General features: G+C 42.2%; 51 protein-coding genes, 1 tRNA gene and 3 pseudogenes. 20 read left to right on the plus strand and 35 right to left on the minus strand.

The window, feature by feature from the left end:
- Window positions 1-2,092 (minus strand): annotated as a pseudogene (locus tag V5G28_RS18895) (BamA/TamA family outer membrane protein); the annotation flags it as partial.
- A 150-nt stretch (window positions 2,093-2,242) separates the two neighbouring features.
- Between V5G28_RS18895 and V5G28_RS18900 the strand changes: the two are divergent.
- The 6 genes and pseudogenes from V5G28_RS18900 to V5G28_RS18925 all read left to right on the plus strand — a co-directional run bounded on the left by V5G28_RS18900 (window position 2,243) and on the right by V5G28_RS18925 (window position 14,021).
- Window positions 2,243-3,613: a lipid-A-disaccharide synthase-related protein gene (locus V5G28_RS18900; protein ID WP_332995440.1), complete on the plus strand. Its 1,371-nt coding sequence runs from the start codon at window positions 2,243-2,245 to the stop codon at window positions 3,611-3,613.
- A 75-nt stretch (window positions 3,614-3,688) separates the two neighbouring features.
- Window positions 3,689-4,036, plus strand: a pseudogene (locus tag V5G28_RS18905) (Uma2 family endonuclease); the annotation flags it as partial.
- An 87-nt stretch (window positions 4,037-4,123) separates the two neighbouring features.
- Complete coding sequence (locus V5G28_RS18910) at window positions 4,124-4,402, plus strand: hypothetical protein (RefSeq protein WP_332995442.1); 279 nt, start codon at window positions 4,124-4,126, stop codon at window positions 4,400-4,402.
- A gap of 682 nt (window positions 4,403-5,084) precedes the next feature.
- Window positions 5,085-9,074, plus strand: a complete 3,990-nt coding sequence (locus tag V5G28_RS18915) for a two-partner secretion domain-containing protein (protein ID WP_332995444.1) — start codon at window positions 5,085-5,087, stop codon at window positions 9,072-9,074.
- Complete coding sequence (locus V5G28_RS18920) at window positions 9,064-11,037, plus strand: ShlB/FhaC/HecB family hemolysin secretion/activation protein (protein WP_332995446.1); 1,974 nt, start codon at window positions 9,064-9,066, stop codon at window positions 11,035-11,037. The genes V5G28_RS18915 and V5G28_RS18920 overlap by 11 nt, the downstream gene beginning before the upstream one ends.
- A gap of 116 nt (window positions 11,038-11,153) precedes the next feature.
- Window positions 11,154-14,021 (plus strand): CHAT domain-containing protein, encoded by a 2,868-nt coding sequence (locus tag V5G28_RS18925; protein WP_332995448.1) that lies wholly within the window; start codon window positions 11,154-11,156, stop codon window positions 14,019-14,021.
- Window positions 14,022-14,117: 96 nt separating this feature from the next.
- Here the strand turns inward: V5G28_RS18925 and V5G28_RS18930 are convergent, their stop codons facing one another.
- The 3 genes from V5G28_RS18930 to V5G28_RS18940 all read right to left on the minus strand — a co-directional run bounded on the left by V5G28_RS18930 (window position 14,118) and on the right by V5G28_RS18940 (window position 17,699).
- Window positions 14,118-14,993 (minus strand): DUF928 domain-containing protein, encoded by an 876-nt coding sequence (locus V5G28_RS18930; RefSeq protein WP_332995450.1) that lies wholly within the window; start codon window positions 14,991-14,993, stop codon window positions 14,118-14,120.
- Between the two features lie 17 nt (window positions 14,994-15,010).
- Window positions 15,011-16,663 (minus strand): CHASE2 domain-containing protein, encoded by a 1,653-nt coding sequence (locus V5G28_RS18935; protein WP_336231228.1) that lies wholly within the window; start codon window positions 16,661-16,663, stop codon window positions 15,011-15,013.
- Window positions 16,664-16,808: 145 nt separating this feature from the next.
- Window positions 16,809-17,699, minus strand: a complete 891-nt coding sequence (locus tag V5G28_RS18940) for an effector-associated domain EAD1-containing protein (RefSeq protein WP_332995454.1) — start codon at window positions 17,697-17,699, stop codon at window positions 16,809-16,811.
- A 550-nt stretch (window positions 17,700-18,249) separates the two neighbouring features.
- Here V5G28_RS18940 and V5G28_RS18945 point away from each other — a divergent pair.
- The gene (locus tag V5G28_RS18945) at window positions 18,250-18,453 is read left to right on the plus strand and encodes a hypothetical protein (protein WP_332995456.1); all 204 of its coding nucleotides are present in this window, start codon (window positions 18,250-18,252) and stop codon (window positions 18,451-18,453) included.
- Window positions 18,450-18,713, plus strand: coding sequence for a type II toxin-antitoxin system RelE family toxin (locus V5G28_RS18950; RefSeq protein ID WP_332995458.1), 264 nt, complete (start codon window positions 18,450-18,452; stop codon window positions 18,711-18,713). The genes V5G28_RS18945 and V5G28_RS18950 overlap by 4 nt, the downstream gene beginning before the upstream one ends.
- A 231-nt stretch (window positions 18,714-18,944) precedes the next feature.
- Here V5G28_RS18950 and V5G28_RS18955 read toward each other — a convergent pair whose 3' ends face one another.
- The 6 genes from V5G28_RS18955 to V5G28_RS18980 all read right to left on the minus strand — a co-directional run bounded on the left by V5G28_RS18955 (window position 18,945) and on the right by V5G28_RS18980 (window position 24,975).
- The gene (locus V5G28_RS18955) at window positions 18,945-19,910 is read right to left on the minus strand and encodes a threo-3-hydroxy-L-aspartate ammonia-lyase (RefSeq protein ID WP_332995460.1); all 966 of its coding nucleotides are present in this window, start codon (window positions 19,908-19,910) and stop codon (window positions 18,945-18,947) included.
- A gap of 268 nt (window positions 19,911-20,178) precedes the next feature.
- Entirely contained in the window at window positions 20,179-21,018 is an 840-nt protein-coding gene (locus V5G28_RS18960) for a GNAT family N-acetyltransferase (RefSeq protein WP_332995462.1), read from the minus strand.
- 26 nt (window positions 21,019-21,044) lie between these two features.
- Window positions 21,045-21,932 carry a GNAT family N-acetyltransferase gene (locus tag V5G28_RS18965; protein WP_332995464.1) on the minus strand — a complete coding sequence of 296 codons (888 nt, stop codon included), beginning with the start codon at window positions 21,930-21,932 and terminating at the stop codon, window positions 21,045-21,047.
- 1 nt (window position 21,933) lies between these two features.
- A complete protein-coding gene (locus V5G28_RS18970) occupies window positions 21,934-23,184 on the minus strand; it encodes an ATP-binding protein (protein ID WP_332995465.1) in 1,251 nt (416 codons plus the stop codon).
- Window positions 23,185-23,555: 371 nt separating this feature from the next.
- Window positions 23,556-24,758: an AAA family ATPase gene (locus V5G28_RS18975; protein WP_096568330.1), complete on the minus strand. Its 1,203-nt coding sequence runs from the start codon at window positions 24,756-24,758 to the stop codon at window positions 23,556-23,558.
- A 73-nt stretch (window positions 24,759-24,831) separates the two neighbouring features.
- Window positions 24,832-24,975: a hypothetical protein gene (locus V5G28_RS18980; protein ID WP_332995571.1), complete on the minus strand. Its 144-nt coding sequence runs from the start codon at window positions 24,973-24,975 to the stop codon at window positions 24,832-24,834.
- 836 nt (window positions 24,976-25,811) lie between these two features.
- Between V5G28_RS18980 and V5G28_RS18985 the strand changes: the two genes are divergently transcribed.
- Window positions 25,812-26,273 carry a response regulator gene (locus V5G28_RS18985; RefSeq protein WP_332995468.1) on the plus strand — a complete coding sequence of 154 codons (462 nt, stop codon included), beginning with the start codon at window positions 25,812-25,814 and terminating at the stop codon, window positions 26,271-26,273.
- Here V5G28_RS18985 and V5G28_RS18990 read toward each other — a convergent pair whose 3' ends face one another.
- From V5G28_RS18990 to V5G28_RS19020, 7 genes are all read right to left on the minus strand, one after another.
- Entirely contained in the window at window positions 26,274-26,708 is a 435-nt protein-coding gene (locus V5G28_RS18990) for a DUF2294 domain-containing protein (protein WP_332995470.1), read from the minus strand. It abuts the gene before it with no gap.
- Between the two features lie 442 nt (window positions 26,709-27,150).
- Window positions 27,151-28,275, minus strand: a complete 1,125-nt coding sequence (locus V5G28_RS18995; RefSeq protein WP_332995472.1) for a hybrid sensor histidine kinase/response regulator — start codon at window positions 28,273-28,275, stop codon at window positions 27,151-27,153.
- Window positions 28,276-28,335: 60 nt separating this feature from the next.
- Complete coding sequence (locus tag V5G28_RS19000) at window positions 28,336-29,664, minus strand: ATP-binding response regulator (RefSeq protein WP_332995474.1); 1,329 nt, start codon at window positions 29,662-29,664, stop codon at window positions 28,336-28,338.
- 208 nt (window positions 29,665-29,872) lie between these two features.
- A complete protein-coding gene (locus V5G28_RS19005; protein ID WP_073632872.1) occupies window positions 29,873-30,304 on the minus strand; it encodes a response regulator in 432 nt (143 codons plus the stop codon).
- A 389-nt stretch (window positions 30,305-30,693) separates the two neighbouring features.
- Window positions 30,694-32,625, minus strand: coding sequence for a PAS domain S-box protein (locus V5G28_RS19010; protein ID WP_336231236.1), 1,932 nt, complete (start codon window positions 32,623-32,625; stop codon window positions 30,694-30,696).
- A gap of 32 nt (window positions 32,626-32,657) precedes the next feature.
- Window positions 32,658-32,897 (minus strand): hypothetical protein, encoded by a 240-nt coding sequence (locus V5G28_RS19015; RefSeq protein WP_336231238.1) that lies wholly within the window; start codon window positions 32,895-32,897, stop codon window positions 32,658-32,660.
- 11 nt (window positions 32,898-32,908) lie between these two features.
- Window positions 32,909-33,094: a hypothetical protein gene (locus V5G28_RS19020; RefSeq protein WP_336231240.1), complete on the minus strand. Its 186-nt coding sequence runs from the start codon at window positions 33,092-33,094 to the stop codon at window positions 32,909-32,911.
- Window positions 33,095-33,522: 428 nt separating this feature from the next.
- Between V5G28_RS19020 and V5G28_RS19025 the strand changes: the two genes are divergently transcribed.
- Both V5G28_RS19025 and V5G28_RS19030 read left to right on the plus strand, forming a co-directional pair.
- A complete protein-coding gene (locus tag V5G28_RS19025) occupies window positions 33,523-34,242 on the plus strand; it encodes a response regulator (protein ID WP_073632873.1) in 720 nt (239 codons plus the stop codon).
- A 903-nt stretch (window positions 34,243-35,145) separates the two neighbouring features.
- Window positions 35,146-35,418 carry a GlsB/YeaQ/YmgE family stress response membrane protein gene (locus V5G28_RS19030; protein ID WP_332995481.1) on the plus strand — a complete coding sequence of 91 codons (273 nt, stop codon included), beginning with the start codon at window positions 35,146-35,148 and terminating at the stop codon, window positions 35,416-35,418.
- A 161-nt stretch (window positions 35,419-35,579) separates the two neighbouring features.
- Here V5G28_RS19030 and V5G28_RS19035 read toward each other — a convergent pair whose 3' ends face one another.
- Window positions 35,580-35,762 (minus strand): CsbD family protein, encoded by a 183-nt coding sequence (locus tag V5G28_RS19035; protein ID WP_041036722.1) that lies wholly within the window; start codon window positions 35,760-35,762, stop codon window positions 35,580-35,582.
- Between the two features lie 635 nt (window positions 35,763-36,397).
- On the opposite strand from V5G28_RS19035, the gene V5G28_RS19040 reads away from it, so the two are divergent.
- Both V5G28_RS19040 and V5G28_RS19045 read left to right on the plus strand, forming a co-directional pair.
- On the plus strand, window positions 36,398-37,291 hold the full coding sequence (locus V5G28_RS19040) for a TIGR02587 family membrane protein (RefSeq protein WP_096568310.1): 894 nt from the start codon (window positions 36,398-36,400) through the stop codon (window positions 37,289-37,291).
- Window positions 37,288-37,692 (plus strand): TIGR02588 family protein, encoded by a 405-nt coding sequence (locus V5G28_RS19045; protein ID WP_096568308.1) that lies wholly within the window; start codon window positions 37,288-37,290, stop codon window positions 37,690-37,692. The genes V5G28_RS19040 and V5G28_RS19045 overlap by 4 nt, the downstream gene beginning before the upstream one ends.
- 114 nt (window positions 37,693-37,806) lie before the next feature.
- On the opposite strand, the gene V5G28_RS19050 is transcribed toward V5G28_RS19045, so the two are convergent.
- The 4 genes from V5G28_RS19050 to V5G28_RS19065 form a co-directional block, all read right to left on the minus strand.
- Complete coding sequence (locus V5G28_RS19050; RefSeq protein ID WP_096568306.1) at window positions 37,807-38,574, minus strand: ChaB family protein; 768 nt, start codon at window positions 38,572-38,574, stop codon at window positions 37,807-37,809.
- Window positions 38,575-38,702: 128 nt separating this feature from the next.
- Entirely contained in the window at window positions 38,703-39,242 is a 540-nt protein-coding gene (locus V5G28_RS19055; RefSeq protein ID WP_096568304.1) for a Dps family protein, read from the minus strand.
- A gap of 272 nt (window positions 39,243-39,514) precedes the next feature.
- Entirely contained in the window at window positions 39,515-39,877 is a 363-nt protein-coding gene (locus V5G28_RS19060) for a hypothetical protein (RefSeq protein ID WP_332995488.1), read from the minus strand.
- Window positions 39,878-39,910: 33 nt separating this feature from the next.
- Complete coding sequence (locus V5G28_RS19065) at window positions 39,911-40,135, minus strand: hypothetical protein (RefSeq protein WP_096568300.1); 225 nt, start codon at window positions 40,133-40,135, stop codon at window positions 39,911-39,913.
- 391 nt (window positions 40,136-40,526) lie between these two features.
- Here V5G28_RS19065 and V5G28_RS19070 point away from each other — a divergent pair, with 391 nt between their 5' ends.
- Window positions 40,527-40,766: a hypothetical protein gene (locus V5G28_RS19070; RefSeq protein ID WP_336231246.1), complete on the plus strand. Its 240-nt coding sequence runs from the start codon at window positions 40,527-40,529 to the stop codon at window positions 40,764-40,766.
- A 14-nt stretch (window positions 40,767-40,780) separates the two neighbouring features.
- On the opposite strand, the gene V5G28_RS19075 is transcribed toward V5G28_RS19070, so the two are convergent.
- The 3 genes and pseudogenes from V5G28_RS19075 to V5G28_RS19085 form a co-directional block, all read right to left on the minus strand.
- The gene (locus V5G28_RS19075; RefSeq protein ID WP_336231264.1) at window positions 40,781-41,113 is read right to left on the minus strand and encodes an alr0857 family protein; all 333 of its coding nucleotides are present in this window, start codon (window positions 41,111-41,113) and stop codon (window positions 40,781-40,783) included.
- 99 nt (window positions 41,114-41,212) lie between these two features.
- Window positions 41,213-41,356: pseudogene (locus V5G28_RS19080) on the minus strand (HNH endonuclease); the annotation flags it as partial.
- 66 nt (window positions 41,357-41,422) lie between these two features.
- Window positions 41,423-41,641 carry a hypothetical protein gene (locus tag V5G28_RS19085; protein ID WP_336231248.1) on the minus strand — a complete coding sequence of 73 codons (219 nt, stop codon included), beginning with the start codon at window positions 41,639-41,641 and terminating at the stop codon, window positions 41,423-41,425.
- A 117-nt stretch (window positions 41,642-41,758) separates the two neighbouring features.
- Here V5G28_RS19085 and V5G28_RS19090 point away from each other — a divergent pair, with 117 nt between their 5' ends.
- From V5G28_RS19090 to V5G28_RS19105, 4 genes are all read left to right on the plus strand, one after another.
- Window positions 41,759-42,094, plus strand: coding sequence for a hypothetical protein (locus tag V5G28_RS19090; protein ID WP_041036704.1), 336 nt, complete (start codon window positions 41,759-41,761; stop codon window positions 42,092-42,094).
- 777 nt (window positions 42,095-42,871) lie between these two features.
- Window positions 42,872-43,033: a hypothetical protein gene (locus tag V5G28_RS19095; protein ID WP_332995493.1), complete on the plus strand. Its 162-nt coding sequence runs from the start codon at window positions 42,872-42,874 to the stop codon at window positions 43,031-43,033.
- Window positions 42,996-45,032, plus strand: a complete 2,037-nt coding sequence (locus tag V5G28_RS19100) for a sensor histidine kinase (protein ID WP_332995495.1) — start codon at window positions 42,996-42,998, stop codon at window positions 45,030-45,032. Before V5G28_RS19095 ends, V5G28_RS19100 begins: the two co-directional genes overlap by 38 nt.
- On the plus strand, window positions 45,001-45,609 hold the full coding sequence (locus V5G28_RS19105; RefSeq protein WP_332995572.1) for an SRPBCC family protein: 609 nt from the start codon (window positions 45,001-45,003) through the stop codon (window positions 45,607-45,609). The genes V5G28_RS19100 and V5G28_RS19105 overlap by 32 nt, the downstream gene beginning before the upstream one ends.
- 93 nt (window positions 45,610-45,702) lie before the next feature.
- On the opposite strand, the gene V5G28_RS19110 is transcribed toward V5G28_RS19105, so the two are convergent.
- Window positions 45,703-45,775: transfer RNA gene (locus tag V5G28_RS19110), tRNA-Glu, on the minus strand.
- A gap of 391 nt (window positions 45,776-46,166) precedes the next feature.
- On the opposite strand from V5G28_RS19110, the gene V5G28_RS19115 reads away from it, so the two are divergent.
- Window positions 46,167-48,086 carry a cation:proton antiporter gene (locus tag V5G28_RS19115; protein ID WP_332995498.1) on the plus strand — a complete coding sequence of 640 codons (1,920 nt, stop codon included), beginning with the start codon at window positions 46,167-46,169 and terminating at the stop codon, window positions 48,084-48,086.
- 5 nt (window positions 48,087-48,091) lie between these two features.
- On the opposite strand, the gene V5G28_RS19120 is transcribed toward V5G28_RS19115, so the two are convergent.
- Window positions 48,092-48,742, minus strand: a complete 651-nt coding sequence (locus tag V5G28_RS19120; protein ID WP_332995500.1) for a cytochrome b N-terminal domain-containing protein — start codon at window positions 48,740-48,742, stop codon at window positions 48,092-48,094.
- 114 nt (window positions 48,743-48,856) lie between these two features.
- Window positions 48,857-49,552 (minus strand): esterase/lipase family protein, encoded by a 696-nt coding sequence (locus V5G28_RS19125; protein ID WP_332995502.1) that lies wholly within the window; start codon window positions 49,550-49,552, stop codon window positions 48,857-48,859.
- A gap of 727 nt (window positions 49,553-50,279) precedes the next feature.
- Between V5G28_RS19125 and V5G28_RS19130 the strand changes: the two genes are divergently transcribed.
- Window positions 50,280-52,133, plus strand: a complete 1,854-nt coding sequence (locus V5G28_RS19130; RefSeq protein WP_332995504.1) for a hypothetical protein — start codon at window positions 50,280-50,282, stop codon at window positions 52,131-52,133.
- Between the two features lie 453 nt (window positions 52,134-52,586).
- Here the strand turns inward: V5G28_RS19130 and petJ are convergent, their stop codons facing one another.
- From petJ to V5G28_RS19165, 7 genes are all read right to left on the minus strand, one after another.
- Complete coding sequence (gene petJ / locus V5G28_RS19135; RefSeq protein WP_336231251.1) at window positions 52,587-52,940, minus strand: cytochrome c6 PetJ; 354 nt, start codon at window positions 52,938-52,940, stop codon at window positions 52,587-52,589.
- Window positions 52,941-53,301: 361 nt separating this feature from the next.
- The gene (petE, locus tag V5G28_RS19140) at window positions 53,302-53,730 is read right to left on the minus strand and encodes a plastocyanin (RefSeq protein ID WP_332995506.1); all 429 of its coding nucleotides are present in this window, start codon (window positions 53,728-53,730) and stop codon (window positions 53,302-53,304) included.
- A 268-nt stretch (window positions 53,731-53,998) separates the two neighbouring features.
- Window positions 53,999-54,250, minus strand: coding sequence for a hypothetical protein (locus V5G28_RS19145; protein WP_332995508.1), 252 nt, complete (start codon window positions 54,248-54,250; stop codon window positions 53,999-54,001).
- A gap of 94 nt (window positions 54,251-54,344) precedes the next feature.
- On the minus strand, window positions 54,345-54,836 hold the full coding sequence (gene psbV, locus V5G28_RS19150) for a photosystem II cytochrome c-550 (RefSeq protein WP_332995510.1): 492 nt from the start codon (window positions 54,834-54,836) through the stop codon (window positions 54,345-54,347).
- 124 nt (window positions 54,837-54,960) lie between these two features.
- Window positions 54,961-55,176, minus strand: coding sequence for a hypothetical protein (locus tag V5G28_RS19155; RefSeq protein ID WP_332995512.1), 216 nt, complete (start codon window positions 55,174-55,176; stop codon window positions 54,961-54,963).
- Between the two features lie 196 nt (window positions 55,177-55,372).
- Window positions 55,373-56,584 carry an FAD-dependent monooxygenase gene (locus V5G28_RS19160; protein ID WP_332995514.1) on the minus strand — a complete coding sequence of 404 codons (1,212 nt, stop codon included), beginning with the start codon at window positions 56,582-56,584 and terminating at the stop codon, window positions 55,373-55,375.
- 185 nt (window positions 56,585-56,769) lie between these two features.
- The gene (locus V5G28_RS19165; RefSeq protein WP_332995574.1) at window positions 56,770-57,600 is read right to left on the minus strand and encodes a carbohydrate ABC transporter permease; all 831 of its coding nucleotides are present in this window, start codon (window positions 57,598-57,600) and stop codon (window positions 56,770-56,772) included.
- Window positions 57,601-57,671 lie beyond the last annotated feature (71 nt).

Consider the following 57,671-nt stretch of genomic DNA (forward strand, 5'->3'; position numbering starts at 1 on the left):
GCAGTTGGCTTTCTCCTTGGTCATTCAGTCCAAAGTCAGCCCGAATTAAACCCAAGGGTGAGTCAAAGCGCTATCCCGCCCCATAACCAAAACCAGTTCCTGGTTTACCACGAACTCCCGCAGGGTTTCCCAAGACAGTTTCACCAGTACCCAAATCTGAGCCAAAATCAGCAAAGAATACGCCTCCTAATGCCTGGATGATTGGAAAGCGATATTCTGCGGAAGCTAGCACATAAGTACGACCACTGCCAACATCACCGCCATCGTAACCGCGTATGGAATTGGGACCGCCCAAGTTAAAACTTTCATAAGGTGGTAAATCACCCAAGACTGTACCAGCTTGGAGATTCAAGGCAAAGACTTGTGGGTTTTTAGACTCAAATAACTTCACAGGCATAAACTGGCTGTAGTTTGCCTTGATGCGATTCATGGAAATGTTTCCCTCGCCAATAGGAATCGACTGTTCTGTACTGAGTTTGAGAATAGAACCTTGAGTCGGATTCAAAGGATTATCCCGTTCGTCTTTAATGGCGCTTAAGGATACAGTCGTCAAGTCATCAATACCCGTACCACTAAAAGACAGGGGGTTCCCCTTTTTCATCGGTGGGGGTATTTTACCGTCGCGATCGCGAAGGCTGACACGGGTATAGTTGAGTCCTAAGGAAGCATCCCAGCCCTCAATTGGTTGCTGAAAGCTAAAACTTCCCCCAACTCGACCTTCGCGCACTCTATCGCCATTTGCCAGCTTGACATCTCCATCCAAACTGTCAGAAAGTCCCCGCTTGCGGAAGGCATTCACACTATAGCCAAAGGTGTCTGGATTCGTTTCTCGGTAAGGACTGGTAAATCTGGAATCAAATTGAAAGTCACGGGCACCCACTTCAAGATTGACACCGAAAGTATCGTTAACGCCGCCAACATTTTGATCTCGATAATTTAACGTACCGACTATTCCCTGATCGGCGCTATAATTACCACCCAAATTGATAGAACGCGCCCCTATCTCCTTGACTTCGTAAATAACATCCAGTTTTGTTGCATCTCCTTCAAAAGCAACATTAACATTCTGAAATAAACCAGTTTTATACAGTTGCTGTAAGTCTTCTTTAATCAAATTTTCTTGATAGACTTGGTCCTGGCTTCAGCTTCAGTTGCTGCTCCAAGAAATCTGTTTTGGTGCGTCCTGCGACTGGCTTACCTTTATCATCAACCGGCTTGCCTTCGTCATTAACAAAACGAAACTTGATATTGTTGACAACACCTTCAGCAACATTTAAAGTCAAGATTCCTTCAGCGCCGGGTTGGATATATATCACCCGTGCAACTTTATAACCATTGTCAGCGTACCATTTATTAATTTGTTGTACTGCTTCCTTGAGACCATTCGGGCTGATGACTTTTCCTATTTGAGGTTCAAGGCGTTCCCTGGCGACTTGATATGTCAGGGCATTAGCCCCTGAAAGTTGTAGAGAACGCACAATCACTGGTTCTACTTGGTACTCTACACTTAAGCCAGTTGGTGTAGATTGGCTATTGACACGAGCATTCCTAAATAAACCTGTCTGCAAAATTGCTGTAACATCTTTCTGTAGCTGAGTTTGACTCGTTTCTCCACCAGCCTGAGTTTTGATCACACTGCGAATGATCTGCTGCAATTCTTCATTGGCTCCTACGCTATCTGCACTTCTGTAGCAGAGACTACTAAATCACTGTTCGTAGCTGGAGGGGAGGATGGGGAAGATGGGGAGGATGAGGAGGATGGGGAAGATGGAAAAGTAATTTCTCTCCCTACTCCTTGTGCTGTTTCTTGTTCCCGTGTCTGTTTGTCCTTTTCAGAAGCTCTCACAACTGAATTCTGACTACCACCACTTTGCACATTCCCCGATTTTTGCGAAAATTGTCCAATAACTACTGTTTCCGGGTGTGCAATCCCTTCTATCTGTGCAGGTGTTTCTTCAGTCACCGGCACCACTAAGTTATCATGTTTTTCAGCTTGTTCAGCAGTATCTGAGGGTGCAGCCAATGCTTGCTGACTAGCATTGCCAGCCGCTAAAGTCACTAAAGTAAAAATTGCAGCAGAAGAAACTCGCATAATAGTAGCCTAGTTCACTGGGAGTTAGTTTGTACTTCCGTACTGAGGTTAGGTAATGGGGATAATACTAACTTCCTGCTTGGCGCCGATTTATACCCCCATTCATTCCTCTTCTCCCAAAAGACACTTGTATTTAAGTTTTTGTTTCTCATGAGTGAATTATCACCTTTACCCGTAACCTCTAACTCCGAAGAAAGTTCTCGCTTGCGGTTACTTGTTTTAAGCAACGGACATGGAGAGGATGTCATCGCAGTCCGTATCTTGCAAGAACTTCAGCAACAACCCAACCCACCGGAAATCTTCGCTTTGCCATTAGTGGGAGAAGGACATGCTTACCAGCAGTTGGATATTCGCCTAATTGGTTCGGTACGTACGATGCCCTCTGGTGGCTTTGTTTACATGGATGGACGCCAGTTTGTACGAGATGTACAAGGTGGTTTGTTACAGCTTACTGCAAGTCAAATAAAAGCTGTACGTCAGTGGGTAAATACTCAGACAAAATTAGGCAACAGGAAAGCTATTTTAGCGGTGGGCGATATTCTACCACTGTTATTTGCCTGGTTGAGTGATGCCAGCTATGCCTTTGTGGGTACCGCGAAATCAGAGTACCACGTGCGAGATGAAGTTGATTTATTAAAGCGGAAAAATAGAGGGGCATCGTGGGAAAACTTTTCCGGTTCAATTTACCACCCTTGGGAACGTTGGTTGATGAATCGTCAACGTTGCAAAGCAGTGTTTCCTAGAGATTCGCTGACAGCAGAGATATTGAAAAGGTGGCCCATTCCCGCTTTTGATTTAGGCAACCCAATGATGGATAGTTTGGAACCATCAATTCCACGTCCAAGATTTTATGGTGCTGATGTCGAAAAGCAAGAATTAGCTCGACCTTTGATTGTGACTATTCTCCCTGGTTCGCGTCCCCCAGAAGCATACGCCAATTGGCACCAAATTATGATTGCTGTATCTGCAATCATGACTGTTCTCACAGAGCAAGATTTTATGGGACATACTTCAGGAACAGTGGTATTTTTGGGAGCGATCGCCCCTAGTTTACACTTTGAGAGTATCCGCCAAATTCTTGAATCTCAAGGCTGGCATCCCCACGCTGAACCTCCAATCAAAATTCCTGATGCAAATAGCTTGACATTTAAGCAAAAAAATGCATATTTTAACTTGTCGCAAAATGCCTATAACGACTGCTTGCATTTGGGAGATATGGCGATCGCAATGGCAGGGACAGCAACAGAACAATTTGTAGGTTTGGGCAAACCAGCAATCACCATTCCCGGAGGTGGTCCCCAATTCACCTATGCCTTTGCTGAAGCACAAAGCCGTCTTTTAGGAAAATCTGTGATTTTAGTAGAAGAACCAACAGAGGTAGCTTCTGCAGTGCGATCGCTTCTCAACAATCCAGACACTTTGCAAGCGATCGCGGAAAATGGCATACGACGAATGGGGAAACCAGGAGCAGCCAAACGAATTGCTGAGTATTTGATGGAGCTATTGTGGAATGAATATTGATAATGCTGCCTGGATAAGCGTGGAGTCCTTAGCTACATTATATTTACGCCCTCATGATTTCGGCGAGGTAATGTGATGGTGATTGAACCGAAGACCCAAGCCCTACCAGACCATACCCAGCTACCAGAGTCTGATGGTACCTTTGTGAAGAACTTTCAGGAACATCCCCAGAGTATTTTACTGACCGACTCGATTCAACCTCGCTTGCAACAAATTTATCCGGATGGGCAATATTGCATTGGGCAAGACTGTGGTATTTACTGGAGAATGACAGATCCACCAGAAAGAGGAGCAGAGGCACCAGACTGGTTTTATGTGCCTAATGTACCACCCACCCTCAACGGTGAAATACGGCGTTCCTACGTTCTTTGGCAAGAACTCATCGCACCTCTGATTGTTCTAGAATTCGTTTCTGGTAATGGTTTCCCAATGCAATTTCCTAAGTGAGGACATAATTTGGGAAAACTTGATTCAGTTTTGCTTCCCCTAAATTCATATAAGACTGGATGAGTGGAAGAAAGGTTCAAAGGTGATGGAGTTGTCCGGTTTTTAGAATTAGCGGCTCATCGTATGATAGAACTTGTGACGATAGTGGACGCAATAATGGATTTCTTCAAACAGGCTGGTATATCTCTGCTAGGAGGCTGGATTATCGGCATTGCGGTTGCTGCAATGAAGTTACCAGCTCCGGTACCTCCGTTAATGGGGTTAATTGGAGCCGCTGGCGTGTTACTCGGTGGCTACTGTTACGAACTCATCATCCGACTGCTGTTTAGATCGTCGTCATGATATTAAATCGTCGCTGGAAGACTTGAAAAAGGTGGTTTATGGCGGGCGATCGCCTGAACGAAGTGATGTAATAGCGGTAATTCACTCTCCTGCAACACTCAAAGCTTGCAGATAAACTTGTTGACTGATGCGTGATCAGCAATAATAACGCGTCCCAACACATCATGCACTATTGTGAGCTTTTCTATCTTTGCCAGTTCGCTCAGTGGCGTAGTGTCAGAGACAACAATTACTGGTGACGCTTTTTCTCCAACATGAGATAGCGTTTTTTGAGTAAGTGCATAAGTTCATTTTTGTTTCAACTAATAACAAAGCAAGAAGGAAAGCTCATCAAGCTTAACTTCTGCTTTGCTAATTAGTGAGATTTATATGCATAAAATTAACACACAGTCAAGTATAAGCTCTAGGCTTTGGAGTTGCGACATCAGGTGATAATATTTCTCATAGCGCTTCTTCTTAAAAGCAGATTCATACCTACACCTGAAGAGGTATGTTTCGTTAGAAAAATGTCGATTATTTAAATAGTAAAGGTATATAAAAGCGCTTAGGTTGTACAGAAAGTCTGCAGATTACTAAACGACTTCAGGATGTTTTGCGGTGATCTGTTATGAACATTTTGTCTTGAAAGATACGAAACAAAAGCTAATTAAATTCCCCTTGAATATTGGAGAATGTAAATTTCATGACAATATTTATCCGGTGTGAGCAGTTGTGGCAGATTGGAATCGCGATCGCCGCAACTAGCGGAGTGATTTTCAGTTGGAATAGTGCAGTTGCCCAAGTTGTTCCAGATAATACCCTGGGTGCTGAAAATTCTGTTGTGACACCCAATGTAGATATCAAAGGTTTGCAGAGCGATCGCATTGATGGAGGAGCAATTCGCGGTGCTAATCTCTTCCATAGTTTTCAGGAATTTGGCGTCAGGGATGGACGAGGAGCGTATTTCAGTAATCCGGCTGGAATTGAGAACATTTTCAGTCGGGTGACGGGGACAAATGCCTCAAATATTTTTGGGAAACTCGGTGTGCTGGGTAATGCCAATCTGTTTTTGCTCAACCCCAACGGCATTATTTTTGGTCCCAATGCTTCGTTAGATATTGGTGGTTCGTTTGTAGGCAGTACAGCGAACAGTTTGAATTTTGGGGATGGCAAACAGTTTAGCGCTACGAATCCCACGGCTCCACCATTGCTAACTGTGACAGTACCTTTGGGAGTGCAATTTAACCAGGCACAGCCAAGTGCCATTGTGAATTCAGGGAACTTATTAGCAGGGACTGGGCAAAATCTAACGCTGTTGGGTGGTACGGTGGCTAGTACTGGGCAGTTGTCAGCACCGGGAGGACAGATTGCGATCGCAGCAGTGCCAGGTGCAAGTGTGGTGAATTTGAGTCCATCAGGACAATTGCTAAATATTGAAACTTCATCACCCATAGCGAGTGTGGGTTCATCATCTTTGACTAAGTTACTGACAAGCGTTGATGAGCAAGTGCGTCCAAGGCTAACGGTGAATGGTAATGGACAGGTGGAGTTGGCGGGATCAGGCTTGCCTGTAGTGGATGGCGATGTTGTAAATACCGGAAATATTACAACCAAATCTGATACAGGTAACTCTGGCAATGTGACATTGAAAGCTACTGGCAACATTACTACCAAAAATATTGAGACCAACTCTGTTAATTTAGGTAATTCTTCTGGTTCTGTAGACTTATTAGCCAATGGCAGCATCACTACAGAAGATATTAAAACCTCATCTGAGCGAGGTAACGCTGGTAATGTGACATTGAAAACTACTGGTACAAATAGCAATATTAATGTTGGATTAATTGATGCCGCAACTTTTGCATCTCCGGAGTTTCCATCAGTTAATTCTGGTTCTGTGAATTTGTCAGCTAGTGGCGGTATAACTGCCAAAGAGATTAAAAACTTTGTGGGTGTAGCTTTTGTTGGAAAACCGCCAGAAAGTGGCACTATAAATGTAGGAAGTGTAACGCTTGATGCTGTTGGAGATATTAGCATTGGTAGTATTGGTGGTCAACAAATAAGTGAGAGTCAAGATACATTTAGTGGAGGTGTTAGCATCACTAGCACCAATGGAAAAATTGATGCCAATGGTAAAATAACTACTTATGCTGTTAATGGTGATGCTGGAGACATTAGTCTCAAAGCTAAAAACGACATCACTATTGCTGATGAAATCGCATCCCGTGTAGTCAACGATGGAACAGGAACACCAGGAAACATCCAGATTACGAGTGATACTGGCAATATAAAACTAATAGAGAAGAACGGATCTGACAGAACAATAACATCTTCTACTATTGATGAAACTGGTGGAAATATAGAACTTAAGGCTCCTCAGGGTCAGATTTCAACAACTGGGTGGACTATCAGAACAGAATCTAAAAATGGTGTAGCTGGAAATGTTACTCTCACTGCTGGTCGTGATATTCGCTCTGGCAATATAGAAGCCTCTAGTAAAGATAATGACTCACAAGGAGCGTCAGTCTCATTGAACTCATTACAAGGGGCAGTGATTTTAGATGAAGTTACATTGAGTACTACTAATACTGGCACTAGTTTTGCAGGCATTATCAACATTAATGGCAAGGATATTCAGATTAATCGTTCTAACATTAAGAACACAGGTTTCGATGGACTTGTATTTATAGGAGTGGAGGGACAAGTCAATGAAGATGGATATATCAATAAAAGTCCGACAACTGCTAGCAACGTGACTATCAAAAATAGCACCATAGATACGACAAGGAATCAAGCAAATCCAGATTTACAAATTACTACAGGAGAAGGTATTCAGATAAGTTCTAATGAAAAAATTGAAATTGACAATTCTACTTTGACTGCAAAAACCACATCGACAGCGCCATCTGGTTCTATCACTTTGGATGCTAAAGGCTCTGTTTCCTTGAGCAATGGTGCTGAACTGCAAGCTCTCACTAATGGACAAGGGAATGCAGGCAATGTGATTATCAATGCCGGTGATACTGTCACCTTTGATAATGCTAATGTCTTCGCCACAGTAGAAGGCAACCTACAACAAACACCAGATGTATCGGAAAGACAGGGTGGAGACATAAAAATCACGACTGGCTCCCTGTTTGTTCGTAATGGCGCTCAACTGCAAGCTCTTACCAGAGGAACGGGAAATGCAGGCAATGTGATTATCAATGCCCGCGATAATGTCTCGTTTGATAATGGTTATGCCTTCACCAGGGTGGAAACAACAGGTGTCGGTCAGGCTAGAGACATCAACATCCGCATTACCAACGGTTCTCTCTCACTTACCAATGGCGCTCGCCTTTCTGCGGAAACACGCGGACAGGGGAATGCAGGAAAAATTGAAATCAACGCAACAGGTTCTGTCAATATTTCTGGAAGCAATTCAAGCAACGGACAACCTAGCGGATTATTTACCTCTACAAATCCTCAGTCCACAGGCGCTGGCGGCGATATCACTATAGGCAATATCACTAAACCCAATCTTTTCCGCATATCAGAAGGTGCTGTGTTATTTGCAAGCACCTCCAATAATGACAAAGCTGGCAACATTACAGTCAACGCTAACAGATTTGAGGCTATCAACGGAGGACAACTCATCACTACCACCTCCTCCAGTGGTGCTGCGGGTACAATTAAGGTCAATGCTGACAGACGGGTAACTGTCAGTGGACGTGATGCAACTTTTGCTGAGCGACGTAGCAAATTAGGCAGCGCTAATAATGAGAATATTTTTACAAACCTTGATACTCGTAGAATCGTTACACAACCTGAAACAAATTCTGAAGTTTTTAGTGGCTTTTATGTTAACTCTCAAAACTCAACAAGTCGAGCAGGCGACATTGTAGTTGATTCGCCCATCGTCTTTTTGGACAACAAAGGAAGGTTGATTGCTGAATCTGGTTCAAGTGATGGCGGCAATATAACTTTGCAAAACGGAAACTTACTATTGCTGCGTCGTAATAGCCTCATCTCCACAACTGCCGATACAAAAGGGCAACCAGGTAATGGTGGCAATATCGAAATCAAATACCCTAGGGGTTTCATTATTGCAGGTTTTAGCAGAAATAACGACATCGCTGCTAATGCTTCAACAGGTGCTGGCGGCAAGGTCACAATCAATGCTCTTGGTACTGTCAATATACGAGCACTAAAGAAAGACGAATTGGAGCGCCAACTGCGATTGTCGTCCAACACTTCACCAAAAAAACTAGACCCTCAAGAGCTACCAACTAATGACATCACAGCAATTTCCCAGGAAGGTGGCCCGAGCTTACAGGGTTCAGTAAATCTCTACACACAGGATGTAGAACCCACACGCGGGACAATTCGTTTACCAGAAGACTTAGGTGATTCTTCAAGATTAATTGCTCAAAGTTGTCCTGTTGGTGTACAAGGTGCAGCGAGTCGTTTTGTTGTCACCGGACGCGGAGGATTACCGCCCAACCCTGGTTCCGCCCTTAGTACTGACACTTTTTTAGGAAGTGCAGCCAATGCTCCCTCCGGTCAAAATGCTACAGCTTCCACCTCAATACCTCCACAAGAAGCCCAAGGTGTAGAAATTGGTCCCAGAGGGGAAATTATTTTGACCGCTCGTCCATCTACACTCACTCCTCATACTCCTTGGCAGAGGTTAACAGGTTGCTATGGAAAATAAATATTTCTGGAATATGCGTCTGCTAAGGTTCTTATCCGCTTATAGTCCCCCCTTACGAAGGGGGGACGGCATTAGCCGGGGGGTATTACTCACCGTAGCAACACTGACCTTTAGCCTACCCGTGCAAATGGCACGTGCAGTGGAAGTGGCTCAAGTCCCCAGTGCTGACTTGCTATCACAGCCTAACTTACCGCAAACTCTGCCCCCTCCTCAAGATGTCTTACCTCCACCCTCTCCACCTCCGCAACCGCCTACAGTTCCCTCACCTCCCCCAGATCCAGGAAAGCTGCTACCCACGACTCCTGCTCCCAACCTCCCCCGGCAATCTGCTCCGGAGGTTGCTATCAAATTTTTTGTCAACAAGTTCCAATTTCAGGGCGGTTCAGTCTTCAAGGACGAAAAATTACTTCAAGCGATAGAACTGTTTCTTTATGCTCGCGAACCTGCTTCAGAACTATTGAATGAGAAAGCCAGATGTGATGCATTAAAACAAATAGATAAAAAGGCTCCTCCTCGGAAACTGCCAAGAAGCGAGAGTGATCGACCAGTGGAACTCACATTTGCCCAGGTGCTAGAGGCGCGTTCTGCCATTACCCAGCTTTATATCTGTAAAGGTTACATTACCTCAGGAGCGCTGATTCCAGCAGAACAAGAGTTTCCACCTCCCCCCCAAGCAGGTGCATTGAAAATACAGATTATTGAAGGCACTTTAGAAGACATACTGGTTGTCGGGAATCGGCGATTAAATCGCAACTATATCCGCAGTCGCTTAGCCAGAGCAAACAAAAAGCCACTGAATCGTAACCAGTTGCTAGAAGCACTACAACTCCTGCAACTTAATCCCCGGATTAAGGATTTGTCGGCGGAGCTAGCTGCTGGTACACGCTTTGGTACCAACTTGCTTGTTGTGAAGGTGGATGAAGCGAGAACCTTTCACGGTGAAATCGCCCTTGATAATAACCGCTCTCCTGGCGTGGGTACCTTCCAACGGAGCGTTCGGTTGCGAGAGGAGAATTTGTTGGGAATTGGAGACACTGTGAATTTGTCTTACGCTAACACCGACGGTAGTAATCAATTCGATGTCAGCTACGCTATACCCCTCACACCTGAAGAGACTACCTTGGCTTTTAGCTACGGTCGGAGTTGGAACAATGTCATTGAAAAACCATTTAACATACTAGATATTTTCTCAGATTCCGAGGAATACCAACTCAGTTTACGCCATCCAGTCATTCGGAACCCTCGCCAAGAATTTGCCTTGGGATTCGCCTTATCTCATCAACGAACTCAAAGTTCCCTGGGAATTGATGATTTCGGACCTTTTCCACTTTCACCAGGAGCCGACGATGAAGGACGCACTCGCATCTCTGCACTGCGTTTCATTCAGGAATGGGTTGACCGGGGCGATCGCTCTGTTTTGGCATTGCGATCGCAATTCAGTGTAGGACTCAATATCCTGGATGCTACCAATCAGAAAGTTGCTCCCGACACCAACTTTTTTGCTTGGAGAGGACAGGCTCAATGGGTGCGTCTCCTAGCGAAAGATACCTTGTTAGTCGTTCGGGGAGATTTGCAACTAGCAGACCGCCGACTTGTCTCTTTAGAGCAATTTCGTCTTGGTGGTCAGGCAAGTGTTAGAGGATATCGTCAAGACGCCCTGCTTGCAGACAACGGAGTCTTTGGTTCCGTGGAACTGCGTCTACCAATTACACGCTTTGCTGAGAACCAGGGCTTGTTACAAGTCATACCTTTCGTTGATGTAGGTACAGGTTGGAATAACTTTGAAGGTTCAGACCTAAAGCCGAATCCTCTAGCGTCTGTGGGTTTAGGCTTGAGCTTGCAGATCGGCGAACGTCTTGATGCCCGCTTCGATTGGGGTATTCCTTTAGTGTCTGCTGATACTAGCAAAAAAACTTTACAAGAACAAGGCTTATATTTTTCTCTTCTATGGAGACCCTTCTAATCTTGTGTTGGGTTGAATACTTACCGCTAGGGGAAAGGGGTTTCCTATTCGACGAAAGAAGTAGAAATTATGACTAATCATTTTAAGGATATCTAAAATAAAAACATTAATTTTCTATGCAAAAACAGCTTCACAGGGTATTTACCATATTCTTACTAGCCTTTTTTGGGCTAATTTCATCCCTGACCATTCAACTTTTCTCGCCACAAAGAGTAATAGGTGTAAAGCCTCAAACAGGGGAGATGAGGTGTTTACCAAATCTCAGTCCAGAAGATTTAAGTCCAGAAGATTTAAGTGTCAGAGGTAAAGCTAATTACGAGCTTGGTCGTTTTGATGAGGCGATAAATTGTTGGCAAAAATCTGTTGCAGCTTACCGGCAACAGAAAAATGAAGCTGAGGCAATTAATAACCAAATCAATCAAGCTCAAGCTGCATTCGCAATGGGATTATACCCAAGAGCTTGTAATATATTGCTGCCAATTTATGGGGATAAAGACTGCACTTTACTGACGCAAGACCAAAAAAAGCGTAAGCAGTATAGCGAGAAATTAGAAAAACCAGAAGGGTTAATAAAACTCTTAAATACACCTGCTAAAATCGCTGGATTACGTATTCTCGCTAACGTGTTTCGAGGACTTGGTGAGCTAGATTGGTCATACCAAATATTAGTTTTATTAGCGAATAATAACAACTCCTTACCTGAACAAACAGGAGCAATTTGGTTAGATTTAGGCAACACACTCCGTACTTTAAGTAACAGAGAGCAAGATTATTATAACCGTACTGAACAACAGGAAAACTTTAATTGTGCATTAACATATGCAAGCGTGGCTAATAGTGTTTACCAACAAGCTCTAGGTTACATTAACAAAACTTCAGATACTTCAACTTTGATGCAAATACAAGCACAGCTTAATCAGGTTACTCTTGTAGAAAATTTAACTTCTTGGCGTGAAACAATCATGAAAAACATGAAATCTGGTTCTGCCAACAGAATATGTAATGAGTGGAACGGTAAGATTATAACAAAGAATACACCCCGTTTGTTTGGAAGAGACGAATTTCAATCAGATGATGAAAATATTTTTGAGAAAGTTAGGCAGTTAGTAACCCAATATGTGGGAATACCATCACAGCAAATTGATAATTTACAACAGCAAATAGAACAACTACCAAAGAGCCATGCAGCATTATTTATCAGGCTTAATTTCGCTAAAAACTTGATTCGTCTTAATCGATTTTCAAAAGTAGAAGATTTTCTTAAAAAGACAATTAAACAAGCCACAGATATCGGTGACTTAAAAGTAGAATCCTACGGTTACGGGTATCTTGGTGAACTCCATGAAAAACGTACGCAATGGAAATTAGCTAAAGACAATACTCAGAAAGCTTTGTTCATTGCTCAATCTCTCTCTACCGGAGCATCACCGTCAGAGATTGAATATCTTTGGGAGTGGCAATTAGGTCGCATTTACAAATCTCAACTTCCACCAAGAGAACAGGCTCAATCTAAAGGAATAAAGCAAGAGAGTTTAAAAAACTTGGATGATGCACGTCAAATGTATCAAGAGGCGTACCTCACTTTGCAATCTCTTCGTACAGAGTTAGTAGCAGGTAATCCTGATGCCGAATTATCTTTTCAAAATGATATCGAGGATATTTATCGAGATTACGTGAATTTGCTTTTATGGGATAGTAAACCTCCTCAAAAAAATCTCTCGAAAGCACGGGAAGTGATTGCTTCTTTACAAGCGGTAGAGTTGGAAAATTTCTTACGTTTAGCTTGTCCAGAGTTCAATATAGAAAAGATTGATGAAATTATTGATAAGCCCGTAAAGGATAAGCAACCCGTAAAGACAGCTTTTTTCTATCCAATTCTTGTAGAAGATAGAATCGAAGTCATCATCAAGTTACCTAACCAATCGAATCCGAAAAGTCAGGCAAAAGAAGAGCAAAAAAACTATAGTATCCCAAACTTAATACATTACAGCACTCCGGTAGACGAGGATACAATCAAAGAAGAAATTACAAGGCGGCAAATAGATTTGAAAGAATATACGTTTAATGCTGTTCTCAAAAAGCTGCAACTAGACTTGGAAGAAGAGTATACATTTGAGGATGTTAAAAAAGAAGCCAAACTGGTGTATGACTGGCTTCTAAAAGGAGCAGAACAATACCTCAAAGGTATTGATATATTGGTGTTTGCTCTAGATACTAATTTGCGGAATATTCCATTAGCAGCACTAGTAGTTGATGATAAGGAAAAAACACCCAAGTATCTAATTGATAATTATGCACTGGCATTAGCTCCAAGATTGGATATTCGTAAACCTAATACTCTCCAACGTAAAGGACTCAAAATTTTGGCAGCAGGGCTAAAAGAATCAGAGATAAACTCAGAGCAAAAAAAATATCCTAAGTTGAATTATGTGGAAAAAGAAATAAAGGCAATCGAAGAAATACCTAATTCTAACTTTTCAGTTTCTGAACTGATTGATCAAGACTTTAAAATAGAGAAGTTGAAAAAAGAAATCGATACTTCTGCTTTTAAAATCCTACACTTAGCTACACACGGTGAGTTTAGCTCTAGTCCTGAAAAAACATTTCTTTTAGCGACAGACGAGCCTATTAACATTAATCAAATCGGCGACATATTCCAAAAGCAAGCTCAAAGACAACCTGAACCTATAGAAATTCTTGTATTGAGTGCTTGTGAAACTGCTGCTGGCGATAAGCGAGCAACTTTAGGCATTTCTGGTGTAGGTGTTCGAGCCGGCGCGCGCAGTTCTATAGCTTCGCTGTGGACATTGGATGATGAAATTAGCGTTGATTTTACTAAGATTTTTTACAGGCAATTAATTGATCCCAAGGTAACAACAAAAGCTCAAGCTTTGCAGCAAACTCAAAAACAATTAAAGGATTTACCTGGTCGCGAACATCCAAGATATTGGGCATCCTATATTTTACTTGGAAATTGGCTGTAAGTAAGTCAATATAAATAAGTTTAAAATATAAAATAACGGTTTCTATAAGAAACTGATATTCTCAAGACATTCATTTTTTATTTACCTGGTTTACTCTTAAAGAGTTGGCGGATTCGGCTCAGGAATTAATTCCTGAATATCTTGAACACTAGAAATTTGCTGTAAAGTATCCTTATCTTTTACATTTGGGAATATATAGTTGACAAGCAAAATCCAATCTTTTTGAGCAGATTGTGTTTGTATATTTGCGTTTTCAACCAAGTGTGTCACTGTATCATACCAAATCCCTTGCTGGGCATAATACAGATAATTCTGCGGTGGTAAAATTGGTAATTGTACTCTTTCAATCCAGCCTGTGACTCCAGGATTACGAGATGGCTTGAGGGGATTACAAATAATTGAAAAATACCAGGTGTATTCTTGATTAATTTCTAAAGGTTTCGCACTTTCTGGTAAAGTGAATTTCGCAATACTAGGTTTATCTACAGGGATTTTGACAAAGATTGGACCAGTAACACGATGTTTGTCTTTATCTAACAAGACGAATTTTCCATACTCGACTTCTGATTTTTTATATACATAAGGGATGTAGAACAAAAAGGTTGGATATGCTTCTGTTGTTTTACCCCAAACATAATTTAATTTAGAGAGCGAAATATCATCTGAGTTAGATGACGAGGATTGTTCTTCCTGTATTACAGGCACAAAAGCAGTAAGTGGAATTTCATCTTTTCCTAAAGCCACAAGCGCAGGACAGCGACCTCTACCCGCTCCTGCTACCCCACGACCAGCGATTGCAGTCTGTTTTGCTTTTGTTTTTGGGGGTGCAAAAATAGATTGTACTCGCTGGATAATATTTTCAAACGGGTTAGCTAACGCTTGTGAGGGATCGTTTAAAACGAGGACAACTACAAGAATAAGACTTAAAATAGCTCTAAGCCAATGAGTAATACATGAACGGATTTGGAACATAATTAACTCTTTAGAAGTTAAGACAATTTTTGAGCTTTTAATCTCATAAACACTACTACAAATCCACCAGTACCTAGCAAGCTAAAGGCAGTAGGTATCAACGGAATCCAAAGCTGGAGTTGGGTGAAGAAGATAAGGCAAATAACATATAAACTAGCGACAGCAACAATTTCAGATAAAATTAAAATTTTATTTGAGGGGCAAAACTGAGCCACTATACCTCCGACGAGAGACCACAACAGAATCCAACCTATCTCATACTCAATAGACCAAACTCGTAACAAGGGTCGCTTATCCTCAACTGCACTCACAAGCTGACTTACCATTTGTGCCTGCATAATCAGTCCTGGCATCCGTGGTTCCCGTTCTCCAAAAGAAAATGGAGTAGGTAAGAGAAAATCAATACCGTCGATTCTTGTTCCAATCAATACAATCTTGTCTTCTACTGAGTCCTTATTAAGAAGTTTATCTTCTAGAGCTTCTTTGACAGTCATTTCTCGTTGTGCAATCTTGTGGGGAGAACATTCAGGGACAGAAGTATTACCACGACGACACGCAGAACGGTAATTTAGCAGTATCTGATACGCTCCTAAAAGGCGCTCCATAGATTGATAACCGCCAGTAGTTGAGCCAAAAAGCCGCTGCAAAACAATATTATCAGATGCTAGGTCAATGCTATTTTTGGTAGATTTATACTCTTTTTTGTCCTTGCTTAAGTATTTTTGAGCTAACTTAAAACTCAAGGAATCCATTGTTTTACTATTGCCACACGGAGATTTATCGATGTTTTTAGTGTCCATCCGCAAAAGTTGACGACGAACAACATGGTCTCTGTCCTCAGAGAAATCACTAAACCCTATTCGATCAAAAGGAACCTCTTCGGGGGGAGAAGTGCCTGAACTATTGGATTCTGGGGCAGCTACTTTACAAACTGCAAATATGTTAGATTCTTTTTCTAAAAGTTGCTTTAAATTCTTATCTTGAGTAGGAAATTCACGATAAAGGTCTAGACCTATGACTCGTGGCTTCAAATCCACCAGTATTTTTAGCAGTTCCCCAATGGTTTTGTCTGGTAAAGAAGTTCCCTGTCCACGACCATATTTTTCCATATCATTTGGCGTAATTTGAATAAGTAATAAACGTTCATCTGGTTCGTCTCTCCTTGGAAATCTCATCATCTGGTCGAAGAATAAAAGCTCTACTGGTTCCAAGACGGCAGAAAAGCGTGTAAGTATTACTAAAGTAGTTATCCCTATACTTGTTAGGAGCGTAGTACGGAGGCTGCGCAAAGAAATGAATTTATACCACGGTAGTTTTTTCTTTGATTTTTTATCAGATTCTGAGACACTTGGAAACCATTTCTCTTTAATTGCTTTTAACTCTGGATTGCCAGGTTTCTCTTTATATAGTTCTACAAACAGGGTTTCTAATTTTCCTTCTGCATTTGCCCATTTAATCAGTTCAAAAACAACCTCTGTAAGTTTTCTCGTTCCGGCAATTTCACTCAAATTTTTATTTAATTTATAGTAAATAACTCTGTCCAATTCAGCGTATTCAAGATAAGCAGCACGAATAGCTTTATCTAATTCTTCTTTGCGTAATTCTTCACGTTGAAAATCAGATGTCTCATTGGTTAATTCTGAATTTTCCTCACTCATTTCCTCACTCATATAATTACGCTTTTATGATTTAGCTTAATTTTGATTTTTTTTAATTCCTTTCAATTATTAGATTTTCAATGCTTTTCTTTTTTCAAATATTCTAACGATTCCTTAAGGAAAATCTAAAATAATGGATAAAAATTGTGGTACAGAGTCATAAATATGGCATCAGTTTCTGTTTAATTGCTTTTAATTTTGGATTCCCAGGTTTGTTATTATATAGTTCTACAATCAGGGTTTCTAATTTTCCTTCTGCATCTGCCCATTTAATCAACTCATAGACGACATCCCCATATTTTCCCGTTCCAGCAATGACATTTAAATTTTCATTTAATTTAAAGTAAATCACCCTCTCCAACTCAGCGTAGTCAGGGTAAGCATTAATAATAGCTTTATGTAATTCTTCTGGTTCATCACCGGTAATATTCATGGCTGGCTTTGGAGATGATTCTACAGTGGAAATATTCCCAATCACAGTATCTGTGACTTCCATCCTCTTAAGCAACACGGGTGTCAAGTGTTCTTCAATTCCCGCTATTCGTATAGCACTACAGCCCAGCTTGTAGGCAAACTCAATCGGACGCCCTGCACCTAAAGCATCGTAAAACCCCACCGCAAATTCAATCGCGGCTTTATCGCCGATCGCCCGACTCATCCCAACAACATAATTGATATGTTGGGCGATCGCCTTTGCTTGCACCTCTGAATAACAGCCATTGAGCACCACACACTCAATCCGATCGACAAAGAGTTCAAACAATCCAGCCAGTGCATCTCCACTCACAAGCTTGGACTTCCCACTTTCATCCTCAAAAACCAATCCTTCTTCCCCTGAGCCATGTCCAGAAAAATGGATGATGTTTGGGTTATAGTCTAACAGTGCCCGTTGGATATCTCTTGGACGGACTGCTAACTTTTGATCCAGACTAAACTCATCACGCTTTTGGGCACGCCGCAATCCTTCAGCAATATCTCGTAACTCCTCATCTAGGCGCAATTGTGAAGTGCCTTTAGGGTTTGCTGCCAGAATCAGCACCTTTTTCATCTGAATACCGTATTTTATTTAAATTATTATAGATGCAGTAAGTATATCCGAAGTCAAACTAGGATAAGCGATTTCCTCGGATACTATTAATATTTCAAGTCTTAATTTAGAATTTACGGAAATAACTGACCAACTTTCGCCACATCCACATTACCAGTGCTTTTTGCTGAATGGGAGTCAAGTCCCTAAACTAGTCCGATAACTGAAGATGACAATCCATACTCCCAAGCCCATCCGGCAATTACAGCACTTTGCAAGTAAATGAAGTACACACTTAATATTACAAATCTTGTGGGGTGGGCATCTTGCCCGCCTTTGTGTACCTTAATCATCCGAAATGCGCTGTATGTTAGTCAGCGCTTACATTGTCAAACAGGGGTTGATTCACCGAACCCTTTGAAGTTGATGCAAAAACGAATGAAATTAAAGCCATACCAGAGTTAATTGAAAAACTGGCATTATAATGAAATTTTACTAGAAATTACCTTATGTAAAATAGAAGAGGTCTTAGGAGTTAATTTCGGTATTAATTTTGATTAAGGATATAAAAATGGAAACCACAACCAAAAGACAAGCGTTGTTAAAAGTAATCTACGAAAAATTAGAACAGGCTTATGAAGACACTTTAGAAGATGTTATAGAACTGTTAGATATTCGCAAAAAAGAAGATGAAGAGGATATGCAGGCTTTTGAAGATGCTAAAAATGAACCTAGAATACCTTGGGAACAAGTGCAGAAGGAATTAGGATTGTGACTTATCAAGTAGAGTTAACCAAAAAGGCATCTAAACAATTAGCCAAATTATCAGAAGACATACAACAAAGAATAAAAATTAAAGTTCAAGAGTTAGCTGAAAATCCCCGTCCAAGTGGGGTTGTCAAACTTGAAAATAGCGATAACAAATATCGTATTCGTGTTGGTAATTACCGCGTATTGTATGAAATTCAAGATGATTTATTGATAGTTTCAGTGATTAGAGTAGGGCATCGTAGAGAAGTTTATAATAATGAATAAATAGTAACGAAGACATGAGCAATTCAATAGCTATTGTAAACTTAAAAAAATATACTTTCTAAACAAAGAAATGTTAAAGCTATTTTAACTAGGTAAATAAAATAATTATACTGTCAACAGTGAACAATAGATGATTTAGTAGGGTGGGCAATCCTGCCCACCCTACGCGCAAATTTCACAAATCAGATAGGATTGCTATATAACGGTTAGCGATCGCGCCCGTGAAGGCTATCAAGAAAACAATTGACCGACTTTCGCCAAATCTACATTACCACCGCTGATAATCACCCCAACCTTTGCCCCCGGTGCTTTCACCACTCCTTCCAACAAAGCTGCTGCGGCTAACACCCCAGTCGGTTCAACCACAATTTTGAGGCGTTCCCATAAAAAGAACATGGTGCGAAGAATCGCTTCTTCTGATACCGTAACCATATCATCGACATATTGCAGCACCAACGGGAAAGTAATTTTACCCAAATAAGGAGTACGCGCACCGTCAGCAATCGTATCGGGATTATTGACCGTTTGCAGGGTTTTGGTATGAAAGGAGCGTGTCGCATCATCAGCAAGTTCTGGTTCTACTCCTATCACCCGACACTTGGGGAAAACAGCTTTAGTCGCGATCGCACAACCAGAAAGTAATCCACCGCCACCGCAACAAACAAGCAGTAAATCTAGTTCACCAACTTCCTCAATAAGTTCTTTGGCAGTAGTCCCTTGTCCTGCCACAATGTGAGGATGGTCATAAGGAGGAATGATCACACTTCCTCGCTCTGTTACTAAACTTTGGGCTAATTCTTCCCTGTTTGTTTGCTTGCGGTTATACAAAATCACCTCAGCGCCATACCCACGAGTCGCAGCTAGCTTTACAGATGGAGCGTCATCAGGCATAGCGATGGTAGTAGGAATATTTAGCAGTTGTCCAGCAAGTGCTATTCCTTGAGCATGGTTTCCAGATGAAAAAGTCAAGACGCCTTTTTGCTTCTGTTCTTCAGATAACTGTGAGAGTGCATTATATGCGCCTCTAAACTTAAAAGACCCCGTGCGCTGGAAGTTCTCGCACTTGAAAAATACTTGGCTATTGGTGCATGAGTTGACGGTTCTTGAAGTCAGAACAGGAGTGCGGTGAGCGATACCAGCTAAACGCTTGGCTGCGGCTTCAACATCAGTTATGGTGACAGAATTATGCTGTGACATTGATGGGAATATTTCAAGTGAAAGAGTAATATCATGTCCGGTTAATTAGTTATGATTGCCACGTTAACTGCACCCCACACGCCAGTCGCCTAGGTCGGGAAACCAACGCCAGTCACCTACGGCGGGAAACCCGCCTCCAGTGCTGGCTCCTCCTGTAGCGCTGGCTCCTCCTGCAGCGCTGGCTCCCCTTAATCCCCTCCCCGCTTGCGGGGAGGGGACGTGAAGCGTAGCTTTACGGGGGTGGGGTTCTTAGGGTAATGATAAGTATTCAACCCGACTTGATATAATCAGACAAATCACCTACAGACTTGTAGCCGATCGCCTGGTAAATGTAATTTGAAGTCGGGTTTGCCAAATCAGTGAACAAAAAGCAGTATCGATGTCCCGCTTTAAGTAAGGTTTCGCTCAAAGCCGCCACACAAGCACTGGCGTAACCCTTTCTGCGGTGTTCTGGTGGTGTGTAAACCAAACTAACCCTTGCACCGTTGGGGGTTACACCAACTTGGCACGCCATTGAGACGGGGGTTTCATCTTCCCAAATGTAAGCACTAGCCAACTGCAAATGGCGTTCTACCCTACGTTCAACTCCTGGTTCAACACTACCCAAGGCTTCCAGCCCAAAGGCTTCAAACCAACGGATAAGAAGTTCTCGCTCACTCTCAGTAGCAATACGTAAGCGACCTGTTGCTTGAGGAATTGCTTGTACCTCCTCCAGTTGGAAAGCACACAGCGCCATTTTTAGTTGGTAGGATTGACCAGTCAGGGAATGCCAAGCCTCTGCAAACGCTTTTGCCTCAATAGTAGGGGCGTTGATTCCTGGTAATGACTCTTGGGTCAGGTAGAGGTCTTGGGTTATAACCTCAATAGCCCCAAAATCCTGTATCTTTGACAACATCAGATTTCGCCGAGGTGTTCTCATCACGACTGCAACGATATCTCCGTCTACTTCAACAGTTGCCAAGTAGGGCTTTTGGTCGAAGCGTTCGGGGTTGTGAATCAAGGCGTTGCAAAGTGCAAGCAGCATATTATGGAGTGCTTCTTGTTTGAGCAAGTAGTCTTTTACCCGCTCGTAAAATTGGTTTGCATCTTCAAAACGATTGATTTTCATCAACATCACTTATGGTAGTGACAAAATTATGCTGTAGCATCGACGGCAATGTTTTTGCTGAAAGAGTAATCGTTCCAATCTCCCAGTTTTTGGTAGCCGATCGCCTGGTAAATGTGATTTGAAGTTGGGTTTGCCAAATCAGTGAACAAAAAGCAGTATCGACACCCTTGATCTAAAAGGGTTTGACTCAAAGCCGCCACACAAGAAGTAGCATAGCCCTTTCTTCGGTACTCTGGGGGCGTGTACACCGGACCAATCAACGCACTACTCGGTGTGAATAGTCTACTACGAGCCATTGATACTGGTACTTGATCCTGCCAAACATAGAGACTGTTCTGGCTTAAATAATGTTTTATAGTGCGTTCTTCATTTCCCTCAACAGATCCAAAGGCTTCTATTGCAAATGCTTTGTACCAATCTACTAAGAAAAACGACTCATCCTCAGTCGCCAGGCGCAAGTACCCACTTGACCTAGAAATTGGCTGCACTTTGTCGAGTTGATGAATTCGTAATTGCTTCTCTAGTTTATAGGACTGACTCGTAATATCTTGCCAAACTTGAGCAAAAGCAAGAGCTTCCGCAGCTAAACCACTGACGCCTGGTAACTGCTGCTGATCAGAATGCAAATCTTCGGCGATACTCTTGCAGAGTCGCTCGGCAATCGCCTCCACTGCTGCAAACTTTTCTATCTTTGATAAAATCAACCTGCGAGGCGGTGTTCTCATTGCCACTGCAACAATCTTTCCATCCATCTCTACACTTACCAGGTACGGTTGGCAATCATACTGTTGTGGATGGTGAATTAAGGTGTTGCAAATTCCTAGTAACAAGCTATGCAATGCTTCCTGACTCAGCAAGTAGTCTTTCACCCGCTCAAAAAATTGACTGGCATCCTCAAACCGATGGAGTTTCATCTCACTCTCCTGAATTTTCGCTCCTCTTCGTAGCTCTTGACTCAACAGTTGCGCTATTCATTTGTTGTTGTAAGATAGCAAGTTGTGAAAATATGCTTTTCTCCATTTCACCAGCTTCCATTGTTTGCATCCAGTGCATCATAGATGAGATGATAAGTTCTTTAAGATAAGCGAAAGAAAAGCCATCCGTCTTCTCAGCAATTTGAGTTATTGTTGTTTCAGACAAGCGCATTGCAGGTTGAAATTTGTTGTTCCACAAGTTTATATATGCTACGCGCTCCGTCAAACTTGGTAACTCAAAGTAATATTTGCGGTCAAAGCGACTGGGACGCTCCAAAATTGCTGAATCTATACGTTCTGGATGATTAGTTGTCGCTAAAATCGCTATTCCTGTATTGACGGCAAAACCATCAAGTTCATTCAAAAAGAACGAGCGATTTTCCGCGTCTACCAGGGAATCAAGGTCTTCTAAAACTAGAATACACGGTGCGGACTGTCGCGCTCTTTGGAAGACTTGACGAATGTTGTGGTGAGGATTCTCGTACTCCGACTTTAAGCTTTTAACGTACAAGCACGATTGTTGCATCTTATTAATTAAAGCTTTGACGGCGTGAGTTTTGCCATTACCGGGAGAACCGATAAACAAAATTCCTCGCTTCCAAGGTAAACCACAATCTTCGTAAGTTTCTTGTGAATCAAAAAACTTTGCCAAGTCGTCTTGAATTTCTTGTTTAAGAGCGCTGGGCAAAATCAGATTATCAAAACTTGCGTTCTGAATTGACTCAAACAACTCTATATTTTTTGACCAATAACCCTCTTCAAATACCAAAATTTCGCTTCTAACTTCCGAGTTCCACTCACAAACAGCAGCAAAAAAGTTTTCAGCAATGTCTTTGCTGTCAGCCAAAATCCAATAAGCTCTGGTTTTACAATAACCATCCTGAAAACTTATGAGCAGGACATCTAAGTTATATCCTTCCCATGTCACCTCAAAGTTGCCATTTTCAGTAGAGTTATCAATTTTGTTTTCCATGCCATCCCAACCAGAAATAATCTGATTATGGATGTAGGTATCAGATGTTTTAATAGTACAGAAATTTGCCTCAGCGTACTTCTCTAAATCAAAAGCATAATCACTACCTTCTAGCAGTGCTTTTTTCGGATAAAGTGCTGCTAATTCCTGACTGACATAGTAGGTAATGGCGTTAGTAGGAAGGTTAAGTGCTTCTAAAATCAGTTGTTGAGTTTTCACGAGTTTAAGTGCTTTGAAATTTGTTGAAATACACGTTTATTTTAGGTAGGCAATGCCCACCCTACTTCTAAAGCGTATTGTCGGTTTCCTACTCCCTTCCCTGTGCATGATTACCTATTTTTTCTTGGCGCTCTTGGCGACGCCAGTCGCCTCTGTCGGGAAAGCCGTCATTCGCGCTGGCTCGTCTTGGCGGTTTTTTTAATAGGTAATCTTTTGGCGGAATAGGAGTAATTTGTTATCTTGTGGGAATAGACTTTCCTTACAATCTCTACAAAAGCTTTGAAACAAATTCCAGATATTTACTACAGAAGAATTCGCTTTTCTAACGTAAACATAATGACTTCAAGACGCTAGGCTGAGAAACCCATCCATTAAACAAATCGCTGCGTAAACTCACACATCAAATCCACTCTACCCTTACGTAACATTGCTGGGTCTAATCTTTCTGTGGTGTTGCAAGTCATCAATATCACTAACTGCTGCTGCATCTGAATACCAGCCTCATCAATCACACTTTGGTACAACGTCCCATCCAGCAAACTCAAAATATGTTCCGTTTTGTTACTGTATTGCGCCACCTCAGAAGCACGGTTTTGTGCTAGGTTATCAGCTTCATTAATAATGATACAAATTCTTTGTAAGTATGTTGGCGGGACAAAGTTGGCGATCGCATCATGATCCAAAATAAAAATCACATACCCCAAAGGCATTAAAATTTCTTTTGCGACTGCTTGCGTCCATGCAGTTTTACCCGTACCTGGTTCTCCATGTACCAAAACCGCTAACTGCTTCTGATTAAGAATCGCCTGCTGTACTGAATCAGTAAAGCCTTGAATATCCGTGGGGAAACTCCGAATGGGAAATTGACTGTTAACTTTACCCACACGACTTTGATATCCACTCAGCATAATTGCCAAGTCGTATGTCGCTTTGTTAACCAGTGGAGTCAGATTTTTTGCCATTAAAGTATACTGCCGCCGTCCTCTGTCAAAGGAATCTATTTGTAGCCAAACGTCATCCTTAGACCAGTAAGCATAAACGGTGTTAACAACGTCTAAACGCTCCCAGTTGACAAATTTCTCGACTGGCAGATAAAAATCCCGTTCCAAATAATATTGCGTGATGATATCAGGACGTCCCAACACATCTAAAACGCGTAACACAGTAATTTCTTGAAGACGATTAAGAACATAATCAATGGGAATACTGTTACGGCTGACAAATTGGACGATAGGCGTTTCCGTACTTAAAACGTCTTTGTAACGATGATCTGGTGTTAGGGGGTCGGGTGTGACGTAATTCCAAAATTTTTCTACTTCGTAGCGCGTATTATCAGATACGATATTTAAGAAATTAGCCCACCAAGTATAATTATTCCGTCCCAATACCTCAGCAATATTACTTGCTAGATTCAAACTTTTTTGAGTAAACTCCCGCGTGTCGTTAGACAACAGTTGCCATACAAACTCCCAGTCCAACTCTCTATGGAAGGGTCGCCAGCCAGTTGCTAGTAAGCTTTGACGGTTACTATTGGCAGGACCGCCTTCGTTGTTTCTATAGTATTCAAAGTCCATATTGTCAGTTGTGCAGCAGTATAACAGCTTTACAAATCGGTGCATTAAGCTTTACTCACGCACGATAGCATACTTAAAAGATATCCTCAGGCATGATTGTCATCATCATTTCTTTGCTGACTCCAGAAAATTTTACGAGTCTGTTTGCCTGCCTCTCAATTGTCTTTTCAAAGATATTTCTCACAAGCCTTCCATTTGATAATTTTGAATCCTGAATTTTGAATTAAGCATAAGCGCAAAGCGCAGGCTCCGCCAAGCGCGTAAGCTTCTCGCTCCGCGAGGCATGCGTAGCCTGCCCAAAGGGCTTAGCGGTGACACCTTCTTGTTTATGTATGCGCTCCTTCAGCAGCAACTAGACAAGCAAATTGATTGAGAAATTTTTGGTTTTTGTTTATTTTGCCTTTTATACTACTTATATACTACATTGTGTGTCAAGGAGCTAGACAAAAATTTTTCCATTTTTATACCATCAGAATAAATAAGGAGTGTTGAGGCGCGCTTTCTTTGTGCGGTATGAGGCTAAGAGGGTATGGGTGTAATATCATGTCCGGATGAACACTTATGAAAAACGAAGAACCTTACCCCAACCCTCTCCTTGCTAAGAACAGGGTTGGGGTGAAGTCAAGCAGGAATTATAAGTAATTAAGCGGACTTGATATAACCGATATTCTTCGCTTGCAGCCCTAAAAAGGCACTACACGCTACAAGCCAATACCCCAGTTCCTAAAGAGGTTAGTTAACTTTGTATAACAAAATGCCATGCAGATATGTATCTTCCAGGGTGTTACGTTAAATTATTATTAAATATATTAAGTACTTATGATTTATTTGCTAAACTTTTTATCCACTTTGCATATAATAAAAAAGTGTCTTCTCACTTTGTCTGCTTGAGGTATTCTTTCCTTGGAGCTAATTGGGTGAGCAAAGATCATCAACTTGACAGAGTTGAGACACGAGCCAGTCTAATGTGAGCGCCAACAGACCGCTCGCGGAATGCCTCGTTTGTTCTCTCAAGACAGATGATGAACATCATATGAATCTTATGGAGAAGAAATGGAACAGGCACAAGTCGCTATAAGTGATCAAAAGAAGCACAGATTCCAGTCGCCTTTAATATTAGCGGTTGAGGATAATGAAGATAACTTACTGTTGTTGAGTTATGCTCTTGAGTCGCTCGGTTGTAAGCTAATATGTCAAAAAGATAGTTTAACAACAGTACTTGTTGCCAAAGAGTATCAGCCAGACTTGATACTGCTAGATATTTTGTTACCTGGTGTGAGTGGGATTGATATTGTGCGTTCTCTGAAACAGGAACCGCTAACGAGTAACATTGCAGCTATTGCAGTGACAGCATTGGCTAGTGCGGAAGACAGAGAACACATCCTCAATGCAGGTTTCAACGACTACATCAGTAAGCCTTATATGATAGAAGACCTAGAAGCTCTAGTTCGCCGCTACCTCTGTAAGAAATTGAATCCAAATTCAGTCTTTGACTTATGTCAGGATGAATCATAATCATGCAGATTTTGGAGTCAAACTTGTGTCCGATAAAGTTCTTCTCCTTGCCTTGTGATTTGGAGTCGGAGTGCGAACAGTAGGTGTATCCGTCAACACAGCAATAATACCAGTACGACCAGTCTCTAATGTGGCATCGCTGAGTATTTCTACAACTGTAACATTTAAAGTTTCTTCAATCAGTGCTTTGAGTTGTGGCTGAATAGCATCATCTAAATCTGAGCGAACCTGTTCAGCCAGTTCTAGGCGACCGGTTTGAGCCAGCAAGAGTTCTGGTGCTGTGATCGAACCTTCCATGACAATCACTACATTTTGCTCTGATAGCTGACAGATCACCTTAGTGGGTTGATGTCCAAGTTGGTCACGATACAGAGCTTGAATACGTTGTGCTAATGTTCTTTCTACTTGACCGCGAGTTGGTGTTGATGTACTCATGTGTTTCTTTTTCCTAGAAATTTAGACCACTAACGACAAGCCACAAAGTCATGTGATGAATTATGAGTTACTTAACTTCTGACGCGCCAGTCATATTTGCTTGGAGTTAAAACCCCAAACTACATCTGTTTACCTTTTAAGTTGTCGTTAGCAGTGTAGGTTTATCATTAAGTGTAAAAGAACTCAGGAATCCCTAATTACTGATAAAATTATATTGGGAAGAATTGCGGAAACTCACCATCCGAATGCAGTATTTCTCAAAAATTTCTGTTTCACCTCTTGGCATAAGCGCTGATAAGTATATTCAGCCGAAAGCTGCAATGGCGTAGAGCGCACTGCGGTAGTGCGCAGCACAGGCAACATTAACAAAGTAGCGTTTTTGCTACCCAGAAGGCAAGCGCAACTCACGCCGAGCACGCAGCCTTTGGAATGAGAGTTACATTCAAGCTTGCTTCGGTAAACGTACAGCGAAGACACTACCCTTGCCAAGTTCAGAAAAAACCTCGATATTTCCCTTGTGTGATTCAATGATCCGGCTAGATAGATGCAATCCCAAGCCGCTACCAGCACGTTTGTTTTTACCTTGGCGAAAGCGCTCAAAGATTTTTCCTTGGTCTTCTTTTGCTATACCGTATCCTGTATCTTGTACCTCAATGATCACCCAAGAATTACCGTGAGGGTTTGCGGGTGTTTCCGAAACAGTAATATTTACACTTCCTGTATCTGTAAACTTAATAGCATTACCTATAAGATTGCTGATCACGCGGCGTAATTCTAGGCGATCGCCCATAACCACACCAGCAGTTTTATCTTGTGGGTCTAACTTGCTCTTGTCTACATTCACAGCCAACCCTTTCTCCATTGCAAGAGAACTGAGTTCTTGAACAACTTCTTCAACCAAAAGCCCCATATTACAGCTTTCCATTTGCAAAGTCTTTTTCCCTGCCTCGAAGCGGTAGACTTCTAGGAGGTTGTTCACCATTTGCAACAAATTTTGGTTGCTGCGCATCATGGCGGATATAGCGGATTTCATGTCCTCAGAAATTGGGCAAAATGTTTCTTGCTCAAATAAAAGCAGCATCCGATCTGCCGCTACTAAGGGAGTTCGCAAATCGTGAGTCAGACGTGAAACAAAGTCCTCGCGTTGGCGTGCCATTTTTTGTTGTTCATCAATACTGTGTTTGAGTCGCAGCATTGATCGCACTCTTGCCAGTAACTCCTCATGATTAAATGGTTTGCGAATAAAATCATCGGCTCCTGCATCCAAGCCTTCGACAACACTTGCATCGTGATGTGCCGTTATCAGCAGTATTGGAATATATGATATTTCTGGATTCTTACGAATGCGGCGTGTCACTTCATAGCCATCCATTCCCGGCATCATGACATCTAGCAGAATCAGATCGGGTGGAGACTGAACAACTTGCTCTAAAGCATCCATACCATTGTCTACTAACCCAACTTCATATCCTTCAACCTCTAAAATTGTCTGTAGCAACACGAGATTATCAGGATTATCATCAACGGCAAGTATACGTTCTACTTTAGAAGCTTCTTCGTCTAACATAGTGATTTGCTTTATAGAGAATAAAAATTTATAGTTTGATTTCCGTTTTCTATTTTAGAATTACCTGTCTCTACTCTTGTTTTGCAGACCTTCTTGAGCAAAGTGAGAAATTTCCTGCTTCCAAAAACTTTTTTTGGCGGACGCAGGAGTATTTGATGCCCCATCTGCACCGTGTTGCATTGAGGATGATATTTGACGGGGGAGTTGAATCCGAAACACAGAACCTTGACCTAACTGACTTTCAACGGTGATGTTACCGCCCATCATTTGCAGCAGCGCTTTTATGATTGGCAAACCCAGTCCTGTTCCAGGATACTTGCGAGTGGTACTTTGATCAACTTGCCGGAAAGCTTCAAAAATATTTTCGAGATCCGCAGGAGCAATACCGATACCAGTATCGCAAACGGCAATTTCCACTTGATTTCCTGGCACTTCCTTAAGTTCAACTGCAATACTGCCAGACTCTGTAAACTTGATGGCGTTTGAGAGCAGGTTTGTTAAAATCTGTCGTATACGAGTTGGATCATTAAACACGACAAGGTTTTGCAACTCAATTTGAATCAACAAAGACAGATTTTTTTCCTCTGCTAGAGAACGCATCTCTTGCACGGTAGCATTGACGAGCTTTGACAAATCAAAGATTTCTGGTTTTAAATCTAACCTTCCTGCCTCTAGTTTAGAAAAGTCGAGAACTTCATTGAGCAGCATCAGCAAATGCTTGCCATTGTTGAAGATACGCTGTATCATGTCTTGTTGCTTATCTGTCAGTTCACCACACTTAGGACGCAACAAGAGCTGAGAAAACCCAATGATCGCATTCATGGGAGTCCGCAATTCATGAGACATTGTTGCCAAAAACTGCGACTTCAGCCGTGATGCTTCAATCAGTTTCAAATTTTGTAGTTCTATATGTCGCCGCTGTGCTTCCAGTTCCTGGTTCTTACGAATGAGTAGCGAATTACTTTCGCGCAGTTGTTGATTTGCTAAAGCAACCTGCATTTCTGCGCGGTGAACCCGGATGGCATTGCGCAAAATCTGTGCCAAGATTTCTGATGATAACCGCGACTTGGAGAGATAATCGCTAGCACCTGCTTTCATCAGTTCAACTGCTATCTGGTCGTCTCCTTGACCTGTGAGGACGATAACAGGCACTCTGATATTATTGGAACGTAGGTTTTGCAGCAGGCTTAAACCATCTTGGTCTGGTAAGCGATAGTCAAGAAATACACAGTCATACGAAGTACCATTATTTAGGAGAGCGATCGCACTTTTGCCATCGCCCACCTCAGACAGTTCCATTTCAACGCCTGCTTTGGTAAGCGCACGACGCACTGCGATTCGGTCTACTTCGTCATCGTCTACTACTAAAATTTTGAGTTTCTCTTCCATTACTTCTAGCCATTGCCATGAAACACACTATTTTTCTTTATATCAGTTATCTTTTCTGAGCAAATGTCTAAGATTTTATTGTTAGAAGTTGCTTTAAAAAAAATTTAGTTAAATTTTATAGTCGAAGAAGGCTAGTTAAACAACCAACAATTGATCACTAACAACACTCTTTGGTGAGCTCAAACCTCAAATTGCCCCAATTATTAGCTTATGGCATTTCGCACAATGTCCAATACTTATTTAGCGTTGCCATCAGTTCAATAAAGTTTGCGAAAGTCACAGGCTTAAGGATATAGCCAGCAACGTTGAGGTTGTACGCTTCTACCCGGTCTTTATCTTGGTTTGAGGTGGTCATAACTACCACAGGGGTTGGTTTTAATTGAGGGTCAGAACGTAATTTTTGCAGGAACTCTATTCCTCCCATTTTTGGCATATTTAAGTCTAGTAAAATCAAGCGTCGCTCTACAGGAACCTCGGGCGGTTCACCGTTTTTGCTACGCAACATTGCTAGCGCCTCAATTCCATTGGTAGCAACATAAAGTGGATTATTAATATTTACTTTCTTGAATGCCCGCTCTACATTCATGACATCAACTTCGTCATCCTCCACAAGTAGTATGTTAATCACTTTTTCTGACATTTCCTTTGATTGAATACAACTTGTTTGCTCTACATTCCAGCGGATTGATAAAAATTACTGGAATTAAGATGGCAGATAATTGCCTCTAAATGTGTCATAGCACTAAAGCACTAGGACAAACAGCCCAACTGGGCTGAAAATGATTATCTAAAAACCAGAGACAGCCAAATCAGAGTAAAAGAAAATACCCCCTTTAGCTCATCACAATTTTAGACACACACTAATGCATCCGTCTTCAGCCCTTGGTCAGAAGTACATATCAACTCCCCACAAGAGTGTCAACAGCCCTTCGGGGAGGGGAAAGGTTAAAGGGAAAAGGGGAAAGGGAAGAATTTTCCCCTTTTCCACAAACCCCTTCCCCTTTTCCTTACAACTAACTGGCATCAAGTCTATTGAAGTGGTTGCTTGAGCCAAGTGAAGCGGAAAGTGCTTCCTACTCCTAAGAGCGATTCTAAGGTAATGGTACTGCCTTCTGTTTCAATTATTTTCTTAACAATTGCCAAACCAATTCCTGTGCTTTCTTTTTGGTCGCGAGCTTGTAGCGTTTGGAAGATTTGAAAGACCTTATCATAATACTCAGGGGCAATGCCGGGACCATCGTCACAGACAGCAAATTCATAGTACTGTCCTTGGTCTAGTACGGAAACTTTCACATGACCATCTGTTCTGTTGTGGTGCTTAATCGCATTACCAATCAAGTTGCTAAACACTTGGAAAAGAGGTAGTCGCTTGGTCACAAAGCTAGGCATTCCTGGTTCCACCTCCAGAGTGAAAGTTTCTGGCGGGTCGAGCAAGTCAATCACTTCCCTCAGCAATGCGTTAACATTCACCATTGACGATGGAGTTTGAGTGCGTCCAACTCGTGAATAGTCTAGCAAACCGTTGATCAGCCCTTCCATGCGGCTGACTCGCCCTCGTAACAGGCGCATCTGGTGTTGGTTTTCCTCTGGAAGTGTATCTGCGAGGTCTTCTTCTATCCATTCTGAGAGGCTGGCGATCGCCCGCAACGGTGCTTTCAAGTCATGAGATGTTACATAGGCAAATTGGTCAAGTTCATCATTGCGTTTTTTCAACAATGTCGTCGTTTGCGCCAAGATTGTATTGATGCGCGTGAGTTCTTCTGCTCTTTGCTGGAGAGCAATTTCTACTTCCTTGCGATCGCTAATATCAATACACGAACCAATGTACCCAGCAAAACTGCCATCTGGATTCCACCTGGGAGTCCCTTTATCTAAAATCCAGCCATATTCACCATCAAAACGTCTGAGGCGGTATTCACGCGTGTACGATTCCCTAGCATCAAACGCAGTAATATATGTCTCTAAACAATGCTCGATATCTTCAGGATGCACTCCTTGAGTCCAACCATTGCCTAGTTCTTGTTCGATTGTGCGTCCGGTAAATTCCAACCAACCACTATTAAAGTAAGTACGCAGCGTATCCGAACCAGACACCCAAATCATCACCGGAGCATTTTCTGCCATCGCTTGGAATCTTTTCTCGCTTTCCCGCAACGCTTGTTCTGACTGCTTGCGCTCAGTAATATCTGTAACTGTCCCAACGTAGCCAATCACCTGACCATCATCCTCAGTTTCTGGCACTGCTTGTGAAAACACCCAATTTATCCTGCCATTTGGATGGACAAAGCGAAACTCATACTCAAATGGCAGGTATTCTGGAATAATTTGCTTGACTTGCGAGTCGATACGCTCTAAATCTTCTGGATAAACAGCAGATCGCCAACCTTTTCCCAGAGCATCTTCTAGAGAAAGTCCAGCAATTTCACACCATCGTTCATTAACATAATGACAGTTTCCTGACAAATCTGTCCGAAAAATCCCCACAGGCGACACTTGTGCTAGAGTTGCCCACCTGCGCTCACTTTCTTGCAACGCCCGTTGGGCTTGCTTGCGCCCAGTAATATTATCAAAGGCAATTCCAACACACCGATTTGGTAATGGAAACACTTTAACGCTGAAATAGCTACCTAGTATGCGTTCATCGCCGTAATAAACTTCATACTGGTCTATTGCTCGACCAAAATAGGCAACCTCTGCGTACAGTTCCAAAGATGTTCTCCTTTGCACCAGCATATTCGGAAAACAATCAACAATTTGCTTGCCAACATCTTGTTCGAGAGATATTCCAGTCAGGCGCGATGCAGCAGGGTTTGTAGTCACTAACCGCAACGAGGTAATATCGTTCGGGTCTTCTAAATGCCACACAACCAAGCCGAATTGCATATTATTGACAATATCCCTGTAAAGTTGGTGTTGTCCGTTCAGTGCCTCCAACTGTACTTGGGCTTGTTCACGCTGCAATTGTTGAACAATTCGGTGATTTGGCGAATGCTCTAAATTCCCATTGGGGGAGAAATGCGACCTTCTGCAACTAATAATACTATCTGCCCAGTTTCATCTCGCAATGGGTTAATATAGAAGTCAACAGTTGTGAGTGCATTGTTTGAGCGAGCGGCATTGACTTGACAGCGAATGCATTTTCCTTTGGCTGCATGAGCAATTGCTTCTCGTAGGATTGTCTGATCTGCTGAGATATCGCACCAGTTCACTTCCCAAAAGAAGCGACCAATCACTTGGGCGTTCGTCAGCCTCCAAATTCGAAGGCTGTTTGATTAGCTTCAACGAGAGTGCCATCTGGCTTCATTAATCCCATAAATTGAAAGGTCTGGTTGAAGATGGCACGAAAACGTAGCTCACTTTCTCGTAAAGCTGCTTCGACCTGCTCTAATTTCTCTGTATTGGTGTCAGCAGGTTTGAAATATTGAACCATACCTTTGTTTTTTGTTAATTTTTCTTAAAGATGATAGAAAATAAGCGTTATAGTTGAATTTTCAGCCATAGTAATTTAGTAGCTAAAAACGAGTAACAAATGCCTAATTAGGAGCCAATGACTGGGAAAGACACATTCTTCGATCAAAGGTAATCGCTTTCATCCGTCTGGTAAATAGGTAGTTGCGTCATCTGAGGGGTACCAGTTGGAATGTGTACAAGTATTTCATAATATTTCATAAATATTCCATATATCCCAAGCTAGATATTAGCCTGTGTCAAATGGGAGGAAGATAGTAAGCTCCTTATTTCTATCGGTGGATGCAAGTTTGATAAAATATCATCTATCTTTGGTTTTGGAAAATAAAAGAAACAGTTTGCAAAAGGTCGGCTCTCGACAGATGCAATTTACAGAGAGTGAGTGTAGCAATGAGTGAAATTAGTATCGTTTTAATTGAAGATCATGACCTGACAAGAATGGGGCTAAAGGCTGCACTACAGTCAAATAGCACACTTCGAGTTGTTGGTGAAGCACCAAATGGGACCAAAGGGCTGAAACTTTTGGAAACAGCTAAGCCAGATGTAGCTGTTGTGGATATTGGTTTACCTGACATAGATGGAATTGAACTCACCAGAAGATTCAGACAGTACCAAACAGAAACAAATGATTCATCAACGAAAATCCTTGTTCTGACAATGGATCATTCAGAAGATGCTGTACTTGCGGCTTTTGCAGCCGGTGCTGACTCATATTACATGAAGGATACAAGCATCGATAAGTTGACGGAAGCAATCCAAGCGACTCACACAGGTAACTCTTGGATCGATCCGGCGATCGCTAACGTGGTGCTGCAGCAAATGCGGCAAGGTATCCCAGAAAACCAGGCATCTGATAAGCCCAAGACTGTAAAAATTGAGGCCCTGTCATCTGAGTACGAGCAAGTTTTAGAAACTTATCCACTCACGCAACGAGAACTGGAAATTTTAGAATTGATTGTCGCTGGGTGTAGCAACGGACAGATTGCTGAAAAACTATATATCACAGTTGGTACCGTTAAGACCCATGTTCGCAACATTCTGAATAAACTGTGTGCCGATGATCGTACCCAAGCTGCTGTTCGCGCTTTACGTTCTGGCTTAGTCGCATGAAGCATATACTGATTTTGGATTGAGTCTTGTCAATCATCAAATTAGCCCAACGTGAATCACTTTCCTCAGCACCCTACTCTCAAGAGGAAATGCACTGTAGAATTTTGACAATTGCAGTCACAATCTGATCACAGATTGAAATTCCCAACAAAAGTGCGCATACAAGAGTGCCTATAACCTTTAAGTTGAGTGATGAACACGAGTTCAAACACTCTAATCTACTTTGCACTTCCTCTGACGTGCTAGGTTCAATATTCAGTCTTCCAAACACTCACTTGAGTACAGTGTGTCGTAGTGTGAATGCCAATTTGTAGATTTAGCGGTTTTCTTTTATCATTTCTCCTCTTGTCTGTTGTTTTGACTTATGACGAATGACTTTTATAAACCATCAATGGCATTTACCACCGAAGAAATAAGAACTTGGTTTACGTCCTAGATAGCATTTAACTTTCGGACTCATATTTTGCAGCCTTCTCAATAATTTCTCATATCAGCCAAAAACTTCCAGTTTTTGGCTGATAATTTATTTATATTTTCATAAAATTATATTCTTGCTAAATACCTCCAAAGTTTTATATAAGAACTTTCGATATCAGCCAAAAGTTAAGAATTTTTACCAGGAATCCAGCTAGTGCAATCGGTCAGTTTTACCTGATTAAAAATATTGATAAGCAAAAGTATATTTAATTTGAATATAATACAATCCCGTTCAGTGAAGGGTAATTTGTGACAATTTCATAAGTGTAGTGAAAGTGCATACTACGTCTCTACAGAAATCATTAGGCTTTATTTCTAACAGTTATCTCTTGCGACGGAATCGTTACTGGACTTGCGATAGAAGAGCGGTTTAGTTTGAATTGATAAATTAAAGATGGTAGTGTTAAGGAATTGGAGAATAAAAATATGAACATTATTGCTTGGATAGTTCTTGGTCTTATAGCTGGCGCAATTGGTAAAGCTATTTATCCTGGTCGTCAAGGTGGTGGAATTCTTTCCACGATGATTTTAGGTATTATTGGAGCATTTGTTGGAGGTAGCATAGTTAGCTTGTTACAGACAGGAACAATCCAACTAACTGCAGCTACCCTGAGTATTCCTGGTTTGATTGTTGCTATCATTGGCGCAATGATTGCCATTTTCATATGGGGCTTAATCACTAGTCGCAGCGCTGTTTAGCTTGATGATAGTAGAAACAATGGTTAGAGCCGATTTTTTAGGGCTAACCTTTTTTTGCTCCAAACTATCAAAATACTCCACTGTGTGATGTAGTTATACACAGTGGAGTATTTCATAAAAAATTCCGTCACTAAACCTTTTAACTGAGCTACGCCAATAGACTATTCTAAAACTTTCTTCACCTCATCTTTTAAATTCTCAGTAGTGTGAATAACTTGGGCTTCAGCTTGCTTGGCTTGACCCTCAGCCTTATCTTGCGGATTGCCACTCAAGTCACCAACTACCTCTTGAATTTTGCCTTCGATATTTTTTGCTGTTGCTTCTATTCTCTTCTCAACGCTCATATCGTACCTCTTCTCTTAGCTATTATTTCTCCATATCAAACAAAATATCAGGATTTGCTTTGCTAGGTACCTATCAGAAGAAAGATTTAATGCATAAAAAAAGCACAATTTTATTAATTTCTCTAAAAAAATTACTTAATATAAAGTAATATAAAGTCCTATCTCAAAATAGATGCAAGTAACAAATATCAGTAAAGTAAGATAAAGAAATATCTTTTCCGGATTCAACGTTGTCAAAATTTCCTAATAAGTGGGCTGTGAGGAAATAAATGTAGACCTTTAAGGGACTTCCAAATAAAAAAATATCCCAAATTTTCTTGTGGGATGGGTGTCCCCACCCGTCCTTTGTATTCAGGGTGGGCTTTCCTGCCCAACGCCAGTCGGCTCTGTCGGGAAAGCCGTCATTCGCGCTGGCTCCCCCACAAGATGGATAATTTATTTCTTGGAAATCCTTAAGGAAAGATAAAGGCTAATTTGTTGCTCAGGATAAATACGTTCCGGGACTGGGTACTGGGTATTGGGGACTCGCAACTGTGTACTGGACAATACTCTTCAAGGGTTCCTAATCCCTAATCCCCAATTCCTAATCCCCAATCGCTTTTACCATAAAAGAAAGTACTGATGACAAGCAAAGTATGGGTGTAGGAAGAAAGCGTAGAAAAAATGTATGGGTCAATGAGATTAATGACATTATTCGGGGTGTATGTGGAGGTTTTTTATTTGGCATTCCTTTGCTCTACACAATGGAGGTTTGGTGGATAGGATCACTGGCAAAACCTTCAATGATGATGTTGGCGATCGCACTAACGTTCGTTGTGATTTTCCTACTTAACCGCACAGAAGGTTTTCGCAGAAGCAGACGGAACTCACCAGCTTATGCATCAGTCACAGATACTGTAGAAGCAATAGCGATTGGATTGACTTGCTCCGCCTTTGTGCTGTTGTTACTCCAAGAACTAACACCTGAAACTCCCCTAAAAGAAGCCTTGGGTAAAATTGTCTTTGAAGGTGTACCATTTACCTTAGGTGTGGCATTAGCCAACCAGTTTTTAGGAGACACTCGTGATCCGAATGCTCAAGGACGAACGGGCGCTCAAGCAAATGACGAAATCACAAAGAAACCAGACGAATTATCTGCTACCTTTGCCGATATAGGTGCAACCTTGATTGGTGCAACTGTCATTGCATTTAACATCGCGCCAACAGATGAGATTCCTATGTTAGCAGCAGCAGTGACACCGCCTTGGCTCTTGGCAATTATTGCTACATCTGTGCTCATTTCCTATGGCATAGTGTTTGAAGCAGGCTTTTCAGATCAGCAAAAGCGCAGACAGCAACAAGGAATTTTCCAACGACCTATAAGCGAAACTGTGATGGCATACTTGGTTTCACTGGTAGCAGCAGCTTTTATGTTGTGGTTCTTTCAAAAATTAACTTTTGACGACCCTTGGAACATTTGGTTGGAACACACTTTGCTGCTGGGATTACCTGGAACTATCGGGGGTGCAGCAGGAAGGTTAGCAGTATGAGCCAAATAAATGAACAACCGCAATCAAAGAGAACACCTGCTGAATGGGTAACTTTTAGTGCTGCCTCATTCATCTTAGCAACGGTTGTCGGTTTGGTTGGTTATACTTGGCTTAACGACAAGCATGAACCTCCTATCCTTTCTGTCAGCAATAAACAAACAATTCGTGAAATTGATGGACAGTTTTATGTTCCTTTTGAAGTCGTTAATACTGGAGGAGAAACGGCTGAGTCGATTCAAATTATGGCTCAGTTGCGGATTAACGGCGGAGTAGAAGAAACGGGCGATATGCAGATTGACTTTCTATCTAGTGGCGAAAAGGAAAAAGGAGCCTTTATCTTCAGCCATGACCCGCGTCAGGGTCAGTTAACAATAAGAGTTTCTAGTTATAAATTGCCCTAAGTCAAAAGTTAAAAATCAAAAGTTAAAAGTCAAAAGTCAAAAGTCAAAAGTGAAAACTCAAGAGTCAAGAACTTTTTGACTAATGAGTCATGACTAATGACTAATGACTAATGACTAAACATTTGCTTTTGCCTTGGAAAAAACGCCATTCTCATCTTCATCATATTGCTGATGAATTGTATCCCAAGCTGCGTGTTCAGCCTTCGTTTGATCATTTGTCTCATTGAGTACAGTGTTATAGCGCTCAATGAATTTATGCTGAGCTTCCACAGAAAGATGAGAGCGAACCTCAGGAGACAAATCCTCTGGGGTGTTGCAACCACTGGTACAAGCACGAGCCAGGGTTGTCTCAATTGTATGCACTTCTTCGCCACCAGCACTCTCGATCAGCAATTGGAATTCTCCACCGCGATCGCCAGCAACTTCTGCCATCACTAAAAACTCACCAGCCTGCAAGCGGGTTTGGTAAACCGCTGCTTTGTCTTCTGGCATTCCCAATGTGGTGAGAACAGATACCAAACCAGCCCCTGCACTGCCGGCGATCGCTCCACTTGCGGCTCCTAGCAAGACTGCACCAATAGGACCTGCTGCTACAATCGGACCGACAAAAGGAATGAACAGTACGCCTACACCTGTAAGTAAGCTGAGGAAGGAACCGAACAAGGAACCAAAGATTGCCCCGGTTCTCAAACCTCCGAGAATCACGTCTTTCTTAGTAATAAAGCCAGCAATTCGAGTTTCTGACTGGAAGTTTCTGCCCAATACCGAGATATGATCCCTGGACACACCTCGGTCTAGTAAACGCCGAATCACATCATCAACTTGCTTCTGTTCTTTAAAAACAGCTGAGATGGTACGTTCTGCTGTATATGTTTCAGGCACTTAAAGACTCCTTGAATTTTGCTTTTCCAGTCGGCAGACTGAGGGGGGGTAGATGCGGTAGATGCACAAAACCTCAGTCTGCCATTGTCAACAAGAGACGCTATGCTTTGGGTTAAATCTGCTGCTGGCTACACGCCTACAGGGGTTTTGGTTTCTGCTATCTGGTTAGAACCGTCTGCTTGCAGTGACTGCCCTTCAATAAAGGAGCGCAGCATCCAAGCCATCTGCTCATGCCCTTCCATCAGTCCTGTCAGGAAGTCAGAGGTTCCCTGATCGTGGAACTGCTCAGCAGTCTGATCCACATGATCACGCAGGTTCCGAATAACTTGCTCGTGGTCATCTACCAGTCGAGCCACCATGCCAGTTGCTGTGGGAACGTTACCACCTTCTTCCTTGAGAGTCGCAATTTTGAGAAATCCTTCCAATGTACCAACAGGGTACCCGCCCAAGGCACGAACCCGCTCAGCTACGGCATCGATAGTTTCAGTCAGTGCTTGGTAATGCTCTTCCCAAATTTGGTGCAGGCTGCGGAACTGAGGTCCAACAACATCCCAGTGGAACTTTTTCGTTTTCACCAACAGTACATAGGCGTCTGCCAAATCTTGATTCAACAGATTAATCACACCTTGACGTTGTTCTTCCGTCAAACCAATGTTTATCTTGCGCATTACTTTAAATCCCTCAGCGAGCTTCTTTACTAACCTTCACAAATTCCATCCCCTACAATCATCAACCAAAGGAAGGATTGTACTTTTTTCATCAAGAGGAAAAATCAGACTTTTCTCATTAAATAGAAATAGACATCTTGACTAGGCAATCAAGATGTCTACTAAACGGTGATAACTATGCAAACTGCTCAAAACGCTAGAACATTGAGCAATAATTTATTTGTCACACCCACTTTCAAAACACACTGTCGCTAAAAACGATGAAATGCAGGTTACTTGTTACCTGTGAGTTTACCCAACGCGTTCTTAACTTGATCTTCCACTGTGGTTGCTTGTGCAGAATTCTCAGGACGCTTCATCTTCTCAATATCAGCAGCTCCCTGAATCTCGTTAAGTCCCTCGTTTGATCTCCGTTGTGTCTCTTCCAATCCTGGAGGTGCTTCTGTAGATAGTTGGTCTGTTTCTTTCTGAATTCCAGTTAGCTGTGTAACCTCATCTTCAGGATTGCTTGTTGTGCTACCGATCGTCGCAGAAGCGGGCAAAGCATAAGAGAAAATTAGTAAGGCACAAGTAAATGCCACAATGATAAAACGCACTGGACGCAACATAGATAAACCAAAACCAATATTCTTCATTTAAACTCCTCCAAAAATTAAGCCATCCAACACTCACGCCTGGTTACACCCTTGGCTGACAAGCATCATAAATACTGTCTGTTGTGAATCTTGGATACACTCTAGCTTACCCAATTTGGTATCTCTCGAGAAAGTTTTGAGCAGTGGTTGCAAAACAATCTTAACTTTCAACACAGAAGCGTATGCTTTAATTTTGTCAATTTGAGTGTTAAAATATAGCTGCGCTTCTATTTTTACTTGCTTGATTGCTGCTACCAACGAGATTTCGTTAAGGGTCAGGCTAATCTTCTTTCTACTTTGAATAAACAGACATATGAATCAACCTGTAGACTGAAATTTTATTTCTGTACTGCTATCCAGAATCAACCTACAGGTAGATAAAAATTGTGCAATTTTGGCGGGTTAAGCTCTAATTGCTAATTGCATTAACTATGTAGTTATTACTAATATAGTAAACAATCTTAATATATAAAATTCCTATGTAAAATTTTTATTTTTTAACAACAAACAGTAGATACAACCACTAACTATCTAATAGCTACGTCCGGCTATATAAATAAAATGCTGGTTCTCTGTTGCTGTACTGAGCATTTGTCCCCAGCAACTCTCTCGCTTTTCATAGGACAAATTAGTGAGGTATTCGTCTGGTATGATGCGACAATATGTCGTTCGCCAAGTATCTACCTCAACTCTCGCGATCGCACGGAGTGCCCGCATAATAGCGATGGCACGGAGTGCCCGCCGTAGGCGATCGCGCTATGCATCATCTAACCTTGCTTCTCTCACAATCATAAAAATCTGTGTTTATCGTAACGGTGCAGGAGTTGCACCTGCTGATGTGAGGCTTATGAAACATCGAATCGCTTTTAGCTTTCAGCCTCATTGCTGAAAGCTAAAAGCTGATTATTCGCTCATGACAGAGGCTTTGTGTTGAGCTTGTTGCCAAAGTTTGTAAAGGAAGAACTCAGTAACTTCACTGATCGCCGTAACAAACACACCCTCAGCATCCTGAGAACCATTTGATAGCCAACAACCCCGCAGAGTGACTTCCAGACATTCGTGATCACAAGCGCATAGAGCAATGATTTCACTGTCTTCTTTTTTAACAAGAGTCTTAAGCATTTCTACTCCTGACAAATGAACAGGAAGCAAAAAGGAAGCAGTACTGGGTTCAACGCATAGACATTGACCGACTCGCACTGCCAAAATCACTCGCGCTTGCACCCATTCTTCCAGCGATTGAAGCTAACATTCTAAACAAAAGCTTGTTTCGGTGTATGTTAATTTCAGCATTCCTTATGCTCTCCTGTTATTCCAGGTTTGCTTGCACATTCTGCTTTGGATGTCCAAGTCTAGTGGCTCAGCCTTATTCGCCACTAACAGTACAATCGCCCGCTTAATATTAACCCGACACAGTGGCAAGTAATTTTGAAAAAACACCACCACTGATTGCTCTAAAACTTGCATCACGCTTGTCACAGCTTGACTCCTTATAAACAAACCCCCGCTTCTTGTTTGCTGGAAGCGGGGGTTAGAATTTGACCTTTAAGTCTTCTGTTTCGATATCGGTACAGCATTCTGTTGTCTGTACCTCCCGCTTCGTTGTTCTAGTTTTGGTACTGCATTCAGTACACCAACAATGGCATGTCGAGACTCATCATTACCCTGTGTGAGTTGCCATTTATTGGGGCTACCGTCTCCCATAAATAAAATACTCCACTCCCACAGCGGCTGATTTCCAACGAAATCGGCAGTTGGCAACACGCAAGGAAGTAGAGTATGGGGTAAACGGATTTCACAGAAAATTTCACCTATTGAACATTCCTTTAAACATACTACACTTGTATTACTATCCTGTCCATACTTTAAGGAGAAAAAGTGATGCATACAATAGCTCGCACACCAACCACCGACATGGAAGTCACCAGCATCCGCCTAGAACGGGAATTGAAAGATAAACTCAAAGAACTCGCTGGGAATCAGGGATATCAAGCCCTGATTCGAGACATCCTCTGGAATTACGTCCAGCAAAAATCAGGTGAGTGGAAACCCCGATTTTCGCGAGCCGATATTCGCGCTAGCATAGCCGCAACAGCACAACAAGAAGAACGCTGTGTACTCACAGGTCAACTCATTGCGCCGAAACAACCGATGTTGCTAGGACTTACAAGAAATGGCGATATGGTTCCTCTAAGTGTCGAGAGTTTAGCTGCTTAAACTTTTGTTCAAGTGAATGCAGCCTAGTTGCGCCATGTGATATTGCAACTAGGCTGCATTCATTTTTGGCTCTATGGGGAACTCACCGATCCGCACGTAAGTGCTTGCGCGCACACTGAGCGCAGAGCGCCCCTGAAGCGGCGTACGCGCAGCGTCTGGGCTACTGAGAAGGCATAGGACATAGTGGGGATTAGGGGCGAGAGGGAAAGGGATCCTTAGGGTTATGACAACTATTCATCCGGACTTGATATGATGCTGTTTCGGCAGCAGGAGATCCAACAACAGTTGATGAAAACCTAAATATGAGAAAAATATGAAAAAAAAGTAAAATATTGTAAAGAATATGAGTCAGAGAATAACGCCTAAGAAAATTTTTGGCTGTTTGGGGGAGTTGACCATAAAGGATCTGTGAAGCCTTACGCTCTCCAGTATTTTCTTTTCGCTAGTTCAGTCGGTTCTTACTGATTCAACAGAAGGATAGCGTGAAAAAAATATTACTTTTTTTATTTTTTGAGATCAGTGTTAACGCGGATTAAATTTATGAGATTTTAGCTTGAATTCCAGAGAAATTACGGTTTATGTATAAAGGCAGACAGGATATCCTATCTCAAGGTGAGTAAGTCATTGAAGGTGAAGAACACCCAACCATTCTTTGGCTACAGCATCTTAAATAGATAGATTTTTAATTTTATTTCTTTAAAAATAAATAGGTTGTTTAAGATACGAAGCATTTCATCATTTCGATTGGTCATCTCAAATAGAAAGGGGCTATAACAGGTGAGAGATAGTTTTAAGAAAAGATTTGCAATTCATCATGGTGCAGTAGCACAAGCTTTGGGTGAAATATGCCGAGAGGTTGCTTACGAAGAAAATCAGATCAATATTCAAGAGTGTGCCAAGAATGAACAAGCCTTTATTGCCATCAAAGCGCCTAGATGAAGTAGATCGACAAAAACAATACCCGCATGGAGCGCTGATGCAGCATCAGGAAGAACCTGCCTACCACTTAGTACAAAAAATTAATAAAATCATCGCCAGTAGCTCAACTCCAAAAAGGATGCTGCAAGATATTGCTAAAGTGCTAGGAGTTGCCTTTAAAGTAGATTGGTGTAGTTTAGTGACAGTATCACTTGAGGTGTCGAGCGAGGCAATCACGGCTAATTGGTCTGTCCAAGAGAATTTAGAGTTGTCTGAAACAGATGAAATGTTCTCTAGTGCGCAGCAATTAGACTTACCAGTGATGGAATGCGCTTCTGAAACATTGACTATTGAGGATATTTCAACAATTCAAAAAAGTTTGGCAATTGGGCGTCAATCTTTGCCACTGACTATAAAGGCAAAGGCTGTTTTGGCAATCCCGACTCGGTTTGGTGGTAAAAATAACGGCGTTATTGGTTTAATCAAATCGCAGCCATACAATTGGACTGAATCCGAAAAAAAACTATTAAATGCAGTAGAACCGTGTTGCGCGATCGCATTTTCTCAAGTCGCACAAGCACAGCAGATTGCTGGTCAAAATCAGTACGTGCAAACTTATGTCCAGCATCAAAGCTTGATCAAGCAACTCACTGTACTTAGTCGTAGCAACCTGGAGTTAAATCAAATGCTTCAGTTAGCGCTTGCTTCCACAGCAGAAGCTCTGCAAGCGGATCGTGGTTTACTGATACTACTAAAATATACTGATCCGTTGTTTAGAACTCGAGCAAAAAAACAAATTCCCAAAGCAAAAGCGACGGTTGTAGGGAAATGGCATAAAGAAACAGAAATTGCCCTAACTCCTCAGTTAGACACTTCAGAGACTTCCTTTTTTCTTGCCGACTGTAGTTTATGCCAGCGTGCCTTTTTAGACTCTGGAAAACCTTTAATCATCAATGACGATACAGATTTACAAGATACTTTAACAGTTGCCCCAGTATTTGCACTAGAAGTGCTGAGCGCAGTGCTATTAATGCCCTTAGAGATTCAAGGCAAAGTATTGGGATTTCTAGTGTTACAGCAAGCAGTTGCTCGCAATTGGCAATCAACAGAACTTAATATAGTGCAAATGGTGTGTGCTCAACTTAGCAACGCCATAATTCAAACACAAACATTGCGGCAAGTACAAACGTTGGTAGATGAACGCACAGCACAACTGCAACGCAGTTTGGAAGTCCAAGCAAAGCTTTACGAAGTTAAGCGCCAACAAACAGAACAATTGCAGAAGCTTAACGATTTGAAGGATGAATTTTTAAGCAATATAAGCGATCGCTTGCGCCATCCACTCACAAGGATGCGTTTGGCTATCCGTAACTTACGTCAAATCGGGCAATTAAACGAGCGTCAAATCAAATACGCCGATATGATAGAGCAAGATTGCACCGATGAAATTAATTTGATTAATGACTTACTAACGCTACAGGAATTGGAAACTCGTCACGAGCGCCCGCAGTTAGAAACGACGGATTTAAGTGCGAAAATTCATGATTTAGCAGCCGCTTTTGACAGCAAACTCGCAGACAAAGGCATAAGCCTTTCCCTAGATTTACCAGATTCGCCACTTACACTGGAAACCGAAGTAGAAAGTTTTGACCGTATTCTGCAAGAGTTATTAACAAATGCTAGCAAATACTCGCAACATGACACTGTTGTGCATTTGCAAGCGACTCATCAAGTCAATCAACAAGTTGATCAAGTTATTATTAAAATGATCAATATTGGACATGGCATCTCAGAAGAAGAAGCCACTTACATATTTGATCGGTTCCGTCGGGGTAAAGGCAGATGGACTCCAGGAACTGGCTTGGGACTTGCGCTCGTCAAGTCTTTAGTGCAACATCTAAATGGGGCAATTGCAGTGGAGAGTACACCCATTGAGGATTCCAGCTTAAGCAAAATCTGCTTTACTCTGACGCTGCCCCAATTTTCTACTGAAAGTGACTCATATTCCCAAAGTGACTGAAGAACATAACATCGAACAGGAACTGGATTTATCAGCTATCGGCGACGACACCGATCTCGATTTGAATTCGCCTGCTGATACAGATGATTTACAAGCTGTAGAAGTCCAAATTGAGAAAATAGCAGAACGACAACGACAAATCACTGCTATGCTCCAAATTCCCCAACCAGTAGAACAAGTCTGGAAAGTACTCACAGATTATGAAGCTTTAGTTGACTTCGTCCCCAACTTAACGAAAAGCCGCCTCCTTGAGCATCCTCAAGGAGGTATTCGTTTAGAACAAGTGGGTTCTGGGCGCTTTGTTGGGTTTAACTTTTGTGCGCGTGTCGTTCTCGACTTAGAAGAATACTTCCCCAAGGAAATTAATTTCCGTATGGTAGAAGGAGATTTTAAAGACTTTTCTGGTAGCTGGCTACTACAGCCTGATTCTCTTGAGCAGCAGAAAGCAACTCATCTGTGCTATACTGTCAAGGTTTGGCCGAAACTTACTATGCCAGTCGGAATCATTGAGCGTCGTCTGAGTAACGATATGCGGTTGAACCTTCTTGCAATTCGCCAAAGGGCATCAGAAGAATGAAGGAAGAAGAGAACATCATGAAGAAAGAAGAGAGAAAATTTATCGTGTCTATCTTCCCTCTTCTTTCTTCACTCTTCTTTGTTTGTTTTTTAGTACCCCCAGGGGAATTCGAATCCCCGTTACCTCCGTGAAAGGGAGGTGTCCTAGGCCTCTAGACGATGGGGGCGCAAGGTTCACACTTATATAAATCTACCGGTTTTCGTGGCTAATGTCAACAGCTTCCAAAAAAAAATTCTGGGCTTGTCCAAAAATTGGGAGATTCCAACAGCTTATAAGCAAAAATGCCTAAAAATGAAGAGGCAAATCTGAGATTTGAGAGTTTAGAATGGCTCCAGACTCCGCATTTGGGGTTTCTTTGCAAGGTAGCTTCGTCTTTTACTGACAGGCGACCGCCACTCCTGTTTCACAAAAAACAAAAAAATGCTGTAGTATATCAAACTAAGTATAAAAAAAGCTCGACTTAGTAAAGGACAGTGGGTGTCATGTTGCACCCAGTAGAGTTAATATTTACTATCCTTTACAAAAGATTTTGAAATATATCACTCAAAATCTATCGCATGGAAGCATCTTTTGAAATCACCCTGCAGATTGTGATTACTGTCTTTGCAGGCATTACCGCCCAAGTGCTGGCTGCATACCTCCGGGTACCCAGCATCGTGTTTTTGTTGATGTTTGGCATCCTGCTTGGCTCTGATGGCATTGGGGTGTTGCACCCCCATATGCTAGGCATTGCGCTGGAAGTAATCGTCGCTTTAGCCACAGCAATCATTTTGTTTGAAGGTGGGCTCAACTTGGACCTGCAAGAGTTAAGCAAAGTTTCGACGAGCCTGCAATTGCTCGTCACCCTGGGAACCATGGTCACGCTGCTTGGGGGCAGTATGGCGGCTCACTGGCTAGGTGAATTCCCTTGGTCTATTGCTTTTCTTTTCGCTTCCCTCGTTGTGGTGACAGGACCAACCGTTGTCAGTCCTCTGCTCAAACAAATTAATGTGGATCGACAAGTCGCAACGCTTTTGGAAGGGGAAGGCGTTCTGATTGACCCAGTGGGAGCTATCCTCGCCGTCGTGGTGCTGAACACGTTACTAAACAACCACACTGATTTCATCACGGCGATGAGCAGCCTGATCATGCGCCTTGGAATCGGTGGGGTGATTGGTGCAGCAGGCGGTTGGCTGATGTCGTTAATTAGCAAACGTGCCAATTTTCTATCGTTTGAACTGAAAAACCTGGTCGTCTTAGCGGGGTTGTGGGGCTTATTTGCCCTAGCACAAATGATTCGCAGCGAGTCCGGATTGATGGCAGTTGTCGTCGCAGGAGTCGTTTTTGGTGCTTCGTCGGTGCCGGAAGAACGATTGTTGCGGCGTTTCAAAGGTCAACTGACAATTCTCAGCATTTCGGTGCTATTCATTTTGCTAGCTGCTGACTTATCTATTGCCAGTGTATTTGCCTTGGGTTGGGGCGGTGTGTTCACCGTCTTGGTTCTGATGTTTGTCGTTCGCCCGATTAATATCGTTTTGTGTACCTGGAACAGTGATCTTAATTGGCGACAGAAATTGTTTTTAAGCTGGGTTTCCCCAAGAGGAATCGTTTCTGCCTCGGTTGCTTCTTTATTTGCAATTTTACTAACGCAGCGCGGGGTCAACGGTGGAGAAGCCATTAAAGCCTTGGTGTTTCTCACAATTATTATGACCGTGGTTTGCCAAGGGCTAACGGCTGGCTGGATTGCCAACTGGTTGCAAATTACCTCAAAAGACGCCATTGGGGCGGTAATTGTCGGTTGTAATCCTTTGAGTTTATTGATTGCCCGTTTGTTTCAAGAACGGGGAGAACCAGTGGTCATGATTGACACTGACCCGCAACGTTGTGAACAAGCCGAAGCCCAAAATCTGAGGGTGATAGCCAGCAGCGCCTTGGATACTGGTGTTTTGGAAGAGGCGGGACTTGCCTCAATGGGAACTTTTCTAGCAATGACGAGCAATGGTGAGGTCAATTTTGTCTTAGCACAACGTGCAAAAGAAGAGTTTAACCCGCCGCGTGTCCTAGCAGTTTTCCCCCGCGATCCACAAGCAACCACCTCTACCAATGAAAATCAGGTTAACCAGGCTTTGATTCCCGACTTACCAATAAAGACTTGGAATGAGTACATAAACGACGGACGGGTGAAGTTAGGGACAACTACGCTCAATGAATCTGATTTTGACCTTCAACAGGCACATATGCAGGCATTGATTAAAGCTGGCGAGTTGATACCGTTGTTGGTAGAACGAGACGAACATCTTCAAGTTATGCCCGCAGCTGAAGAATGGGAAGTAGGCGATCGCATTATCTACCTATTACACGACCCCAGACCACACCTTTTAAAACGCTTGTCGGGTGCAAGAGCATCAGTTCCCCTGTCTGTAGAAAAATTACCGGAGGTCGAAGAAATACCGTTGGCAAAATCTCAACTTTCCACCAGCGATGCTCCTGCACCTTAAATTCGTTATCCTTCATTCAATTGTTGCTGTAGCTTACCAGTTTCCGGTATCGCTCCTTCTGCATACATTTTTTTGATTTGCCTTTCTTGCCACAACACACTCAATAAATGCACCACAGCTAGAACTAACGCAGCAACCGAGACGATATAACTGTGTATTGTGTAAAGGTGCTGGAGAGTTACGGTGCTAATCGCTCCACCACCAGTCAAAATGTCTCGCAACACAGAACCGATAAAAGGAATAGCTTCTATCGTTCCCAGCTCGATGCTAAAACGCCAAAATCCTTCTTGATCCCAGGAGAGGATCATCGCCGTCCAACCCAAGCCAATGGCACTTAAGGTAAATAAAATTCCACTTATCCAAGCAGTCAGCCAACTCTTGCGAAATTGTCTGCTGACAAACATGACTACGATTTGGATCAGGGCAATGACAACAACCGCGTTACCAGCAATCTGGTGTGCTTTGTGGAACAACCAGCCGTATGGCACTTCCGTATCAATCATTTTCAATGACTGGTAAGCTCTGCCTGCTGCTGGTTCGTAGTAAAACGACAACAAAATTCCAGTCGTCGCACCAATTAACGTCAGGGTGATAATAACTACCGATAATATCGTCGTTATTCGTCGCAGAATCACATCTGACCGAGTGTTGTGCATAACTGAGCGCTCCTATTCTTAACTCTTTATTTACTTTTATTACGAGTTTAACTAAGAATTATTAAGAATAGTTATTTTTTGAGGAGAACTTAAAACTCAATAGGTAACAATATTTTATACAAGATACTGCACCCAAGCTTGTAATGGTTCTGGTGAACCGTACCAGATTGGAGAACTTCTAGGGGAATGCTTGACTCCTTCAATGACAATATTGGACGCCCCCTTAAGATGAGCAGCTTCAATGGGTGTAATTCCATCACCCCAAGTATTACCGTTTCCGCAGGTTAACTGATAGCTACTGTAAGCAAGCCAACTCCCCCTGAGCCTTTGCCCAAAGATAGTTTTTCCGGCAACACAAACGTAGCGAACATTTGTGTAAAATGCTCCAGGATAGTTTTGATTCACAAAATCCAAATTCCAGCGCGTCCAGCGTTCTTGGCTGATATGAGGTGTACCCAAAGTGATTAGAGTCGCAACCAGAGGGTGAGCTTGCCATACAGATGATGTGACTTCACCGCGTCCTGAATAAGGCTTTTCTCCCAGGTAGATGCGAGAAAGCCAACCTCCTGCTGAGTGACCAATCAAGTTAATTTGAGGCGCATTGCATTGTAGCAATATCTGCTTAACTGTATGATCAAGTTGCCGCAAAATAGGCGTCACAGACCTTCCACCAAGAGTGGGTATCCAGTCACGCCGTCGTAGTGGTACCGTGACCGTAGGAAAACCCAACTGTTGCAAGGATTTTTCTAGTGGAAGGTAGGCGATCGCGCTTTCTAGATATCCAGGCAAAATAACTGTTGGTAATGGCATTTTTGATTTTGGATAAAGGTATTGTAAAAGTTGTCATGATCTGCAGGATATGCCAGTATTGAGACAAAGCTCGCAATAAGCTGCACAGCTTTGGCAATGTTGACTGCTCACCAGACATGACAACACTTCCATTTAGATAGAAGTCAAATTAGATAGAAGTCAAAGTGCAATTTATACCGAGAGATTCGTCGCTGCGCACGGCGGCATCGGTTTTGGGATAACCTTTGACAATCAGACAGTAACTGCCAATATGACCTGCAATTTATATAATCACAGAAGTAGAAACAGTGTTAGACTGGGCTGATGAGTGCGAAGTATGAAAATCAGTTGAGAATATGAGTAAGTTTGGCAATTGTTTCAGCGCGGGGAATGCCATAAAAGAATTAGATCGTGGAAGTAAGCCTACCACAGATGCTTGTCTAGTCAGACTTAAACCATTGGCAGAACTTGAAATTATCTTTCGTTTCACTTTTGATTTTTGAAAGTTATCACAAGCTAAATAATAAAAAATGATGAATTTGGAAGCATAGCGATACTCAAGTGCAACTGTTTAGTAGAATACCCGTCATTGGTGAAAAATATAACAAGTCTAAAAATTGGTATTCTTCCTGTTTCCAATTGCTGAGAGGAAGTTATTATTTGTAGAAGGGCGCTTCCGTTCTACTATTTATCTCAAAGATAAAATGACTAGATAACTGCAACCGAGCCGAGTGAACGATAAACAGCTATGTCCTACGTCTCCCTTCTGAAAAATATACCAGAATTCTTAAGCCAGCCTACTGGAATAGCAGCTATAGCATCTCTTGGGATTCACAGTGCGATCGCGTTCGTCCTGCCAATGGTGCCAATGGATTCCAAACCCAAACAGGAACTATCATCAAAAAGCAGCGTTGGACTTGTTGAATTAAGTCAGGCTGAAAAAAGCAGTCTGCCACAACCTGGCACACCACAACTCTCCTTACAACCCTTACAACCCCCAACACCTGTCTTACCACAAGTTCCGCCGATGAACTTGGCTAATCAATCAATTCCACCATTGCCGCCTATACCACCATCACCTAGTTCTACCGATCTCATATTACCCCCGCTTCCGAAAACAAATAACGTAGCCATTGCTTCCTTGCCTAAAAGTCAGTCTTTGCCAATTCTTTCTAAGAGAGATTTGCAACCTGCTCCACCCTTAATAAGTGCGAAAGTCAGACCGTTTACGCCTTATGTAGAAAAGGTAAGATTAGGGGAACCCAAGCCCTTGGAGTCTTCCAGAATTCCTTACAATGTGCCTCCGATACAAGCAGCTAACATACCTCAGGAACAGGAACTGGTTAACAACTATGCTCCTGTTTCTCCTGAACAGATGCCTGTTGCATCTTCGGCTGAAGGTGTCGCTCAACAAACGACTGAGCCTGTGGGTGTTGCTCAGAACCAGCAGCTCGTAACGCCTGTTGTCCAACCTCCACAAGTTGGCGATAATAGCATAGCTTTAAGAGGGCAAAACCTACCCCAATTGCCGCAAGGTTCCAATTTCCAAGCACCTAAGTTGCCATCACTCGTGCCTCAGTCACCTTCAGTTGTAACTGAGCAGTTGGCGTCGAAACCTAAAACTTTTGTGGAGCGTTTCACTGAAGCTAAAAACCAATATCCTAACCTAGAAACAAAACAACCCGTAGCTGCAATAGTTAATACTAAAGCGGCACAAGAAGGCAACGTTCAAGGTGATTTAGTTGTCAATGGTCAAGGTCAAGTTGAATCTATAAACTTCGAGAATAACTCGGTTCCATCTGACCTCAAAACAGAAGTTAGGGAATATTTCAGGGAATATTTCCAAAACAATCCTGCTCAGGCAAATGGCAAGCCCAAGTTTTACCCATTTAACATTTCCTTCAAGTCTAATAGCAGTAACATTTCTAAAACTCCTGCACCAGAACTATCAACCTTATCTCGAGTCAATCAAACACAATCAATCACTAAACCACAACAAAGCCTGATTCTACGTTTACGCTCAGGTGAGGGCAATTCTCAACCATCCAAAGAACCACAAAAAGTTAACCTAACTCAAGGTTCGCGTCCGGTTGAGGTCAATTCTCAACCATCCAAAGAACCACAAAAAGTTAACCTAACTCAAGGTTTGCGTCCGGTTGAGGTCAATTCTCAACCATCTAAAGAACCAGAAAAAGTCAACCTAAGTCAGCGTTTGCGTCCAGTGGAGATCAATTCACTACCATCTCCACAAAAAGTCAACCTAACTCAGCCTTCTGCTTCATCGTCAGTCAATCAACAAGTATCGCAAAGCAATCAGACTGCGTCTGCGCTGCAACCTGATCGAAAACAACAAACATCACGACAACAGGTGGTTATTAGACAGACGACGTCTTCTTCACAAAGCGATAAAGAACAACAAACATCACGGCAACAGGTGGTTGTCAGACAAAGTACGTCTGAATCGCCAACTAAAGAAGAACAAACTTCAAAAGCAGAAGTCAGTAGCAATCAGCCTTCTGCTTCTGTTGAAACAAGTAAAAAATTACTACAACAGTTGCGCCAAATTAGAGATCAAAGACAGGGCAGCAACCAAGAAAAATAAAACAGAATACAGAAGTCAGAACACAGAAGTCAGAATACATTTCCCGTAGGTTTTATAGCACTACGTGATTGTAGACTGCCTATAGAAGCGCGGGTATTAAAACCGTTTATTCATCCGCCCTATGGCTACGGCACGGCTGCGCCTGTAACGTGCGTCCTCATGCGCGGAGGCACGGGTATCTCCTCGCCTTGAGGCTGCGCCAACACCAGTTACCTGCTCCGGGAAACCCTCCCGCAGTACTGGTTCACCAGTCGTACAAAATCGCTAAGCTGGATTCTAACTCTTGACTCCTGAATTGTTTGTTTATAAAACAGTTGCATGAGAAATTGAGAATGTTTTTGTAGTAAGTGCTTACTACAAAGGAATAGCTGAACTAAAATTCTTTGAATTGCTTCCCAAGAAAAAAAACCCTCTGGGGTTCCAGAGGGTTTTCTTTTTCTCTTGGCAATTTTTTTAGCTATCTTGCCAGGCTTGTTCCGCTTTTTGGAAAACGTAAGCAGCGACTTCTAGAATCTCCTGTTCGCTTAACTTACTCTTGTATGAGGGCATAGCATTTTTACCATTTTGCACCTGGTAGATAATCGCTTGAATCGAGTCTGCATCATAATTCTCCAGGTACTTTGATAAAGCTTCCTTTTTCAAAGTTTTTTCAGCAATCAGGATGTTACCACCACCTATGTGACAAGAAGCGCAGTTAGCGTTAAAGATTTTGGCACCATTAGATACTTCGGCTGCAAATGCTAAATCAATAAATGTAAATTGGAACAGGGCGATCGCCAAGAAAACGACAGATAAAACTATTCTCAAGGGGTTCTCCTTACAACTAGCCTGCAGCCTAAAAAACCGTCTTCAGTAACTATTGTAAGGCTGCTAGAAGCCCTAAAAGAACTACTCTTTTATACAGTTGCCATCCCAAATGCTATTACCTTGTGATGCTTCAAACGAACTGTAGCTAATGCGACAATTTCTTTATTGAGTTCTATATTTTCTCAAAATTAGCGGTGACGAGTTTATCCTCCTGCATTGGGGCTAACATCTACAGAAGAGGATAGAACTTGTCACCGCCGATGACTCCTTATATTCACTATCCTCAGATTCGGGGATGTGACATTGGAGCATATTTCGCGTGCTTAGCTTTTGGAAATCCAGCTTGTGTCAACCGATATTTCTAGCTTTCAGCAGACTCAACAATGACTCGACCAATCATGCCAGCACCACGGTGAGGTTCGCAGTAGAAAGTGTATTCACCTGGAGCCGCGTCTGCTGGGAAAGTGGTTGTGGTTTTTTGACCGGGACTCATCAGCAACTGCTTATGAGACAGAGATTTGGCTAGATCCGCGCTCTTTGCGGGGTTTTTAGCGTTATCAAACACAACATTGTGGGGAGGAACTTTGTTGTTCACCCATTCAATTGTGTCGCCTGGATGAATTGTCAACTTATTTGGTTGAAACGCCAGCGCTCCTTTATCACTACCCATTTTTACAGTATATGTCTCAGCCGCTGCACTGGGGCTGAAAACTGCAAAGCTGCTAACAACTAAAAACATTGTTAACAATCCTAAACCCAAGCGCCGTAAACTTGACCCAACTAATTTCATAGCGTTCTCCTAACAGCAGGTTTTATTTCCCTTATTCCATTTTAAATAAAATTTAGCCCAAATATGACAATATGTCGTAGATGCAATTTTTTTTTAAACAATTGGTGAGCCATAGTATAGTTAAAGTGAGTGTAAGCAATCACTACTTGACTTGGATACAGAAAAATGTATACTGCTGAATAAAGAAAAAGATAACCAGTAAGAAAATAGATTTTTCTTCTTACTTAAGGAATACTTAATGACTTTTCAAAAATCTTGAGTTCTGTAACTAGCAGCCTTTGGCGCTGTTGTCAAAACAAAAGCAGCTAACTTTTCCACATCGTGTTGGAATAATAAACAAAGCAGCTATCTGAAAGAAAATAGAAATTTCTTCACTTCTATCATACGTCATAGGTTGTCGCATTAAACTAACCCATGCATCAAAATTATTTTCCGGATTAGCAGCTTTGAGTGTTGTCAAACAGAGCGAAGAATGCCAAGGGAGAAAATAGGTAATCTTAACCAGGAATAAAGTAGTCACTAGTCTCTAGCTACTAGTCTTTAGTGCCTATTTAAAAGCTCTAATGACTAATGACTAATGACTAGTGACTAATGACTAAATCATCAAATCGACTTTAGTAGTAAATTTTACCGCCACCCCATTTTTGACCGATAATCTTCGGTTGCAAGAGAATATGACCGGCGATCGCCTCCAAGTCATCATTGGTGAGATTTCTCATTTCTGTGAAAATATCTGCACTCTTCATGCTGGGATGTAATTCTGCAATCTCGTCTTCCCCGTCGTATGTAGTGGGGTTTTTGAGGTAGTCTACCAATCCTTCGATGTTGTTACGGTTTGGTGTAGCTAGGGCGAGTGATTCTGGATCGAGTCCTACGTTTTGGTTTGTCTTGGTGACACCCCCAGCATGACACTGGGCGCAAGCGTAGTTAAATAAGCGTTTGCCTTCCTTAACTTGTTTGAGGCTAAGGACAACGGTCTCACCATTCTCATTTAATGCTACCGTGCGGGTAGCTTCATCCAGTTCCACTGCAGTTGCGCTACCGACTATAAATTGAAACGTCAGCAAAACAGTAACCGCAAAAATGCCAAACAATCTTCTAAACATTTTTCCCCTTAACAATTTTGACGTTCAACACAGCTAAGATAACGATGCTCAATCTCATTCGTACTCATAGCTAATGGCTAATTATTCTTTGTCATTATCCATTAGCCAGAGTGCCAGACACCTGTTAGGTAACTTCGGTTTCCCCAACTGAGTTACTAGTATCTTCCGGGTCTTTTTCAGACACAATTTCGGAAATAATTGCCTTTGCATCCTCCAAAGCCAAACGGGTCTTAGGATTTTTATAGGCAATTAACAGTTTGTCACATATGGACAGCACCTTTTCCACAGAAACACTGTAGTCAGTCGCTATCTCAGCAATTGACAGATCCGCAAAACCCATAACGCTTCAGGTAGAGATTGAGCTGCTGTAATACCAATATCACGTCAGGAGTGCAATTTGTTCCCCAAAGTAACGGTGTCGGGGAATAGAGGGAAATCAATTCAAAATGTAAAACTATCTTATTAAAAATTGTTTTTTGAATGTTGACTTTTGAACGTTTTTACACTTTAGATCCTGACATACCGTCCCACACGCTTTAAACACTCAAATGTACCTGCGTTATACCCTGGCGCAGTTCGTGCTGTCGCTTCAACCAAAACTGCTGAATTATTTTACGAAGTAAAGGAGCAAGTTGAATCAACACCCAACGCATGAGTGCATTTTTTCGCAGTTGTTCGCCTTGTGCGGCTTCTTCCATTTGGAGTTGCTGAATGCGGATAATTTCTGGTTCACGTTCCGCTTGAATACGCGCTAGTGCTGCGTCAATCTCTTCGTGTGCAGCGCCTGCGTGAAACAGCGGTACAAGATGATTAGCGGCGACAATGACATCACGCAATGCGACATTAATTCCTTGAGCGCGGACGGGAGACATTGGGTGTGCAGCATCACCTAGAAGCAACACTCCTGGCGCGTGCCAGCATGGACAACGACCAACCACAACTGATAGCTTAATCGGAGTTTCGATGGTGTCTGCATGGCTACGGAAATGCTGTGCCATCCATGAGGGGGATAGCGATGCAAAAATTTCTGTCCAGTTCGCTTGCTTCCAGTCGGTTTTGTCGTCTGCTTTCTCATCTGCAAATACTGCCCAAGCCAAATGCAGTTTCCCTTCCTCTGCCCCATGAAAGATGCTAAATACGTGACCATCATTAACGATGGAACAAAATACATTGTCCGCTGCGAACCTGGGACTGGCAGCAAGTTTGAACCAGAGAACATCCACATTATTTGGCTGGGGTAGCAATTGTAACCCTGCCCGTTGTCGTACAACCGAATTCCGACCGTCTGTACCAATTACAATTTGAGCGGAAATTTCGCGTCCATCGCCCAGTTTCACACCTGCAACTCGATTATTGATCCACAATAAATCTTTTACAACAACACCTTGTATAAATTCAAATCCAGGGTAAGCTTGAGCTTCCTTAATCATTGCCTCAAGTAACGGCGGTTGCGACACCAGTGTACAGGGTTGAGGTGCACCCATTGGCTCTTCAACTCGAAACAACTGCTTTCCATCAAAAATGAACTCCCATGCATCGAACTGTCGATGAGGAATACGTTCCAGTATCGCGGATAATCCCATTTGCTCAAGTGCATCCAACCCACTCGGCATTAACGCTTCGCCGCGAAACACTCGATGAAAATCCTTCGCCGCCTCAATCAATGTCACTGCAATACCGCGTTTTACAAGAAGTAAGGCAAGTGCTGCACCAGTCGGACCTGCACCCGTAATTAAAATCTGTGTCATAACATTCCCCCTGTATTTATTAAACAAGACTGCACTCGTTAATGTTTATGAAAAAAAACCACAGATGTAGGCGTAAGCCGTGCTGTAGGCTACACAAATGCACACAGATAAATCATCTTTATGAGCAATGCCCACCCTACGATTTGTGGTTTAATATTTGAAAAGCGCTATAAATCTTCCATAACTTAACCCTTCCCTCCTGTAAACGTCACACTTTCAATAAAATACCGATTAAAAAATGCGTAAATAGCCAAGGCTGGCAAAGTAAACACCATTGAAGCCGCCATAATATAGTTCCAATAACTAATAAATTGACCTTTAAAAGTATTCAATCCTAAAGGAAGAGTAAACATTTCTGGCTCAAACAGAATAACTATAGGTAGCAAGAAATTATTCCAACTCCCCATAAACACAAAAACCGCCTGTGCTGCTAATGCTGGTTTTGCTAAAGGTAAAACAATATGTCGGAAAATGCCCCAAGTATTTAATCCATCCAATTGAGCAGCTTCTTCTAATTCCTTGGGGAAATTTACGAAAAACTGCCGCATCATGAAAATGAAAGTAGCATTGACCATGCTAGGAACAATCATTCCTTGATAAGAATTTAGCCAGCCTAAAGCTTTCAAAATTAAAAATGTAGGAATGAGTGTTATTTGTGCAGGTACTGCCAATACTGCCAAAATGAGGAAGAACCAGAAGCGCTTACCTCTAAAGCGCAGCCTTGCCAAGGCATAACCTGCCATTGAATTGAACAACAAGTTTAATAAAGTAACGCTGATGGCAATAAATACACTGTTGAACAGCCAGCGGAGAAACAGCGGTTCTTGGAAAAAAATTTGTTTGTAGTTGTCGAGAGTAAAGTTTTTGGGGAAGAAATTAGGTTCTCCGCTGACAATTTCAGAAAGTGGTTTAAATGATGCTGAAAGCGCCCACAAAAAGGGAATGAAGGTGATAACTGCATATAATGTCAGCAGAATGTATAGCAGCGCCTTCCAAGTTAAGAATAAACTTGTCATCATTTGAATAGTATGTTTGCTTAGGCTTAGGTTTCTTCTCATCATCACCCAGTTTCAAAGGATAAGAACTT

Origin of the sequence: Scytonema sp. PRP1 (genome assembly GCF_036697665.2) — a bacterium.
Lineage (GTDB): Bacteria > Cyanobacteriota > Cyanobacteriia > Cyanobacteriales > Nostocaceae > Kalymmatonema > Kalymmatonema gypsitolerans.

Coding starts and splice junctions, on each gene's coding strand:
- V5G28_RS19040 (WP_096568310.1), top strand. CDS start 36,398: ATGGGTGTAGGAAGAAAGCGTAGAAAAAATGTATGGGTCAATGAGATT.
- V5G28_RS19060 (WP_332995488.1), bottom strand. CDS start 39,877: ATGAAGAATATTGGTTTTGGTTTATCTATGTTGCGTCCAGTGCGTTTT.
- V5G28_RS19020 (WP_336231240.1), bottom strand. CDS start 33,094: ATGGTTCAATATTTCAAACCTGCTGACACCAATACAGAGAAATTAGAG.
- V5G28_RS19045 (WP_096568308.1), top strand. CDS start 37,288: ATGAGCCAAATAAATGAACAACCGCAATCAAAGAGAACACCTGCTGAA.
- V5G28_RS18945 (WP_332995456.1), top strand. CDS start 18,250: ATGGAAACCACAACCAAAAGACAAGCGTTGTTAAAAGTAATCTACGAA.
- V5G28_RS18955 (WP_332995460.1), bottom strand. CDS start 19,910: ATGTCACAGCATAATTCTGTCACCATAACTGATGTTGAAGCCGCAGCC.
- V5G28_RS19030 (WP_332995481.1), top strand. CDS start 35,146: ATGAACATTATTGCTTGGATAGTTCTTGGTCTTATAGCTGGCGCAATT.
- V5G28_RS18990 (WP_332995470.1), bottom strand. CDS start 26,708: ATGAGTACATCAACACCAACTCGCGGTCAAGTAGAAAGAACATTAGCA.
- V5G28_RS19070 (WP_336231246.1), top strand. CDS start 40,527: ATGATGCGACAATATGTCGTTCGCCAAGTATCTACCTCAACTCTCGCG.
- V5G28_RS18965 (WP_332995464.1), bottom strand. CDS start 21,932: ATGAAACTCCATCGGTTTGAGGATGCCAGTCAATTTTTTGAGCGGGTG.
- psbV (WP_332995510.1), bottom strand. CDS start 54,836: ATGTTTAGAAGATTGTTTGGCATTTTTGCGGTTACTGTTTTGCTGACG.
- V5G28_RS18925 (WP_332995448.1), top strand. CDS start 11,154: ATGCAAAAACAGCTTCACAGGGTATTTACCATATTCTTACTAGCCTTT.
- V5G28_RS18930 (WP_332995450.1), bottom strand. CDS start 14,993: ATGTTCCAAATCCGTTCATGTATTACTCATTGGCTTAGAGCTATTTTA.
- V5G28_RS19005 (WP_073632872.1), bottom strand. CDS start 30,304: ATGTCAGAAAAAGTGATTAACATACTACTTGTGGAGGATGACGAAGTT.
- V5G28_RS18985 (WP_332995468.1), top strand. CDS start 25,812: ATGGAACAGGCACAAGTCGCTATAAGTGATCAAAAGAAGCACAGATTC.
- petE (WP_332995506.1), bottom strand. CDS start 53,730: ATGAAATTAGTTGGGTCAAGTTTACGGCGCTTGGGTTTAGGATTGTTA.
- V5G28_RS18960 (WP_332995462.1), bottom strand. CDS start 21,018: ATGAAAATCAATCGTTTTGAAGATGCAAACCAATTTTACGAGCGGGTA.
- V5G28_RS18900 (WP_332995440.1), top strand. CDS start 2,243: ATGAGTGAATTATCACCTTTACCCGTAACCTCTAACTCCGAAGAAAGT.
- V5G28_RS19155 (WP_332995512.1), bottom strand. CDS start 55,176: ATGGGTTTTGCGGATCTGTCAATTGCTGAGATAGCGACTGACTACAGT.
- V5G28_RS19035 (WP_041036722.1), bottom strand. CDS start 35,762: ATGAGCGTTGAGAAGAGAATAGAAGCAACAGCAAAAAATATCGAAGGC.
- V5G28_RS19025 (WP_073632873.1), top strand. CDS start 33,523: ATGAGTGAAATTAGTATCGTTTTAATTGAAGATCATGACCTGACAAGA.
- V5G28_RS19000 (WP_332995474.1), bottom strand. CDS start 29,664: ATGGAAGAGAAACTCAAAATTTTAGTAGTAGACGATGACGAAGTAGAC.
- V5G28_RS19125 (WP_332995502.1), bottom strand. CDS start 49,552: ATGCCATTACCAACAGTTATTTTGCCTGGATATCTAGAAAGCGCGATC.
- V5G28_RS18995 (WP_332995472.1), bottom strand. CDS start 28,275: ATGTTAGACGAAGAAGCTTCTAAAGTAGAACGTATACTTGCCGTTGAT.
- V5G28_RS18935 (WP_336231228.1), bottom strand. CDS start 16,663: ATGAGTGAGGAAATGAGTGAGGAAAATTCAGAATTAACCAATGAGACA.
- V5G28_RS19160 (WP_332995514.1), bottom strand. CDS start 56,584: ATGACACAGATTTTAATTACGGGTGCAGGTCCGACTGGTGCAGCACTT.
- V5G28_RS19165 (WP_332995574.1), bottom strand. CDS start 57,600: ATGACAAGTTTATTCTTAACTTGGAAGGCGCTGCTATACATTCTGCTG.
- V5G28_RS18940 (WP_332995454.1), bottom strand. CDS start 17,699: ATGAAAAAGGTGCTGATTCTGGCAGCAAACCCTAAAGGCACTTCACAA.
- V5G28_RS19130 (WP_332995504.1), top strand. CDS start 50,280: ATGTCCTACGTCTCCCTTCTGAAAAATATACCAGAATTCTTAAGCCAG.
- V5G28_RS19100 (WP_332995495.1), top strand. CDS start 42,996: ATGAACAAGCCTTTATTGCCATCAAAGCGCCTAGATGAAGTAGATCGA.
- V5G28_RS18975 (WP_096568330.1), bottom strand. CDS start 24,758: ATGGACTTTGAATACTATAGAAACAACGAAGGCGGTCCTGCCAATAGT.
- V5G28_RS19090 (WP_041036704.1), top strand. CDS start 41,759: ATGCATACAATAGCTCGCACACCAACCACCGACATGGAAGTCACCAGC.
- V5G28_RS18920 (WP_332995446.1), top strand. CDS start 9,064: ATGGAAAATAAATATTTCTGGAATATGCGTCTGCTAAGGTTCTTATCC.
- V5G28_RS19055 (WP_096568304.1), bottom strand. CDS start 39,242: ATGCGCAAGATAAACATTGGTTTGACGGAAGAACAACGTCAAGGTGTG.
- V5G28_RS18915 (WP_332995444.1), top strand. CDS start 5,085: ATGACAATATTTATCCGGTGTGAGCAGTTGTGGCAGATTGGAATCGCG.
- V5G28_RS19115 (WP_332995498.1), top strand. CDS start 46,167: ATGGAAGCATCTTTTGAAATCACCCTGCAGATTGTGATTACTGTCTTT.
- V5G28_RS19120 (WP_332995500.1), bottom strand. CDS start 48,742: ATGCACAACACTCGGTCAGATGTGATTCTGCGACGAATAACGACGATA.